Source organism: Aneurinibacillus danicus, from assembly GCF_007991215.1.
In the GTDB taxonomy this organism is placed as follows: Bacteria; Bacillota; Bacilli; order Aneurinibacillales; family Aneurinibacillaceae; genus Aneurinibacillus; species Aneurinibacillus danicus.
Genome location: NZ_BJXX01000058.1, coordinates 1 through 42,210, shown reverse-complemented (window position 1 = coordinate 42,210; position 42,210 = coordinate 1). Strand labels below are relative to the sequence as shown.

Here is a 42,210-nt window from a genome sequence, read left to right as displayed (position 1 = left end):
TACCACAAAAGTCAGCCGCTCTTCCCACGATTTTCATATCGGGGTTTCGGCTGAGACGCCATGGTGGTTTTCTTCGTATATCTCTGTATGCTATACAGAAAGCCCGGGATTCGCATGATACGAATCCGGGCTTCCACATTGTGTACTTTACTCAACCTCCACTAACCGGAGGAATAAACGCTACTTCGTCTCCATCTTTTAATGCTGCCGATCCAGCCGCGAACTCCTGATTAACAGCAACCATGGCCGCCGGTATACGCGGCACAAGCGCCGGATACCGCTCGCCAAGCCATCGCTTCACATCTTCTGTCGACATTCCTTCGTTCCACGATAATGTCAGGGTATCTTCGCCTGCTTCTTCCGCCATTGCCGCAAACAACTTCACTGTAATCATGTCTCATCCCCTCCAAACTCCGGCTTTCCGGTCGGATAGGCTGTCGTTTCCTTCTGATCGCCAATCCACGCTTCGCCGTCTTCCCAGTGCTCTTTCTTCCAGATTGGCACAATCTCTTTAATCCGCTCAATCGCATAGCGCGAATACTCATATGAATCGGCACGGTGCGGCGTGGCTACCGCAATGACGACCGCAATGTCGCTGATATCGAGCCGGCCGATGCGGTGTGTAATGGCAACGCGTGCATCCGGACACTTCTCCTGAATCTCTTGGCCGATGCGCGCCAGTTGGCCTTCCGCCATTTCTTTATAAGCGGCATATTCCAGATACATGGTCCGCTTGCCTTTTGTTAACTCCCGCACGGTTCCGACGAACAGATTCACTGCGCCGCAGTTCGGATGGATGATCTTGTTCATAACCTGTTCGACAGATATGGCTTGTTCGACAATTTCAAACAGTTTCATCGTGTCTCTCCTTTAACATACGCCAGCATCACGCCGGCAATGCTTTCGATATCGTTCACGTCATATTGCGGGTATACTATATCCGCAAACCTCTCCCAGCTTGCAACCGCCAGTACCGACGTTACGTCTGTCAGCAATTCCAGGTGCTCAGGATGACGCAAAACAACCACTTTTGGATAGTCTGCGAATTTGTATCCTTCGATCAGCACCATGTCCATCTCCCGGTACAAAGGGAGCAGTTCTTCAATCGAACGGTGCTCCTGAATAATCACGGCCGTTTTCTGTGCCGACGTAATCGAGACGATGGAAGCACCCGCTTCGCGGTGCTTCCATGTGTCCTTCCCCGGCTTATCGATATCAAAATCGTGCGCATCGTGTTTAATGGTTCCGATTCGCAAGCCCTGTGCCGTCAAATAGGCGAGCAGTTTGGTCACCAGCGTAGTCTTTCCACTGTTGGAATAGCCGACAACCTGCAGCACGGGCGGGGAGTGTTTTTCCAGTGCCATAGTGTCCCCTTCTATTCTCCGACATTGTAAGGAAGCATAAGAACGGTCACCGTGTCGCCCTTGGCAACACCGCTTCCGCCCGGCGGAATGCACATCAGGCAGTTAGCGTCCGTAATGTTGGTAACGACCCCCGATTTGTCCTGTCCCACCGGATAGACGACTGCTTTTCCGTCTTCGATCTTCCAGGAGCTGCGCACGTAGCGGGGGAACGAAGACGGCTTTTTCATATCGACGCCAAGCACTGCTTCCATCTCTTTGAGCCCCGTTTCCGGTTTTCCCTGCATCGCCTGCAGCAGCGGACGGACGAACAGTTCAAAACCGACAAAGCAGGCGCCCGGGTTGCCGGAAAGGCCGAAAATAAAGGCATCGTTGTAGCGGGCGGCCGAAGTAACACTGCCGGGCCGCATCGCGATTTTATTGAACAGCAAATCTACATCAAGCCGCTTGAACACTTCGACCATAATGTCGAAATCGCCTACCGATACGCCGCCCGAGGTAATCAGCATATCCGTTTCCTCAAGAATGGTAAGCACCCGCTCCACTGCTTCGTCCGGGTCATCCTGCAGGTTGCCGTATAGTACGGGGATGCCACCCGCCTGGCGCACCTGGCTTGCGGTCATATAGCTGTTGCTGTTGCGGATTTTGCCGTAGCGCAGCGGCTCTTCCGGCATGAGCAATTCCGATCCGGTCGCCAAAATTCCGATTCTCGGCAACTGGTATACCGGTACCTCCGCATAGCCGAATGTAGCGAGAATAGCCATCTCACCGGGACCAATCCGCTTGCCTGCTTCCACCAGCAGGTCGCCTGATTTCTTTTCTTCTCCCACCTCAATGACATTTTCTCCTGCCTTCATCTCTTTTTTCACGCCAACCACTTTCTCAACCCGCGCTTCATTCTCTGTCGTCATCTCGAACATGATGACACAGTCCGCACCTTCGGGAATGGCGGCCCCGGTCATAATGCGGGCCGCCTGTCCTTTGCCGACTGTAAAATCCGGTGCATCACCGCAGGCAATCGCACCGACAACTTCTAACTCTACCGGTTTCTCAAGCGATGCACCGGCCGTATCTTCCGCACGCACTGCAAAACCGTCATACGGCGACTTCGGAAAATGAGGCACGTCATTCGTGGCACGAATCGGCTCGGCCAGCCTACGTCCCTCACTCTCGGTCAACGGTACATGTTCAACTTTATTTTTTCCGGCGAACGCAAGAATACGCCGCTGGGCTTCCGCCACGGAAATCGGATCGCGATGAAATCTCATAGTCTCTCTCCTTTTTGAAATCGTTCATATTCTTGTATCGTGTTCATATTGCAAAAAGGATCCGGTGCAAAGTATGGTGTCGCATCCCATGCCTTCGCCCGTGCACCGTCGATTAAATTGAACATTCGCCTGCGGCCGTCCGAAAGCAGCGCCGCGGCCATCCGGGATAGGCGGCGGTGGTACAAAGCACATAGCGGATGCGCTCGTCCTCTCCACACCGGATAAATAATATCGTACTCTGTCTCAAGCATAGGAGCGTGGCTACACAGCCGGATAAGAACCTCTTCCGTCAGCGCGGGCATATCGCATGCTACTACTATCAGCACATCCGCCCCTGCGACGCGCATGGCAGTGGCGATGCCGCCAAGTGGTCCCTGTCCCGGGATGTCATCAGGATAGATGGGTACCTTATCCGGTATCATATCGAGCCGCTCCGGATGGTTGGACAAGATGATGCAGCGCTCCGTTACCCGGTCAAGCAGGCGCCATGTCCGTTCAATGAGCGGCCTTCCTTCAATCGTGAGCAGCTCTTTCGGCGTGCCCATCCGCGAGCTTTGCCCGCCGGCAAGAATAACCCCTTCCATCCAACGCGCTCCTTTTCTACCAATGGTTTCATCCTTTATTGTACCGTATTTCCGCCAACAAACCTACCGCAGCCGCACATAAGAAACAGCTTGTTTAGTGGCTCGCCGTTACTTTTAGACCGACAATGCCTGTTACGAGCAACAATAAAAAAACGATGCGCATCACGTCGCGCGACTCTCCTAGAAACAGCATGCCCACAATCACCGTACCCAGCGCGCCAATCCCCGTCCAGACTGCGTATGCCGTGCCGATCGGCAGCGTGCGCAGTGCCACGGACAGGAGATAAAAGCTAATCGCCATTCCGGCCACGGTAATGATCGTCGGATACAACCGGGTAAACCCCTGTGTATATTTCAATGAAATCGCCCACACCACTTCAAATAAACCGGCAAGAAATAAAAATACCCAAGCCATGTCGTTCTTGTTGCCTCCCCTTTACTTTTTATCTTTCGACTGGACCGTAACGCCCAGCCAGAATGTCTTCCATACGCTTTCAAGCCTTGCAGCGAAGTTCTTCCGCCCGTAATAAAATGCCTGGACAAACAGGCCGTCCATCAAGCAATAATACGAGGCAAGCAGATGATCCATCTCTTCCTGCCGGATGATGCCCTGCTTCATTCCTTCAGCAAAAATCTCACGCAGAATCGCGGATTGCGCTTCCTCGGAAGCGAGAAACTTCTCCCGCAGCTTCTCCTCCAGAAAATCGGGCGGAAACAGCATCGTTCGCTTGAAGAATGCCGTTCTCTCTTCATCCTGCAGGTAGTATGCACAGCTGTCTTTCAGGATGGCAAACAGCTTCTTCTCGACTGGATAGTCTTTGATTTCCCGGGCCAGCCGTTCGCTGTGCCGGATTTGATCCCACATCACGTCTGCAAATACAGCAAGAAAAAGGTCTTCCTTGCTCTTGAAATGCGCATAAATCGACGGTTTCTTAATCCCGACTTCCCGTGCGATATCAGAGAGTGACGTGCCTTCGTACCCGCCTCGTGCAAACAAAGGCAGCGCCGCCGCTTTGATTTTGTCCGCCGTCATAATGGACTTCCTCCCTACCTATCGTTAGTTAGGGGAAGTATAGCGTATTTCTGGATAAAAAGCAACGAAACCAGAATGCCCGGGCGAATTTTTGAAGCCCATGAAAAAACCGACCCCTTCTTCAAACGAAAGAGTCGGCTGAGACACCATGGTGGTTTTCTGTGAAAATCATGTACAAACAGCCATCTACATTTTCTGATTTTGAGCCAAAACAGAAGAAAGCAATCTCACTCTCTTCTTCTTTTCACCCGTATGCTTTTTCTCACTTCCACCCAGGCTATACCATTGCTTTGTCTATTGAAATCGTCGTGTACGCTTCTTCCAGTACACTTACCAGTTGGCTCATGCCATACTCGATTTTCTCCGGTACAGAGTGCGTGTAGTTCAGGCGGAATGTATTGTGCTTTGGATTCGATACGTAGAATGGAGCCCCCGGCACATAGGCTACGCCTTTCTCAATCGCCTTCGGAAGCAAATCTTTCGTGTTGATGCTCTCATGCAGTTCCAACCAGAAGAACATGCCGCCCTGCGGAATCACGTAGCTAAGGCCTGGCAGGTTGAGACGCTGCAATTGACCGAGCATAACATGCATTCTCTCTTTATATACACTGCGCAGGCCGGCAATGTGCGCATCCAGGTCAAAATCGCGCAGCAAACAGTACAGCGCCTGCTGGTCAATAGAGCTGGAGTGAAGGTCGGCGGCCTGCTTGGCCTGTGCCATCATACGGATAATTTGATACGGTCCCATAACCCAGCCGGTGCGAAGCGCAGGTACCACCGTCTTTGAGAACGTACTGGTGTACAGCACGGTTTCCCCATTATCAAGCGCTGCGATCGGCGTATAGCCGGATGCCTCATCGAACAGGATTTCACCGTACGGATCATCTTCAAAAATGATGACATTATATTTCTTCGCAAGCCGCAGCAAGTGCTCCCGCCGCTCGAGCGACCATACATTGCCGCGCGGATTTGAGAACGTCGGCACGACGTAGACAAATTTCGGTGCGTAGGTCTTCATCTTTTCTTCCAGATCTTCCGGCAGCATACCCGATGCATCGGAATCGACTGCAACTACCTTCGCTTCGTATGATTGGAATACCTGCAGTGCCGCCAGGTATGTAGGATTCTCTGTAAGAACAATATCGCCCGGATTTAGCATAACGCGGGCAAACAGGTCGATCGCCTGCTGAGAACCGGTCGTCAGCAAAATATTCTGCGCATCCATGCGGATCTGCTTGCGCACGGCCATCCGGTCTGCAATCGCTTCACGCAGCGGAGTGAATCCTTCCGTTAAGCCATACTGCATCGTATGTTTCCCGCCTTCGAATACCCGCTTGTACGCTTCCTCTACCGCGGCGAGAGGAAACAAGTCGTCGTCAGGAAGTCCGCCGGCGAACGAGATAATATTCCCCTGGCTAATCACTTTGAGAATGTCTCGCACCGCTGAAGATTCAAAATTCCGGGTTCTTTGTGCAAAAGCGTACTTCATTGTCCAGCCACCTCGATTAATTTGCTTTTTTAAATATTAAAAATACATTAAACCTTTTATGCGAGATTGGCAAGACTTTTGCTTATTTTTCAGGAGATTTCGGAATAAACCGGAAGCGGCTGCCCATCGTGTCGGCATAATCCGTGTGTTGTGCAAGTCCCGTTTCTTCGATGCGAATGCGGTGGCGCAGCATCAGTGCGTTCGATAGGCTAAATAAAATGCACGTTACATACGCTTGAAACAAAAGCGGAATCAAAGCGATTTCTAAAATGACGACCGTGTAATTCGGATGCCGCAGGAAACGGTATGGTCCCTGCTTGACCACCTCTCCCCCCGGCACGAATATAATGCGGGTATTCCAGTAAGGGCCGAGCGAGATAATGGCCCAATAACGGATGATCTGTACGGTGATAAGGACAAAAACAATGAGCGGCCACCGATTCGACAGCGGATAGCCGCGCAGTGCGGCTTCCGCCCATAAGCTTACAAAAAAAACGGTATGGAGAAGAACCATCAACGGATAATGATCGGCTCCGATCTCCACGCCACCCCGGCTCTCCATCCACTCCCGGTTTCGCTTGGCGACTCTCAACTCCAGCAAACGCTGGGAGATAATCAACAGAAAAACGAGATAAAATACAGGCATTCATCCCTCATCCTTTCACCAATAGCATCTCAGAGCTAAAGCCCGGCCCCAGTGCGGTTACAATGCCATACTCCCCCGGCGCGATTCCTTGCTCAAGGAACGCTTGAAGCACGAACAGCACAGTAACCGACGACATATTACCAAACCGATGTAAAACATCCAGCGCATGGAAAAAATAAGCGAGCTCGACCCCTACCACTTCGGCGTAAGCCTCAATGACTTTCCTGCCGCCCGGATGCGCGATAAAATGCCGGATATCACGTCCGGTCAGACCGTGCCGCTCCAGAAATTCCATTAAGCCGGGCTTGAGAAGCTGGCATACAATCGCAGGAATGTCGCGCGAGAAAATAACTTTAAGACCGTGCTCGTTGATGTCCCAGCCCATTACGTCCCGGGTGTCCGGCCAGAGTGTACTCATCGTGTCAACGACCTGGATTTTCTTCTCTGAAGCCCTGACACAGGCCTCCCCTTCCACCAGCACCGCTGCCGCACCGTCGGCGAACAGGGAAGTCGCAACCAGATTGCTCTTGGACTTATCTTCACGCTGAAACGTCAGTCCACAGCATTCCACCGCAATCAAAAGCACACATTCATCCGGATATGCGGTGACGTAATCTATGGCACGGGAAAGCCCGGCCGCTCCACCCGCGCACCCTAACCCCCAAATCGGCGTTCGCTTTGTGTACACCCCCATCTTCAATTCATTAATGATGCGGGAATCAATGCTTGGCGTGGCAATTCCTGTAGTCGAAACAAAAAAGAGGTGGTCAATATCGCTCACGCTTTTGCCGGCGCGATTAAGGCAATCTTTTGCGGCTTCTACGCCAAGCCGGACCGCCCATTCCTGAAACAACGCATTCTTCTCGGCGAATGTATGTGATTGACCGAACCATTCCAACGGTACGCAGAAATGACGGGTTTTAACCTGACCGTTATGAAAAATGGGGAGGAGGCGGTCGATATCGCGGAACGAATCGGCGAACAGGCGGCGCACAAAGTCGCGAATCTCATCCTGCCGCAAAATGTGAGGAGGTACGGCGGTTCCTACTGCAGTGATATGGGGCAAATCGCATCGCTCCTTTATACAGCATGTAATTTGGAACAAAATAGAAAAAGATCATACATTTCTTATTTATACCCATAACACTTTAAAGAAAAACGGAAGGAAAATGAGAAACGATTCTGCAATCCGCACCAAAAAAGGCGCTTGGATAAGCGCCTTTTTTATGTGTACATTCTCCATATTATCGCTGTGCCGCTATCTCTTCCATGACATGCTCCGGCAGAATCAGCTGGTCGATCCCCAGCATGTCCGCCACTTCATCCCGGCTGTATCCCTGAATCAGCTTATGGACCACGAACGTATTACGCAGCTTCTGTGCATGAATGTGCAAACCTGCTTTCTTACCCAATGTATTTAAAATAAACTGCATGCTCCTCGGGCTCATCCGCTCACCCTGCCGCGACGTAAATACGAACGTTGCATCCTCCGAAAGCCCTTTATGTGTGCGTAAATAGCGCGCTTCGCGCTCGTTGAGCACGATCCGCCGTATATTGCCAAGCGAGATGCCAACAATGGCAGAGTCCCCCTGCCAGACGATTTCGCTCCATAATAAGTTGGAAGCCTCTTGAATGCGCAGTCCTCCCCAGAGAAACAGGGTGACAAGCGCCATGTTGCGCGCATATACTTTTTCGTTATTTTTTGCGGCTGCATCCTGTCCAATTGTGTGAAACAAGAAGTCTATTTCATCATCTGATAAAGAAAATGCCTGCTCCTCCTTCACATCCGGACGTCGCTTCAATTTGGCGCACGGGTCAAGGCCGATGACGCCCTTCAACCATAGAAAGTGAAAATAGGACTTGAGCGCGGAGATTTTCTTGTTGACCGTTGATACCTGCCGCCCCGCCTTCAGCTCTTCCTCGATAAACTGGGTCACGGTGGAGTAGCCGATATCATGCAGCTCCATATGCGGATGTACCCGCCCGAGCCAGGCAAAAAAAATAGTCATCTCCATCATATAAGAATGAATAGTGAGGTCGGCCCGCATTTGTTCCATTAAATATTTTTCGTATTCATTATGGTATCCGAAACGGAAAATCATTGGTTCCTCCGTTTTTTATACGTAGTATTTTAATACCTTTATTTTACTTGAAGTTTTACTCATTCTCAACTTTTTCCTATCGACATATCCCCTTAATTTCATCAAATATTCTATATATTTAGACAAAATAATCCTATTATCTCAAGACATGTAAAGCGGTTTTTGAAATGATTTGGCGCATACAGTGTTTACCGTCTCCGAGACGATTGAGCCTTATCTGGTCCGCAACCTCATGCCGGATTACCAATAAAACCGAAGAAAATACCCAAAAGAGCCGGAAGGAAACATGCCCTTCCGGCTCTTTCATTTTAGATATGTACGGCCGCCCCTGTGGCGGCACGCACCGCTTCCTGAATGGCTTCCGCAAGCGTCGGGTGCGCGGCTAAGAAGTCTCCCATCGTATCCACCGTCATTTCCGTATACATGATAAGCGTTCCCTGGCCAATCAGCTCCGTTGCGCGCGGTCCTACGATCGAGATACCGAGAATCTCCTGGAATGACGGCTCCGTAATGACTTTCACTTTTCCGGTTTGTTCTTGAAGAATGAGCGCTTTACCATTGGCATGGAAGGAAAACTCGCCAATACGAACATCGCCGTACTTGGCCCGCGCTTGCCGTTCGGTCAATCCGACACCGGCAACTTCCGGCCATGTATAGATGCAGCGCGGAATGGTTCGGTGGTTGACCTGACGCGACATTCCACAGGCGTTCAGTGCGGCGATCTCCCCTTCATGAAAGGCAAGATGGGCCAGTTGAACACCTCCTACGATATCGCCACATGCGTAAATATGAGGTATGTTCGTCCGCATCTCTTCATCTACTTCAATGCCGTGTTCCGTATACATGATACCGGCGCGATCAAGTCCAAGCTGTTCCGTACGGGGCTTGCGACCAATAGCCACCAGTACGCAGTCAGCCTGCTTCTCGATCCTCACCTCTCCCTGCCGGATTACAGCCAATCGGTTCGCTTTATCCAACTCTTCCAGCCGTGCGGACGCATAGACGGTTACTCCGTCTTTTTTCAGCTGTGCCTGAAGCGTTTCAGCGATATCGGCGTCTTCCTCCGGTAGAATGTGATCTCCCATCTCTATCACCGTGACCTCGCAGCCCATTCGACTATAAATGCTGGCAAACTCGCAGCCGATGACACCTCCGCCAACAATGACGAGCGATTCCGGTAGCTTAGACAGAGCGATGGCATGCTTGCTGTGCAGAATCCATTCCCCGTCAAACGGGGCGAACGGCAGCGCAATCGGCTCCGAGCCTGCAGCAATAATATAGCGATTTGCCGCAATCTCTTGTGTGCCTTCCTTCGTTTCGACTTGAAGCAAATGATCGTTTACGAACGACGCCGTTCCCCGGATGACCTCAATTCTATTCTTTTTCATTAAATGCCGTACGCCGAGGACAAGTTTTTTGACCGTGTTGTCTTTGTACTGCTGTACGCGCCTCCAGTCGATCCGCACTTCCTCTTCCGGCAAGGAGATGCCGAAGCGTTTCGCACGCTTTACATTTCCATATATCTCGGCGCTCTCAAGCAGCGACTTGGTTGGCATACAGCCTTCGTTTAAGCACGTGCCGCCAAGTTCCGCTTCTTCGATAAGCACGACGTGTTTGTCCTGACGGGCCGCCGTTATGGCTGCGACATACCCCGCCGGACCGCCGCCGATAATCGCAATCGTATCCACTTGTCTCCCCCTTACAATAGCATCCTGTACGGATGTTCAAGATAATCTTTAACCGTTTCAAGAAATGCAGCTGCGGGTGCTCCGTCCAAGACACGATGATCAAACGTCAGGCTAAGCGGGAGCAGACTGCGCCGATGCAACAGATCATCGATGTATACGGGCATATCATGGGCCGCACCAATACCGAGAATCCCTGCTTCCGGCGGATTCAAGATAGGGGTAAACGTCTCGATGCTGTAAGAGCCAAGATTGGTAAGCGTAAAGGTTGATCCTGCCATCTCTTCCGAACTAAGCTGATTCTCTCTGGCCCGCCGGCTCAATGTGCGAATTGCACGGGACAACTCCAGCACCGACATCTGTTCTGCATAGCGAATCACCGGAACGACCAGCCCGTTTTCCAGTGCAACCGCAATGCCAAGATGGACATGAGCGTATGTCTCAATTCCGCTTTCTGTGTACGCACTGTTCATACGAGGATGTTTCACAAGCGCGAGCACTACTGCCCGGGCAATAAAATCGGTCACCGTCAACTTATCTTCCACTTTCGGCCGACTCTCCACCTCAAGAGCGGCCTGCTTTTTGAGCGTCAATAAATCCGTGACGTCCGCCCGTGTCGTCATTGTCAACTGCGCGCTGTCCCGCAAGCTTTCATGCATACGCTGCGCGATGACTTTGCGCATACCGATCACAGGTGCTGTTTTCGTCTCTTCTTTAGGAGATGTGTTCTCACGACGCGCATCCAGCAAGACGACCTGCCGTGCGGCTGCCGCTTCGGCTTTTTTTTGCTGTTCGATTGCCTGCTCTACATCTTCTTTTGTAATACGACCGCCTGGCCCCGTTCCGTTAAGATTCTCGATATTCAATCCGGCGGCTTCCGCCATTTTGCGCGCAACGGGCGAAATTTTCACGCCGCTTTTTCTGGATGCGAAAGCGCTGATTTGGCCACTATCCGGTTTCGATTTAGGCTGACTTACTTCGGTAGTGAAGGACTTTACCGCTTCCCTTCTCTCAATCTTCTCTCCAGGTTGGCCGATATGGCCAAGTACAGTGCCAATCGGTACCACTTCTCCGGCTTCGACGACAATATCAAGCAGTACCCCGTCCCCGGATGCTTCTACTTCCATCTCAATCTTTTCCGAACTGATAACGACAACGACATCTCCCTTAGCTACCTCATCGCCCTCTGCCTTTTTCCATTCAACGACCGTACCTTCTTTCATTCCCATGCCCAGCTTCGGCATGATTACATTTACCGCCAATGTCTCACCCTCCCTTGAGATCGGAAGGCAGGGCATCCTGCCTTCCTGTTATCCGTCCTTATTTGCTTATACAGCCAGAATCGATTCGTCGCCAATCAACTCGGAGACTGCCTTGATAACCTTCTGCGCATTTGGCAGATAAATATCTTCAAGCACCGGTGAGAACGGCACCGGCGTATGCGGTCCGGTAATCAGCTTAATCGGCGCATCCAGCGAGTCGAATCCTTTATCCGCTACAAGCGCCGAGATGTCTGTAGCGGCACTGCAGCGCGGATTCGCTTCATCGATGATGATAAGGCGGTTGGTCTTTGCTACCGAACCGAGAATCGTATCTTCATCCAGCGGTGAAAGGCTGCGCGGGTCGACAACCTCGGCTTCGATTCCTCGCACGGCCAGCTGCTCTGCCGCCTCCAGTGCGGTGTGTACCTGCTTACCGATGGCTACGATCGTAATGTCCGCTCCTTCCCGTTTGATGTCGGCCTTGCCAAGCGGGACGATGTATTTTGCATCCGGCACTTCGCCTTTCATGTTATAGAGCGTTTTATCTTCGAAGAAAATGACCGGGTCGTTGTCTTCGATTGACGCTAGCAGCAGCCCTTTTGCATCATACGGCGTGGATGGCACAACAACCTTAATGCCCGGAATATGAGTAAACATTCCATACAGACTCTGCGAATGCTGTGCCGCCGCCCGATATCCAGCCCCGTGCATCGTGCGAATCGTCACCGGAACCTGCGCTTTCCCTCCAAACATATAGCGCAGCTTGGCGCCCTGATTCATTACCTGGTCGAGGCAGCAGCCAATAAAATCATTGAACATTAGCTCTGCAATCGGACGTAGTCCCGTCGCCGCAGCCGTCACTGCAGCTCCGATGTATGCTGCTTCGCTAATCGGCGTATCTAGTACCCGCATGCGGCCAAACTCTTGAACCAGACCTTTCGTGACACCCATCACGCCCCCCCAGGCTTCGTCCTCCAGCAAGTGTTCCACATCCGCACCGCCGGCCACGTCTTCTCCCATTAAGATCACGTCAGGATTTTCCCGCATCGCTGTCTGCATCGCTTCCCGTACCGCTTCCGCAAAAGTAATTTCTCTTGTCATCACGAGCACCTCCGTTTTCGATTTGGTAGATTAATAGGATACGTACACATCGGTATACAAATCGTCTTCGCCAGGATACGGACTCTGCTCGGCGAAGGCGACCGCCCGTTCCACCGCTTCGTCTACCTGCGTATCAATCTCATCCATCTCCGCTTCAGACATGAGATTTTGCTTGAGAAGGTAATTTCTGAACAGTCCGATCGCATCCTGCTCGTTCAAGTGCCCGCGCCGCTCTTCTTCAACTTTGTATGTTTGCGCGTCTCCTTCGAAGTGACCGTAATTACGGTAGGTTTTGCATTCGATAAGTGTAGGGCCTTCTCCGCGGCGCGCCCGTTCCACCGCTTCTTTGGCGGCACGGTACACCGCCATCGTATCTTTGCCATCAACAACGACGCTTGGAATATTATATGCCGCCGCCCGATCGGCAATATTGGTGCAGCTGGACGCATAGTGAAACGGCGTCGCTTCGGCATAGCCGTTGTTCTCGGCGACGAATACAACCGGCAGCTTCCAAATAGAAGCAAGATTGATGCCTTCATGGAATGTGCCTTCATTGTTAGCTCCGTCACCGAAAAAGCAGACGGTCACCGCGCCGGTTTGCTTAATTTTCGCCGTCAGGGCCGAGCCGCAGGCCAGCGGGAAGCCGCCGCCGACAATGCCGTTGGCGCCAAGCATGCCTTTGCTGACATCGGCAATGTGCATAGAGCCGCCCTTGCCTTTGCAAAGGCCTGTCGCTTTGCCGTACAATTCGGCCATCATGCCGTCCAGGTCACAGCCTTTGGCAATGCAATGCCCGTGACCGCGGTGCGTGCTGGTGATGCTGTCATTGTCGTCGAGGTGTGCGCATACGCCGACCGCTACCGCTTCCTCCCCGGCGTACAGGTGAACAAACCCGGGAAGCTTCCCTTCTCCGAACAAACCATGCACCCGATCTTCAAACTTGCGAATTTCCATCACTTTTTGATACATCCACTGCGCCTGCTCTTTCGACAGTTCCTGGTTTTGTGTCTGTGCCATACTCATACAAAGCGCCTCCTTCTATCAAAATGGATAAGAAACAAAGAAGCCACACCTAAAGCAGATGAACAATCTGTTTGCCTTATTTATGTGCAAATAGCATGCCAACTTGATAACGCTTACAAATCAAGGCTTTTGTGTTTCTTTACAAGTACAAACCGGGATAAAATGAGAAACGGTCTTAGATTGTCTCATTTTGTCTCAATTTGTCCACAGGGGAATTACAGCCGTCTCAAGCATTCATGAAACAAAAAGGGAACGGTCTCCCGCTCCCATTTACAAATTGAATTTTTTCACTTTTCGGTATAAAGTGCTGCGGGGAATATCCATCAGCCGTGCCGCCAGCCGTACGTTCCCTCCTGTCTTGCGCAGCGCCTGCATAATCTCCCGACGCTCAAGCTCTTCCCGATAAGTTAGACCGGTCGGTATTTTCACTCCTGCTGATTCTGTTGCTGAATCCTGTGGAACATCGATTTCCGTCTCTTCCGGAAGCATAAAATCCTCCATGCTCGGAACTCCTCCTCCTGCCGCAATTCGCATCCGCTCCAGCACATTGAATAGCTCCCGAATATTTCCGGGCCACCGATACATCGTAAGCCGTTCCATAATGTCCTTCGGAAATACAGCACACCAACCGGATTCACGGCAGAAATGGCGGATAAGATCGGGAATGTCTTCGCGGCGTTCCCTAAGCGGCGGTACGTGTAGCGGAACGACATACAACCGATAAAACAAATCTTCACGAAATTTCCCGTCCCGGACCATTTGCTGCAAATTGCGGTGCGTGGCCGTCACAATCCGAATATCGAGCGGCACCGATCTGTCCGCACCAACCGGTGTAATTTCCCTCTCCTGCAGCGCACGCAGAAGCGCCACCTGCATGGCCGGAGGAATTTCTCCGATTTCGTCCAGAAAAAGCGTCCCGCCGTTGGCCTGCTCCAGCCTGCCTTTGCGGCCATTCCGCCGCGCGCCGGTAAAAGCCCCGTCCGCATACCCGAACAGTTCGCTTTCGAGCAGATCAGGTGCAATAGCGCCACAGTTCACCGCTATAAACGGTCCGTCCCGCCGCGAACTGTTTTCATGAAGCGCACGAGCAATCAATTCCTTTCCTGTCCCGCTTTCCCCCTGGATGTGTACCGTAGCATCCGTTTCCGCCGCCCGTCTCGTTTCCGTCAGCAGTTTTTGAAAACGCTTACTTTTTCCGGTAACCCCGTTAAAACAAAATGCCGACGAAGATGCAAATGAAACGGCGGAAGAAGCCGTCTGCTCCGCTAGCACCAGGCAACTGCCAAGCAAACGGTTACCAGATGCGGAATAAAGCGGCGTGCGCGCGCGCTCGTTGTATCCGTTCTCATTCAATACGGCGGCGGCACTTTTTCCCGTACAGAAAACATCCCGCTCTCGGACGGCCGCGCTTGCCGCAATGACACGGTCGTTCCGGTCGCAAATCAATAGCGGAGCGGGAGAAGAAAGCGAGCCGCAGGCCAACTGTAAAAGCTCCAGCCGATCCTGCTGTGCTTGCATTTTCCATTCCTGTTCAATTACATAGGCGCAGGAAACGACGGCACCGAGCGTATGAGGATGAGCCGTCTGTGCAGGTCCGGAAATATCAAGTACGCCGAGTATTTTACCCTGCTCGCCACGGATCGGAGCTGCCGAGCATGTCCAGCTGTGTGATACAATTGAAAAATGCTCGGCTCCCGTAAGCGCGATGGCTTCCCCGGTACGGAGGGCGGTACCGATCGCATTGGTCCCTACTTCTTCTTCCGTCCATTTTACACCTTCGACAAAGTTGATGGTTTGCGCAAACTGCCGAATGTCCCCGTCCCCGTATAGCGCCAATACATATCCGTCGGGGTCGACGAGCAGCACCAATGAACCCGAGCCGCGGATGGATGCATATAATTTCTTCACGTAAGGCAAGGCAATATCCAGCAGATTAAGATTGTCCCGTCTGCGTTCCGTTAACTCATCCGGTTCGAGCACGTGCGGCGCTTTCTCCAGATATGGATTTACGCCGGCCCGCTGACACAGTGCCCATGACTCCGAAATACGGGCGTGCAGGCGTGATTCGTCCAGCACACCTTCCTGCACAAACCTTTCCCACTGACGCTGCGATACCATTTCCGTTATCAACTCACAGCACCATCCTTTGCGCATAATCATTTCCATTCTTATGTTATCTGAAATTTCTGTTTTATTCAACCGAACAAAAGTATCTCTTTCTAGCTTTCATACATCATTTTCCGGGTCATACCGCCATCGATGATAAGGTTCTCGCCGTTAATGAATTCGTTATCCACACTCGTTAAATACAAGCAGGCGCGTGCAATGTCTTCCGGCTTGCCGACCCGCTTGGATGGATGCTGCTTATGATCGATATCACGCAGTCCTTCGTAATCATGCGCCTCAATCCAGCCCGGACTGATGGCATTCACCTGAATATGGTCCTCGGCAAATGAAAGCGCCAGCGCATGCGTTAATGCAAAGATGCCTCCCTTGGATGCCGCATACGCTTCCGAATCCGGCTCGGACATGAATGCGCGCGTTGATGCGATGTTGACGATAGATCCTCCGCCGTTCTTGCGCATGACTTTCGCGGCTTCGCGTGCCCCTAAGAATACGCCGCGCAAATTAATGTTAATGATTTCGTCCCATTCTTCAACCGTTATCTCATATGGGGACATAAAGCGCGAAACCCCCGCGTTATTAATCATAATATCCAATCGGCCATACCAGGCCTCAACCTGTTTTATCAGCGCTTCAATCTGTTCCGGCTGACTTACGTCGGTCAACACGAACCGCGCCTCGCCTCCCGCTTCGTGAATCGACGCTTCCACCCGCCTGCCTTCATTCTCGTTCCGATCGGCCAGTACAACTTTGGCGCCGTGGTCCGCGTATGCGCGGGCGACTCCTTCACCGATTCCCTGCCCTGCTCCGGTTACGACAACAATTTTGTCCGTAAAATCAAATGAGATCATTCTATCTTCTCCTTTTCTATTCTCATGGGTGCGTTTCGCGGAACAATTTATAGCATTTTCTCCACCCTCTTCGTGTCTCCAGCTTCTTCCATCGCACTTACTCCGCCTATCAGTGCGGCGATTAGGATGGGAATCAAAAATGTAAACATATTAAAATATAACGTATTGGTGTACTGGTTCAGCATTCCGAAGCGGAATAAATGGGCAGCAAGAATGCCCGCTTCCCCATCAAATTGTGCAAGTGAATCTCTTACAAACCACACTTCGCCTATAATCATCAAGCCCAGCAGGAGGACGTCACCAAGCAGAAAGCCACGAATTAGCGCTTTCCCCTGTCTTCGGAGCAGCCTGGACACAAAAATCCCCACCATCGTTGCAAAGAGAACGATGCCTACTACCGCAGGAGCCATGACAAGCAGCGCCAGGTTTCCGTTTCCGGAAGTAACATGGAGAGGTACGGTAAATAAATCAATCATGATAAAGAAAAAGGCGCTCCCCAGGAACAAAAATAAAGCGAGTTTCCATGCCTCATCTCCTGCATGTGTTCCCTGCACATACCGTAAAAACATCGGCAGCAACGGCACAAACAACAGCGGTGCAAGTAAAAGAATCGCTATCAAACTTTCCATTTCACTCCCCCGGCCTTTGCTTTATCGATGAAACAGAAAATACGGAATTAAGAAGAAAGCAGGCACTCCTTTCATTATAGCCTCTACCTCCCAAAACACGCAAAAAGCTTTTCTGCCCAAAAATGCAAAGAAGCTTTTTTTATTATCTACTGAACCGAAACGACCTCCCGGCTGTCTAATAAATAGAGCATACAGAGGAGGAGAGCAGATTGCATGAGAAGCAAGAGGTGATGCGGGCGCAAAAAGGAGACAAAGAGGCTTTCAGTCGTCTAATTAAACAGAACGAGGTCTCGCTTTACCGCATTGCCCGTTCCATCGTAAAAGCAGATGACGCATGTGCGGATGCCATCCAGGAAGCCATCCTAAAAGCATATACAGGCATCGTTTCCTTGCGTGAAGCCAGGTATTTCAAAACATGGCTGATTCGTATTCTTATTCATGAATGCTATCGGATTCTTCAAGAGAAGCGCCGCTTCATCCCTACAGAAACAATACATACCGCAGCAAATGAATCATCCCTGCAAGCGATGGAACGAACGATAGAAGTACAAGAAATCGTGGATGCACTTGAGGACGAACTCCGTCTTCCTGTGATTCTTTATTATTTCGAGAATTTGTCAGTGAAAGAAGTGGGAAAATTGCTGGCACTACCCGAAGGAACGGTCAAATCCCGCCTGAGCCGGGCACGCAAAAAGCTGGCCCAGGCGCTTCAATATCCCGAACAAGGAGGCAACAGCGATGAGTGAGAACAAGCAACTGGACGAATGGATTCGCACATGGCTATCTCAGGACACCGATATGCCCGATAGCGTACGCTCCGTCATTGACCAAACGCTTACGTTCCTGCCGGATGCCAAACCGCGAAAGAAACGGATATGGCTGCGCAATACCGGAATTGCTGTGGGTACGGCGGCTATTCTCTTCTTTGGCGCAGGCTTTCTTTCTCCCGCCGTGGCCCAGGTGCTGCAGCATATTCCTTTTATCGGATCGGTCTTTGAGCAGGCCGGCGATCAGGGATTGCAACAAGTAAAACGGCAGGGACAAACCGTAACGGCAGACCAGACGGCGACGGACAAAGGTTTTTCTTTAACCATATCGGAAGCATTCTACGATGGAAGCCGTCTGTCCATCGGATATATTCTCCGTTCCTCACGTTCGAAAAGCGACTGGGGTGCACTTGACATGGACGTATATGTCGACGGAAAAAAGATTGCCTTCTCTTCGAACGGAGGAAGTGGTCAGGTAGCCGATGACCAAACAGAAATTCTTGTGACGGACATTCACCCTGAGACTCCACTTCCGGACCGCTTTACATTAACATTAGATGTCCATAAAATCGGGCAGGTCGAAGGATCATGGAAATTCTCCTTTCCCGTCACCAAAATGCATGGCAGCCAAACGTATACAATGACTGCCTCACGCACATACAAGGATATCAAACTAACCGCCAAAGAAGTCACCCTGGCCCCTAGCTCAACCCGGATTGTTCTGCAACTGGTCAAACCACACGAATTTCCGACACCGGAAAATGCGGCCAGGGGATATGCGATTCAGGAATACAGCTACGAAATACAAGATGATAAGGGGAACCCGATTCAAATGATGAGCGGCAGCAGCGAGGGTACGGTGAAGGAAGGAAAAGAAGTGCATAACACTGTCATTACTGCGGCACCACTTTTATCCCGACCAAAATTCCTGCAGATTCAGACGTTCGTCAGCGTTCGCACCGCTCGTCCAATTCCAGAAAGCGGAAAGATGGAACAGACGCAGACCAACCCTGTGCCCGTCAAAGAGCTTGAGCTTATCGTTCCGCTTAAGTAGTAAGTAATACCATACCACTCCGCCCTTCCAGCTTATCTGGAAAGGGCGTTTTCTTTCCATCCTTCCATTCCTTCTAACCCCTCGCCCCCTCTCTTCATACTCTGGTATAGGAGGTGATTTCTTGGCATATTCCATCCATATCTCTTTATCCGGTCATACGCTGACACTCAGACAAAACAGTCGGCTTGTAAAAGTCTATCCGATCGCGGTCGGCAAAATGCTTACACAAACGCCTGTCGGCACGTTTTACATCATCAACAAAGCACCCAATCCCGGTGGACCGTTCGGCACCATGTGGCTTGGACTTTCCCGGCCCCATTACGGTATCCACGGCACCAATAATCCCGCATCCATCGGTAAAAATGTCTCCCATGGCTGTATCCGCATGTACAACCGGGATGTCAACGAACTGGCCCGCCGGGTACCCATCGGCACGCCTGTCTATATCCGTCCATAATCAGCCGCAGCCACGGCATGAAAATGGATGGAAGGGCAATTGACTTTTGCGGTACGAAGGAAAAGAGAGAAGAGAACAGGACCATGATTTCAATGGGGAAAAAGGCGAACGCCTTTTTCTTTCCTGTTCAAAATAATGTCGCCTATTTATTACGATTTCTATATAACAAGTAAATAAAGAAAGGAGCACCTATCCCTGCAGTAAAAACACCCGCAGGAATATCAAGTGGAAGAAAGACCGTTCTGGCAACCAAATCGGCAGACATTAGCATGATACTGCCAATCAGAGCGGCGACCGGAAATAAGGCATCAAATGAAGAACCTACAAGTTTTCTGGCCATATGCGGCGCAATTAAGCCGATAAATCCAATCGCACCAGCCACTGCCACGGCAGAACCCGCCAACGCCACACTGATGAACAGCAACATGAATCGATGAAGCTGAACAGAAGCTCCCAGCCCCTTCGCCATGTCATCTCCCAGCTCCTGAACATTGACGTTTCTGGAATAAATGAGTGCCACTGGCATAAAAACAATCACCCAGGGCAGTAACGCATACACGTTATCCCATGATGCACCGTATATGCTTCCCGTTAACCAGGTATAGGCTTGGCTGGCTGCGTTAATTGGACTCAGGATAATCATCAGCATGGTAAAAGAGCTTGCCGTCGCAGAAATCCCAATCCCAATCAGCACCAGCCTCGTCGAAGACACCCCTTTATTCCAGGCCAGCACATAGATCACGAGTGAAATCAAGCCGGCTCCTAAAAATGCTGCTACCGGAAGCCACTTGATACTCACCGTCCCCGCAAAATAGGTAAGAAAAGTCACTGCCGCTAATGCGGCTCCCCCGGTGATCCCGATAACGTCCGGCGAAGCCAGCGGATTGCGGATGATCCCCTGCAGGATTGCCCCGGAAACGCTCAGAGCCGCTCCAACAAGGACGGCGACAATAATCCGGGGAAGTCGTAACGTTCCAAGCACTAACGAATTGGCTGCTGTCCCCTGACCAATGAGCGTTTTCCATACATCGACAGGTGAAATACCCTTGTTACCCAGCGCGATACTTAACAGAAACAAAGCGAAAGTGAGTATGACAAGCACTGTGAGCACAATGACCGTTCTCTTTTGTACCAGGAAAGAATAAAGTCCCGTTTTGCTGCGAATGATAATGAGCCGATTCATGATGACACCCCTTTCGAGCGAAGCCCCTTCCGAGCAATGTAGATAAAAAATGGCCCGCCGATCAAACCTGTCATGACCCCGATTGGCAGCTCGCCAGGCATCACCACATAGCGGGCAACGATATCTGCCAGCAACAGCAAGATAGCCCCGAGTACCGCGCTGTAAGGAATGACCCAGCGATAATCGATACCAACCAGAAAACGGGCCACATGCGGAATAACGAGTCCTACGAAGCCAATGGAGCCGGCAACCGCAACAGAGCTGCCCGCAAGTAAAATAACGGTAACGGCGACCGCCAGTTTCACAAGGGCGGTTCTTTGCCCCAATCCTTTGGCAACATCCTCTCCTGAAGCAAGGATGTTGACTGGCTGCGCAAGTACCAACGCGGTGATTCCGGCAACGATCATATAGGGCAGGAGCGGCAATAACTCCTCAGCGGATTTGCCAGCGATCGACCCGGCCAACCAAAACAGCACATTTTGCAAGCCCGCTTCATCGATAACCAGCATGCCCTGCGTAAAAGAGGTAAACAACGCCGTCATCGCGGAGCCAGCTAACACGACTTTCACCGGAGTTAATCCGTCCCTGCCCAATGAACCGAGAAAGTAGACGGCAAATGCGGCAAAACCTGCTCCCAGGAACGCGACCCATACCAGCTGGTCCAGGGAAGAGATCGGAAGGAAGGTTAAAGCCACGATGACAAAAAAGACGGCACCCGCATTAATCCCAAAAATGCTTGGAGATGCTAACGGATTTCTTGTTAACGCCTGCATGAGTGCACCGGCGACGGCTAAATTACCGCCGATCATCGCGGCGAACAGGGCCCGAGGGAACCGCGTCGTTTGGATGATCACATGTTCGTTTGAGGAGAGATCATAATGGATAAAGGACTCAACAGCCGTCATAACACTTATTTTTGTTGTCCCGAGGACGATACTTGCTCCAAAACAAATGACCAGGATAAAAAAACCAAACACCAAGCCCCATGCTTTTACAGGTGTTTGGCGTAATAATGGACTCACAAGGTTCCTCCTTTTTGAGATTTCATTTCGGCCATTGCCTGCATAGCTGATAGCTAATTGAAACGGAGCCGAAAAGTGGAATAAACCCACCGGAGGCTGTTGACACCACCATCGGTCAACAGCCTCACCATACCAAACAGATTATTTCAACTCATAAAAACCGTAGAGATCTTCCAGCATCTCCAGCGCTGCCAATGGGCCTGAGCCGTTATTCCATACCGCCGTATCCACCTCAAATACTCGATTATTTTTAACGGCTTTTAAATTTTTCCATAGCGGATGCTCGCTCCATTCCTTTCGCAAATCCAGTCGACCGTCATCTCGTGATGTACTCGTTTGATCAAAAATGATGTCTGCATCCATTTGCGGTATATTTTCCTTGGATGTGAGCTGCACACCCCACTCTTCTCCCCGCTGACTGGCAGGCCGGGCGATCCCCAGCTCTTCTAAGACGAGAGCCGAAAATCCGGTATACACAATGCGGGCATGATCGACACGGAAGTCAACGATACCCGCTTCCAGCTTCAACTTGTCGCCCATTTTTCTCTTAAATTCAGCAACTTTTTGCCCCCACTCAGTCAAGAATTTTTGCTCTTCTTCCTTTTTATTTAGTGCTTCTGCCGACAGGTGCAGCGTATCCTTCCACAGATGCACCTCTTCTGTCATGACGGTTGGCGCGATAGCTGACAATTGCTGAGCAATCTTTTCATGCCGTGTTTTAGAAGCGATAATCAGATCCGGTTTAAGCGCAACGATTTCTTCCAGGTTGGGCTGGTTTTCCGAACCGAGATTCGTTACCCCTTCCATCCGGTCTCTTATGTAATTGTACCAGGGCTGTTCGATCCAGGATTCCACGGCTCCTACCGGCTTCACTCCCAGCAGCAATGCAGCGTCCGTGGCACCTTGAAACAGCGTGACTACCCTTTGGGGTGTACCTTTTATTTCAGTCGTCCCCATGGCATGCTGAACAACCCTGGCGTCTTGTGTTTCCGTTGCCTGTCCTTGCGTCGGCTCGGAAGTCGCTACCCCTTGCTGATTCCCCCCGCAACCAGCCATCACTAGCATGCATAAAAAGATCGCAAGTAGTTTAAACGTAAATGTATTAGGCCTAGACATTTCTATTTCCTCTCCTTTTGTTGATCGCATTTTATGATATTGATTCTCATTCTTATTATAAGGAAGTACTCCAGAATGAACATGGATTTTTGCGACCAACTTTTTGACTTTTGCGACATGCCAGCCACGCAGAACCGTTAGCCTTCACTTTTTGCACAGTCAAGCGGCAATCCCGGATGCAGGCAAAGGACCATCCCATGGATAAGCCAAGGAACTACGGTTTCTTCGTAAATAACCGCTTCGATCCATTCGCAAAGGGCCCTTTGCTCAACATTTGCATAATGCTCGGTTGAAAATGCACGAGCCCCATGAATTGTATTCATCGTAACCCCTCACTTGGATACATCCTGACCGCCGACAAAGGCAGCCGCCTCGCGATCTTGCTTGATTTCCGGAAACACAGTCAATTTCATCCACACATTGTTGAGCAACAAAAGAACGGCGGAACAAATAAAGATCATCGATAAGCCAAACCAGGATGCGATAACGCCCATGCCAAGCGCCCCCGCCATGCCTCCCAAAAACAATGCGCAATTGACATAGCTGTATGTTCGGCTTTCCATGCCATCTGGAGCATAATGCCTGATAAGAACATTTATGGAAGGCATCATGCCAGCAAGGCACGCGCCGGTACAAAACCGCAATACAATTAACTGCCACAAGTGCTGAACAAACGCTTGCGGGATAGAAAATAAAATCGCGCCAAACACCGAGCAAAGGAAAATGCGATGGGAACCATACTTGTCTCCCAGTTTCCCCAACTGCGGTGCGGTAAGCATATTGGCGATACCCATCGCCGCAGAAGTTACTCCGGCCAATACGACCAGATTCTCCTGACTGGGCGCCAACTGCTGGACATATAGCGGGATAAGCGGCAATGTGCCAGTCATGGCTGACCGAATGATCGCTGCGGAGACGAACAGAGAGGCAATCGGCTTCCTGGAAACAATTTTTTTGAAGTCTTGCCGAAAGTCTGTTTTTGGCTCTGTCGTTTCTTTTTTCTCAAAATGTTCCCTGACCCCAAAGATGACGATCAGCGTAGCGAGAAAAATACATAAGCCGGTATAGAAGAAAACGGCGCTGAAACCGAATCGGTCGGCCATGAATCCGCCTAATAATGGACCGCAAATCGTCCCGGCAACGGTGCCTGAATGTAAAGTTCCGAGCGCATACCCGCTCCGCTCTTTCGGAGTATTGGTGGCGATTAGTGCGACGGCAGCCGGACCGAATCCGGACAACATCCCGTTCAATAATCGCAATAACAACAAGTGTACAGGGCTTGTGGCAAAGCCCAGGAGCGTAATGGTGATAGCCATGCCAAAGCCGGAGCGAATCAGCATCATTTTGCGTCCGTACCGATCGGCAAGTTTCCCCCAAATCGGCGAAAAGATGAAGGCTGTCAGAAGATTGGCTCCAAAAATAAGACCCGACCATACAAGCACTTCATCATGATCGGTAAGCCCCATTTGCTGTAAGTACAACGGTAAAAAGGGAGTAACACAACTCATAGAGGCCATGGCCAGGAATTGCCCGACATACAAAATGAATAGATTTCGCTTCCACTTTTTCACGATGACAACACATTCCTTTCTCTATGCCATCTTCATTTCGCTTTCGGGCAGACTGTGCAATATTCTCCACTGGTGGAAACCTGAAAATAAAAACAGCATGTTTTACGCATACGAACAGCCGGTGCTTCAGTGTAAAATGGGACGAATGGATTTTGAATTTCCCCGAATAATGCACCCGGCGCTTTATGAACCAGATAAGCAAAATCGTCCTCGATACGTAAGTGTTCCTCCCTCCCTGCACAAGCTCCCATTACCATTTCCACGCCGATCATTAAGCTACGCCCACAGGCGTATTTTGGGTTTGGACATGTTCTCCCTCACCATCTTATCTACAGCATTGCTTCGGCAATTTCATCCACTATCTGATTAATTGCAAACGGGCCATAGTAACCTACCCACAGCGTCGTGTCAACCGTGTAGACCTGATTTGCCTGTACGGCAGGAACGTTTTTCCAGATTGCTGTCTGTTGATACTCCTCCACCAACTCCGTATTGGAATCATCCTGTAAAACAATCAGGTGATCCGCGTTTAATGCCGACATTGCCTCTAACGAGATGGTGAAGCTGGTTTTTGTGCTGTCCATGACCATTTGCGGAGGCGACATCCCAAGATCTCCGTACAAAATCTTTGCCGTGCGATGTTTTGCCGTTTGTAGCCGGATCATCTGATCGCGCGGCCGAATCAAGGCGACTGTCTGCCCGCCCAGCTTATCGGTCAGGGCAGCTTTCAGAGCGTCTATCCTTTTCTGGTATCTGTCCAGCACGTTCTGCGCAATTTGCTCTTTGCCGACAATGCTCCCGAACGTAAGAAGGGTGGTACGCCAATCTTCATTTCGGTCAAACATTAGTGTCGGCGCGATTTCGACCAGCTTTTCAAAAATGTGCTCCTGAAACGCGGTACAAATGATCAAATCCGGTGCAGCCTGAACAATCGCCTCCAGATCAGGCTCTTCCTTCGTCCCGAGCACCTTGATATCAGTCAGCTTACCTGTCAAATAGTCGGGGAACGACGAAGACTCAATCGTTGGGATTACGCTGCCAATCGGCTGATCGCCCAGCTTCAGCAGTTGATCAATATATTGGTAGTCCAGTACGACAATTTTCTCCGGCTTCTGTTCCAGCGCAAACTCACCCTTTTGATGCTTAATGATTCGCCGCATGCTTGCTGCTGCCGTGCTCCCCGTAATACCGGCATTTCCTGCTTCGTCGCTGCTGACTGTTGGCTGTACCGTAACGCTATCGGCTGGAGAAATCTCTCCTGCCGAATAGGCCCCTGCACTTGTTGTAAGGGAGTGTGCGCCCAGAAGCAAGGGCAACATGGATGTTAAGCTATTGGTCATTGCTGCCTTTGAGCTTGTATACGAATGGATGACCTCACCAGCCTGATAGTGAGAACTATTATCATCACTAGCAGTAACACTATACAATTGTGCGCTTCCAGGAACAATCGATGATCGCGACTTGTGTAATGGAGTTTGGCGACGGTGCTCCCTATCCCTGGCCTGCTCTTTATATTGGCGGGGCGACACTCCCGTATATTTTTTAAAAATCCGACTGAAATAGTAGCTGTCCATATAGCCAACAGCCTCAGCAATTTGGGCCAATGTGATATTGGTATGCTTGAGCAAAGCCTTGGCTTGTTTGAGTCGCACCTGAAGCAAATACTCCATCGGGCCAATATTCAGCCTCGCTTTGAATAGCCTCTGCAACTGACGAGCGTTGCAATCCAGCGCTGCTGTCAATGAGTTAAGCGTTATTGGCTCGGCGTAACGCTCCTCTAAATAGTGAATCGCCTGGGTAATCAGCTGCGGTTGGGTCGCCCCGCTGCCTAGCGTCTGCGACTGTTGCAGGAGGTCATATACGAAATGATGGAACAAAGCTTTGACATGGAATTTTTCCAGCGCGCCGGATTGCTGCCATTGCCGTTGCATTTGCTCTATCTTTGAAAAAAGGGGGAGCGGGCACGGTGGAGCAAAAGCGTACTGTGCGAGGAAGGGATTGCTTGTTTGGTACATACGCAGCAATTCCCTGCGGCATGGCATCGTCAGTACCGCTTTATAGAAAACCATGTAATATTCCAGCGTCTCCACTACCTCGACAATATCGAGAAGCGCACCTTTCCCAGCATGACAGACAAGGCTTTTATCTGCCGCATACGCAATACCATCGAGCAACACCTGTGCCACGCCTCGTGTGGTGAGCAGAAAAACGCTGGCTGGAAGCCGGTAAGCGTGCAGACTATCGCCCGGATGCAAGGTGGCATGGCGTACGTCTAAAACCTTGAGAGACGCATGATTCCACAGCAATAGCTGATCTTGAAATGACAACTCCTGTCCCCTCCTGCAATTTATGTTCTGTTTACTTTTTTTGGAGCCATTATAGCAATAACGATTATCAGTATCAATTACTTGGTGTTCCCGAAACTTTTTTCTCTCGTCTTACAGCTTGCTCCCTTGCGCCTGGCGAAGACTTATCGTGGAGCGAAACTTCGCGGATGCTAAACAGCTCCAAGGGTTTCGCTATTACCGTTTGCGGGGATTACGCAACGTCAGTAAACACACTCTGATGAGCGTATCGGTACAGAATATGAAAAAGATTGCCCTCCACTTATCTAATAGGGGTATACGTGAGAGAAATGCCTTTTTCTTTGAAAATCATGAAGAAAGAAGGAAGGAGAAGAGAAAATAAGATCCGATGTAGAATATCGAAGAATGAAAGCAGGTGTACGTCATGGACTGTGACCATAAACAGGAGCAAATTCAAAAGCTAATTATGGAAGCGCACATGAGACAGGCAAAGCGTTCAGTTACGTTCATTCTCATCCTCTATATAGCTTATTTTGCCATACGGGGAATGCACTTTATTTACCAACTCATCTTCGGCAGCTAAACTGTACATCCCCCTATTCCCTGCTTTTTATAAATTCGTATCCCTTAACTACTTTTTTTAAAATTGCAGAAGCCAAAGCCAATCTTCTCTTTATGAGATGCCTGCCGCCTCGGCTATATATTCAATCAAGTGCAGCGCCCGTACAGAGCCGGTCAGTTTTTCACGTTCAATGCCAAGTTTCATTTGTAGCAGGCAACCGGGATTAGTCGTAATGATGACAGAGGCTCCGGTTGCTTTCGTATGATTCATCTTTTCGTCGAGAATCTTCATGGACTCCTCATAATGGACAATATTATAAATTCCTGCTGAACCACAGCACATATTTGCATCTTCCATCTCTACGAACTCAATCCCCGGTATGCTTGTCAGAAGTTCGAGCGGTTCTTTCACGACTTTTTGTACATTCGTCATATGACAGGACCGTTGATACGTCACCCGTTCACCCGAACGTGTCTGCAAGTCAGGCAGGCCGCCGCACGCAGCAAGTACCTGGCTGATGTCTCTCGATTTTGCGGAGAACACGTTCGCTCTGTCAGCCCATTCTTTCTCATTTGCAAGCAGGTGGCTGTATTCATACAACATAGCGCCACATCCTCCTGCGTTATTTACGATGAAGTCAATATCAGCCTGTTCAAATGCGGCGATATTTTGCCTGGCAAGCCGCTTTGCTTCCTCTATTTCTCCGGAATGCGCGTGCAACGCGCCGCAGCATGTCTGTTTTGGAACTACAAGAACATCACAACCCGCTTCTGCGAGCAGCAGTACAGATAAACGATTGATACGTTGAAACATCGCATCCATAATGCATCCTGTAAAAAAACCGATTGTATACTTCTTTTCGCCTTTTGCTTTTACTCTGACAGGGGCTTGATTGCGTTCCGCAGGCGAAACGGCCGGAGGTGTGATTGCCTCAAAATCGCCCAGATGATAGGGCAATTTCTTCATAATTCCGGACGCGCGCGCCGCTTTTTGCAGCCCGCTTTTTTGATAAAGCCAAAGCGCGCTGGCGGTAAGTTTCATGATTCGGCTGCTGGGAAATACTTTTCTGAACATGGTCTTTCGCAGAAGGCGAACGGGAGCGGAAAATTTCTTGCGTCTGACGAGCGCTGCCCGTGCCGCTTCGAGAATCGAACCGTACTCAACTCCCGTTGGACAGGCCGTTTCGCAGGCACGACAGCCAAGGCATAAATCAAGCGGCTCTTCGAGTACCGATAAATCCGTAATTCTCCCTTCGCCGACCATTTTCACAAGGTTAATCCGGCCCCGCGGGGAATGTGTTTCTTTTCCCATCGTGGCATAGGTCGGACATACGGGCAGACAATAGCCGCACTGTACACAACTGTTTGTTTTTTCATACTGAAATTCTTCTCGCAATTGTTCGAGAGACTGGCTCATGTTAGCTCAACTCCAATTTTTGTCCTGGTTCCGGAAAAATTTTGCCGGGATTCATGATGTTGTTCGGGTCCCATACTTTTTTAATACGCTTCATCATATCCAGGCCGACGGCTCCCAATTCCATCTCCATAAAGGGAGCTTTCATTGTTCCGATGCCGTGCTCGCCGGACAGCGTTCCGCCGAGTTCAATCGCCGCTTTAAAGATTTCAGCAACCGCCTGTTCTACACGGCGCATTTCTTCCCTGTCGCTTTTATCGCAAATAATATTCGGATGAAGATTACCGTCACCTGCGTGACCGAATACGACAAGATGAACACGATACCGATCCCGAATTTCCTGCAGCTTTGCGCACATTTCCGGAATTTTGCTGCGTGGTACGGTAGCGTCTTCTGAAATTTTCGTTGGTTTAATACGGACGATAGCCGGAGATACGAGCTTGCGGGCTTTCCATATCTCCGCTTTTTCGACTGCATTTTGCGGAATGCGAATATCGCGGACCCCTACGGATTTGCATAGCCGGGATACCTGTTGAACCTCATCCTTCACGGCGGCGGGATGGCCGTCCAGTTCGATCAAAATAATCGCTTCTGCATCCACGGGAAGACCGAGCGGTTCATAATTTTCAACCGCTATGATCGACGCCTGGTCCATCAACTCCATTTTGGAAGGCAAAATACCGGCCGATAGGATTTTTGAAATGGCGCTTCCGGCGTCAATCAGGCTATCAAATACAGCCATAACCGTCTCGGAAGCAGGTGGTTTCGGGAGAAGGCGCAGCACTGCTTTCGTAATAATGCCGAGTGTGCCTTCCGATCCGACAATGAGTTTCGTTAAATCGTAACCCGTCACATTTTTTACTGTGCGGCCGCCGGTTTTAATGATCTCTCCCTCAGGGGTAATGACTTCCAGGCCAATCACATAATCTTTGGTCACTCCGTATTTCAATCCTCGCGGGCCCCCCGAGTTCTCGGCCAGATTGCCGCCGATGGTAGAAACATGGGAACTGCTCGGATCAGGAGGATAAAATAAGCCTTTTTGTTCGGCCGCTTTATGGATATTCGCCGTTAACACACCGGGCGATACAACGGCAATTAAATCTTCTTCGTTTATTTCAAGCAAATCGTCCAGCACCGATAAATCGAATACCATGCCGCCGTGAACCGGAAGCGGTCCTCCGCTTAAGCAGGTGGACTGACCACGCGGATAGACGGGAATTTTTTCGCGATTAGCAAATTTCACAAGTGCCGCCAGCTCTTCCACGCTTTTTGTCTGAATAACAACGTCCGGCAGGAATGTACCAAAGGAACCGTCAAACGAATAGCTGAAACGATCGCTTTCACTCGTTAGGACATTGCCAGTTTTCGCGATGTTTATCACTTCTTCAATATGAGCAGATGTCATCGCCTTCATGTAATCTTCTCCCTTCCTGTCTGGCTATATCGAATAATCTTTTAAGAACAGACTTAACTTCTTCTCCGCATTTTTTAAATGAATGACACACTGGATTTTAGCCAGCTCTGGCTCTTCCGCTTCAATGGCCAGCAGAATATCCTTATGTTCTTTATATACAGCCTGGCGTTTTTGTTTTAATTTCATATTAGGCTGGAGAGTAATCTTTAGTGCCCTTTCATAAAGAGCAGAAAGGCTTTCTAGCATTTGAATCATAATGGGATTTTGCGTAGCCAGAATAATCGAACGGTGAAATTCTATATCGGCATCCATTCCACTTTTGCCCTCATCGAGCGATTCGTTTTCAAGCCGTTTTAATACCTGCTTCATTCTCTCGAGCTGTTCGGGCGTACGTCTGAGCGCGGCCAGATACGCTGCTTCAGGTTCCAAGATCTTTCTCATTTCAAATAAATGTTTAATGCTTTGTACGTCATCGCTTTCGATTCGCATGCGCTGCAAGATAGCCGGGCCTGCCACCTCTTCTACATAACTTCCTCCTCCTTGACGGGAGGAGATGACACCGGCTGCCCGCAGCACGCTTAACGCCTCCCGGATAGGGATCCTGCTTACGCCGAAGCGCGCGGCCAGTTCCATCTCTGTGGGCAATTTTGAACCCGGAGGAAATTGTCCGGTTTCGATCAGATTCAATAATTCACGTGATATGACCTGTGAAATTTTTTCTTTTTGAGCCATCCTATGCCCCCATATTTTCATGTCTCTTTTATTAAATAGAAGCTAATAATTTGTCTAGCAAATCTAATAAATTTGTATAACAAATTAAACCGTTTTAATAAAGATAATTTTGAATTTTTCGTTTTCCACACTCCTTTTGTTTTTATAATAACCATAACATCAAAAAAACACAATAAAATTTGTAATACAAAAATTAGCCTGTATTAGGGATTTGTATAACAACTATTTGTTTTTTCTTCTTTTACCTTAACTACATTCAACTCGTATCCTCATTCATTTCTTCCGTCCTTGCCATACATTTTCTAAAATAAAAAATAGGATAGTAGCTCCTATATGGAACTGACTATCCTAATACAATACAATCTTAATTTAAGAACCGAAGATTGGCTTTTTCAAATTCACAAACGTCCAGATGTTTTCACAACAGGGAACCAGCCAGGAGTATTCATAATTGCTTGCCAGAGCGGGTCCGGAATCACTAAACGGGCTTGATCATCTTGTGTCACGGTAGTTTGGATTTCTGTTTCCCGTTCCTGCTCAATTTTTTCTACCCAGTCTGGTTCAATGATGATTTCACGTCCGAGTGCGATTAGCGGAACGCCGGTTTGCAAAGCTTTTAAGGCGTCATCCGGTGTACGAATGGAACCAACACCAATGATTGGCACCAGATGACCAACGCGTTCCTGGATTAACTCTATGCGTGAACGTGTACTCTCAACACCGCGTCTCGGATGAGACCAGAAATCCATAAGCGATACATGGATATAGTCGAGCTGTTTATCTGCAAGTACATCGAGAAACGCAAGTGTGTCAGCCATGGTGATTCCAGGAGTTTCCGCCTCTTCCGGTGACAGGCGGTAACCGACAAGGAACGGATGCTTGGCATGTTCAGCTACAACCTTTTTCACCTCATCTATAACTCTTAGGGGGAAGGTCATTCGTTTTTCCAAGCTTCCACCCCAGCGGTCGTCACGACGGTTTGAATGTGGTGAAAAAAACTGCTGAATTAAATACCCGTTGGCCCCGTGTATCTCTACGCCATCAAAACCTGCTTCAATCGCCCGGCGCGTGGTCTCACCAAAAGCGCGTATCATTTCTTCGATTTCCTGATCAGTTAACGCCCGAGGCACTACAGCCCCTGGCTGCTCCGCTGCAATGGCGCTTGCGCTTACCGTTTCTCCATTTGGAACCAATTCAGGCGGGCACATTCTTCCACCGTGGAAGATCTGCAAAACAGCTCTGGTACCTTGTTCCTTAAGTGCAGTGGCTAAACGACGTAAACTGGGGATCATGTCGTCACTATCCGCACCAAATTCACCGGCAAACCCTTTTCCGTTCGGAGTTACGTATGCGCAAGCAGTAATGACCATGCCGACACCTTTTGCCCGGCGAATATAATAGTCTACTTCGGCATCTGAAACTGTCCCATCTGCATTCGAGGAAAAGTTCGTTAGTGGTGCCATGACAATACGGTTTTTTAATTGAACACCGCTGCGTAGCGCTAGCGGTTCGAACAATAACTGATATTTTGAATTCACGCGGTCTCCACCCCTGTTTTCTATGAAAATCATTAGGAAAGAAAGAGGGGAAGAGGGAAGAAGATTTAAAGAAGAAAAAGGCCTTCGCCTTTTTCTACATTAAACTCCTCTCCTCATTCTTTTCTCTCTTTTCCTTCGTACCACTAAAGTCAGCCGTCCTTCCCTTAAACAGCAATAATGTTAGTATACTTGATAAAATGAGCGAATATGAATGGTCTGCTTTTCAATACCTGGACAGATTTCTCAGTTCTCATTCCTTTATACCGTATTTCCCCAGTCTATTTCCAAAAGTCGTATCCCCTGTATTCTTTTTTCTATCCCCTTCAGAACCCTGTCTAATGGAGTTTAATTTCGTGGACAGCTCCATAAACCAATGTTCATCTTTCGTTAATAGCGCCAGGTCAATTAAATGGAGAATTTGTTCCTCGGTGTCTATTACCGAAATAGGTAATTTTTCAACCCATTTGCTTAGGGTTTCAATGGTTTTTCCAATCGTTTTTTCATTATCACATGCAATAACGTTTACTTTCACTGTCCCTTGTAATGGATTTACAGTTTCAATATAACCTCGTATCAATTCTCCATTCTCTGACTTCCCCTTGACCCAATCCCCCACTTCCAATTGCCATTTGTTATTTGTCATCATCGGCATTCACCCCCGAATTAAGTGTTATAAAAATAATTACAGTTGACTTATAAAAAAGAATCCTTTTCTATGTTGAAGAAGAAACCACCATCTATCTGTAATAAAAAATATTACAGATAGATCAAAAAAATTTGATCAACATCGCTGACACTGTTTAATTTTTTCCAAAACAGAACTAATTGTAAGTTGGTCTAAGTACTTTTCAAAATAAACTTCAGCCTCATTGAAAATTTGATCCATAACCACCTGGATATTGGATGAGATCAGACAAGTTTGTTCTGACTCTCCTGTACACCAGTGTGGTTTGAATGTTCCACATGAGACGGTGCGATAAATCTGAGCCAACGTTATCTCTTGAGGATTGTGATTCAGGATATACCCCCCACCGATCCCCTCTTTTGTCTTTACAAATCCATTTTTACGCAAGCAACTCATGATCTTTCGAATTCTTGCCGGGTGTGTAGAAACATTTTGCGCAATCAACTCACTACTAGCCATATGATCAGGTAAATAGGCTAAAAAGACTAAGCTGTGCACGGCTATGGTAAATTCACTATTCACTTAATCCATTTCCTCCTCAAGAAGGATAATGTAATCTTAATGTATTCAGTTTATAAAGTCAAGAAAACGAAGCCGGAATAGGCACTGTCCTCTCCCCGTATTGACATTTTTTCCGATGGTGGCAGCATAACGAAACGGGTCGTCGACTTCAGGGAAATTCTCAAATAGATAACGTTTGATGTTTCAACATTTGTTTTGTGGTGAGAAGACAGGGAGGCTGGAAGTAAGAAGTTGGATGCGCCCTGCACCCCGGCCAAAAAAAGCCTGCCTTCTCTTTCCAACCCCGTATCCCCTCTTTTCCTGCCTCGAACTACGAACGCAGGATACGATATCAAAGCCGATTTATCTAGTACTGATAGAAACCTTTACCTGTTTTTCTGCCTAAGTTCCCTGCGCGAACCATCTGCCGTAGCAACGGAGCAGGACGGTACTTCGGATCACCCGTTTCCGTATGCAGCGTTTCAATCACAAATAGCAAAGTGTCCAGCCCAATTACATCCGCTAAAGCAAGCGGTCCAATCCGGTGACTTGCCCCTAAGATCATAGCTTCATCAATTTCTTCCTTCCGGCAAATATCTTCCTGCAGGACAAAAATTGCCTCATTAATCATGGGGATTAATATACGGTTAAACACAAAAAGAGGAGATTCCTTGACCTCTATTGCTTTTTTACCCAGGCTTTCGGTAAACATGAAGGCTGTTTGTACAGTCTGATCATCGGTTTGTGCTCCCCGCACAATCTCAACCAGCTTCATTTTAGGTACGGGATAAAAGTAATGGGTACCAACCAACCGCCGCGGATTCGCAAGCACGGAAGCAATCTCCGTGATATTTAAACCCGACGTATTTGTTGCAAAAACTACATCTTCTCGCAGGATGGATTCAAGCCTGCGAAATACCTCTTGTTTTACAGACGTTTTCTCGATAACTGCCTCTGTCACATAATCGGCAGTGGCAAGTTCCTTCCAATCTGTAGATCCATGAATTCTTCCAATAATCAAATCTCTCTCGTCAACTGTAAACCTTTCCTTCTTTACCGCACTATGAAGCTGGGTTTCGATGACCGCTAATCCCTTGCTTAAAGCTTGACCGTCTATATCAAATAAGATCACCGTATATCCAGCTTCGGCACATGCCTGGGCAATACCGGCTCCCATTGTTCCGGCTCCTACGACAGCAACTTGCTTCATTTTTCTCCCCCCATCTATCAGAGGGGCGGATATTATTTTGTTCAACACCCGCCCGCCCTCATCCTTTATTTACCAACTTCATATTTGATAACATCAGAGGCTTTAACCATTTTTCCATCCTGATCCTTGATTATGATAACGGACGTTGTTCCATAGTGATTCTCAGGAGTATAGGTGACATTAAAGGCTAGCCCCTCGTTCCAATCCTTGAGTGTTTCCAGCTGCTTCATAAAGTTTTCGCGGGATAAGTCGTCTCCAGCTCTACGAAGTCCCTCTACAAGAACCTCGGCTTCTGCCCATCCCCATAAGGCCGGTCCACTAGGATTGACACCTTTGGCGTACTTGCCAAGCGCTTCCTCGTATTTCTTCACTTTTGGATCGTCTGACCCCACCAGGGCAGTCCAGCTGGAGCTATAGACATTCTTCCAGGCTTCTCCTGCTAAATTAAATAAATTGTTATCCGCGCCTCCTACACTTGTAACCATAAATGGCACATTCACTCCCACCTTATGCAGTTCCTTTTTGTAGGCGGCAGTTGATTTGGTAATGGTGAAGGAAAGGACAACATCCGGATTTGCTTCCTTCATTTTTAATGCAGGGGAACTGAAATCTACATCGGTCGTATTGTAAGGAATCTCGGCCACCGGTTGAATCCCTTTTTTCTTTAATTCATCAATCGCCGCATTATAACCGCTTTTTCCAAAATCATCATTCTGATAGAATATTCCTATCCTCTTCGCTTTCAATTCATCCACAGCATAGTTGACAAAAATCCGGGCTTCTACCCCATAATTTGTGAGCAAGCCGTAGACGTTAGGAATGACAGGATTCACAAAAACGTCTGCACCGCTGGAAACACCGACAACAGGGATGCCCTCCTTTTTAAATTGTGGTAATGCCGCTTTATTGCAAGAAGTACAATCGTTTCCGACAATGGCAAATACTTTGTCTTCTTCAATTAACTTTTTCGAAATCGCAACCGCACGGGATGGCTGATATTCCTCATCATAGGTTACAAGCTTCAGCTTTCGGCCGTTTACTCCACCCTGTTCATTCACATATTGAAAGTAAGCGTCCACCCCTTTGGCAATCGCTCCATAGAAAGCCGCCGGACCGGATTGGGTTGCCCAGTTTCCAATAAGAATTTCAGAGTCTGTAATTCCGGGAGCGGACTTGCCCGCCTCCTGTTTCGCAGATCCAGTGCTTTTTGGTGCTTCCGCATTGGTTGGTGCACTCGTAGTCCCGCCACCGCAAGCTGATAGGAGCAAGCTGAAACTAACGACTACACTTCCAATAGCCATTAAACTTTTTCTGTTGATTTTTACCATTAATTTTTCCCCCTTTTTTGAAATGAATATGATCTTTAGGATGTAACTCCTAAATATAACTCCCGTACCCGATTATCTTTCTTCAATTCAGTTGCCTTTCCAGACAGGGCAATTTGGCCATTTTCCAAGACATAGGCATAGTCTGCTATGGATAAAGCCAGGTGAGCATTTTGTTCCACTAACAGAATAGAAGTACCTGTCCGGTTAATATTTTTGATAATTTCAAATATTTCCTTTACAATAATGGGAGCCAGACCCAACGAGGGTTCATCTAACAGCAGAACCTTTGGTGCTGCCATCAACGCCCGTCCGATCGCTAACATCTGCTGCTCTCCGCCGCTTAATGTTCCTGCAAATTGAGCCAGTCTTTCCTTCAGGCGGGGGAACATCTCCAATACCTTTTGTAAGTCTTCTTTCACCATGGCTCGATCACGTCGAGCGTACGAGCCGATTCGTAAATTTTCCAAAACAGTCAGTTGAGGAAACACCTGGCGATTTTCCGGACACTGAATGATCTTTCTTTTCACGATTTGGTCCGGTGATTTTCCGGTTAATTCCTCTCCTTGATACATTAACTTCCCAAACTTCGGCTTTACTACACCTGAAATCACTTTAAGGGTGGTAGTCTTTCCGGCTCCATTCGCCCCTAATAACGTGATAATGGAACCCTCCGGTATTTCCAGACTCATATTACGAAGAGCCTCAATATTCCCATAGCTTGCAAAAATATTTTCAAGTTTAAGCACTTTCATCCCCCTCTCCTAAATAGGCTTCAATCACTGCGGGATGTTGTTGAATTTCCGCGGGTAATCCTTCCGCAATTTTACTCCCGAAATCAACCACAGCGATCCGGTCGGAAATCTTCATCACTAGAGACATGTCATGTTCAATCATAAAAACAGTAATACCCCAGTCATCACGCAGCCTGCAGAAAAACTCCCCCATACGTTCGGTTTCCGTATGGTTCATACCCGCCACCGGTTCATCAAGCAGCAGCAGCTTTGGTTTAACCATCAGGGCACGGGCAATATCAACCATTTTTTGCAGCCCGAACGGCAGGTTTTTAACGATCTCACGGGCAATATACTGAATCTCCAACAACTCGAGGATTTCCTCTGCCTTCTTCAAGACCTCCCGCTCCTCACGGCGAAATCCCGGCAAGAAGAAACTGCTGCTAAAGACTCCGCTTTTTAACTGCGGATGCAGCCCGGTTCGGAGATTATCCAAAACGCTCATATTTGCAAACAGCTCTACGTTCTGAAAGCTCCGGGCAATACCGGCTTTAATGACCTGGTGGGGTTTTAAGGACAATATATTTTTCCCCTCAAACATAATTTGACCTTGGGCCGGTTGATAAAAGCGCGAAATCGTATTTAACACGGTGGTTTTGCCGGCTCCGTTAGGGCCAATCAAACTAAAGATTTGATTTTTCTCTACATAGAGATCAAGATGATTGACGGCTGTCAAACCGCCAAACCGAACTGTAACCCCTTTCATTTCGAAAAACATGCTTTTCACCTCCTTACATTACTTCTCCGAGCCAACAGCTTGTTTAGATATAGATGCTGTATCAAGTGATTTCTCGTTCGTTTGGTGATCGGCTGGTTTCATCGTCTTCTTTCTTTTCCACCTGGATCTGATGCTTATCAGTCCATCCGGAAGGAAAAGGATAACAAGAACTAATGCTACTCCTGTTAGAACAAGTGACAAACCTGGAACTTCGTCGGTGAGTTGCGGAATCATCGTTAATAGGATAGCCCCCAGGTAGGAACCCGGTATCGAGGCGAATCCGCCTACAACCACCATGGCCAGAACAAGAAACGAAATACTAAGATTAAAATCGTGGGGACTAATAAAGCCGATAAAATGGGCATAAAGGCTCCCGGCCAATCCCGTGTAAAAAGCGCTGATACTAAACATGAGCGCTTTATATAAAGGAACATTAATCCCCATCGCTGTTGCCGCAATTTCGCTCTCCCTAATCGCAACAAATGCGCGGCCCATTCTGCTGTTGATCAAATTATTGATCAACCAGGTCACAATAAGCGTAACCACAAGCAGGAGGTAATACATTTTCACATCCGAATCAAAGGTATATCCTAAAATGGATGGTTTATCAGGAAATAATCCAGAAAATCCTCCCGTTAGCGAATCCCATTTCAAGAGCAATTCCGGAATCGCCACCCCAAATCCTAGCGTTGCCACCGCCAAGAAATGGCCGCTCAATTTTACTGCGGGTAACCCGACAACAAAACCAACCAAAGCGGTAAAGAAGCCGGCTAAAGGCAAGGCTAACCAAAAGGGAATGCCTAAGGAAAGGGTAAAAATAGCGGATGCATACGCCCCAATTGCCAAAAAGGAAGCGTGTCCAATCGATATTTGCCCGCCATATCCGATAAGAAGATTCAGGCTCATGGCGATGATGACGTAGATAAAGATTAAGCTGCCGGAGTAAAGCAGGTAATTCACTCCTCCCGCTACTACAGGAAATAAAAACATGAGGAAAATGCAGAGATACGTAATCTTTTTGCGTGTATGCTGATCCATTCTCTGATCACACCTTCTTTACTTGTTTAATTCCGAGCAGCCCTGTTGGCTTGACGTATAAAATTAAGATAATCAGAAAGAACACAAAGGCTGTTTTTAACTCTGCAGAAACATAGCCGGCTACTAAATTTTCAAACAAACCGATAGATAGACCGCCAATCACCGCACCAGGCAAACTGGAAAACCCCCCAAGCACTGCCGCTGCAAACGCCTTAATCGCAACTTCCCCCATCATATTCGGATCAAGGAAGGTAGTGGGAGCTATCAGAAGCCCTGCGATTCCTCCAAGGACAGCGCTAATCGCCCATGTCAGCGAGAAAATGGATCCAACACGAATCCCCATCAATTCCGTCGTTCCCAGATTTTGAGCCGCTGCCCTCATGGCAAGGCCGACCATTGTATAACGGAAAAGATAGAAGAAAAGAAACATAAGAGCTATAGTCAAGGTAAAGATTAAAATTTGATTCGGTGTTACCAGCATACTTCCCAAAGAAATCGGCTCCCCTTTAATCGCTTCCGGAAAGCTGGCAGGTTCGTATCCCCAAATCATCCCCGCTATACCCCTGAACGCCATGTAAAGGCCAAGTGTCAAAATAATTTGGCTTAATACAGGTGCTTTTTGTACCGGGCGCATGAAAACCCTTTCAACAATAATGCCAAAAACGGCCGCAAATACAAGAGCAAGCAGGAAAGAAAGCCAGTATCCCATCCCCCACGAATGAATAAGAGTAAAGCCCACAAACGTGGAAATCATCGCCATTTCCCCTTGGGCAAAGTTAACCAAATCGGAAGTTTTATAGATCAAAACCAATCCTAACGCAGCTAATGCATATAAACTACCTGCAGCTAATCCGCTTACAATTTGTTGGGTTAACATACATTCACCTCTCTCAGCCAAATTTTGCAATTTCATATAAATGATCGACAATGAGATCATCTCTATTTGTTACATCATTACCGTTTCATTGGATGCCTCCTCCCGATATCTTGTTTTGTTCTCCATATATTGCAATACTGATGCCAACCCAACAAACGAAAAAAAAGAAGTTTATCAACGTAAATACAGTTTCTTTTTTGTTACAAGATTCAACATTTGATTCCTATAGGAATCGGTGATGAATTTTGTAATCGATTTCATAATATTCCCACAAGTGATTTACTATTTGTATAGCAGCCCGTTTTTCAGGTACGATTTTATAATCTTGCCGCCTGGATTTCTCGGTAGCTCCGGAATGAACTCCACAGCCGTTGGTACCTTATACTCGGCCAATCGCTCCCGCACAAACTGCTTTACCTCTTCCTCTTCGATTTGAACATCTGCTTTCGGCACGACAAACGCTTTCACCGTTTCCCCGTATATCCTATCTGGAACTCCAACCACAGCCGCCTCCAGGATGCCCGGATGGTTATACAAGACATTCTCGACTTCTATCGAAAAAATTTTTTCCCCTCCACGGTTAATCATGTCCTTCATTCGATCCATAATGTAGACAAACCCGTCCCCATCGATGACAGCTATATCGCCGGAACACCAGAATCCGTCAGTAAAAGAGCGCCTGTTTGCTTCCTCATTGTTCCAATACCCTTCTATCACCGTCGGTCCTTTAATCAAAAGCTGTCCTACCTGCCCGGGTGCACATTCCTCTCCGTTTTCATCGATCACTTTAATTTCTGCGACGGGAATGGGCATACCAACGGAATGAAGCTTCTCCTTTGGGGCGTGACGCGGCATAATGGTCGTAGGTGAGGAGGTTTCTGTTGCCCCGTAGGCATTATGGAGTTCCGCTCCCGGAAACGCTTTCTTCAAATTTGAAATCGTATCCATAGACATCGGCGCTCCGCCGAACGCCAGGGTACGGACGGCATGGTACGTATGCTTCGCGAAATCAGGATGAGACATCATCATCACATAGATCGTTGGTACATTAAACAAAAAGGTAATGTTTTCTTCAGCCAGCAACTGAATATACCTATCGGTTTTGTATTTTTCCATCAGCACCGAGGTTCCCCCTACCTGCACCATATGCAGGAGCTGTCCCACAAGTCCGGTCACATGAAAAAGCGGCACAGCAATCAGGGTCTTCGTCTGGCTGTTCGTTTTCAGCACATTTTCGTAGCTTATCGCCCCGTGAATAACGCCCAGGTGGCTTCCGATAGCCCCTTTCGGTACGCCGGTCGTCCCGGACGTATACATGATAAACAGCGGATCGGTTTCGCGGATGTCTACCGTAGGAGCCACTGCAGGCTGCAGCAAAATCTCAAACAGAGAATACTCTCTCCTGGCTGCCGCCGCGTTTCCGATCAGAAAAAAGTGACGGACGCTGGAAATATCCGTATTGTCCCTCAACCTTTCCACCTTGTCCACGCTTTCTCCATCGAAAAGCAAAAGCGAGGCGCCGGAATGGTTCAGCATATAAGACAATTCTTCTTCTTTTAAGCGAGTATTCAAAATTACGGCAATCGCGCCGATTCGGGCACAAGCAAACACCAGCAGCGCAAACTCAATGCGGTTTCCGATCAGCAGCGCGACCCTATCGCCTTTCCGAATGCCGTAAATATCGGACAGATTGCCCGCAACCTTTTCGACCCGCTCAGCGAACTCCCGGTATGTCACCCGTTCTTCCGCCGAGACAAGCGCTTCTTTATCCGGAAAACTCGCCGCTGTCCGTCCAAGCATATCCATGATGGTTTTAGGTCTGTGCACAAACACTTTCAATTGACGGTTAAAATGTGTTTCTACTGCTATAGTCATCACTGTCCTCCTGATCGTTCGTTTATCTTGCGGTCCATCCGCCATCAATATTAAGTATCTGTCCCGTCACATAGGAAGAAGCGTCTGAGGCAAGAAATACTACCGGTCCAGACAAATCGGAAAGCTCGCCAACCCGCTTTTGCATCGTCGCGTTAATAATTTGCCGGTATCGTTCCGGGTCGTTCAACCACTCTTCCGTCATCGGCGTTCGAATGTAAGCCGGTCCGAGAGCGTTCACCGTAATATTATAAGGAGCCAGCTCTTCCGCCCATACTTTGGTCAGCTGGTTGATTCCCCCTTTGCTAGCTGCATACGATGTCTGATACGGCATCCCGATTGTCCCAAGGATAGAAGAAATGTTAATAATCTTTCCATACCGCTGCTCCATCATTTGCTTGGCCACAGCCTGCCCGACAAGGAAAATCCCCTTCAGGTTCACGCTCAATACACGGTCCCAGTCGCTTTCTTCCACCTCGATGAGCGGCTTGCGAATGTTCATGCCGGCGTTATTAACCAGAATATCAATAGAACCATAGCGTGCGACCGTTTCTGCAACCAGCCCGTCAATCTGCTCTTTCTTCGTCACATCGCATGGAAGATACGCAGCGTCAAAACCCGCTTCCTGTAGTTGTTCTTCTGCTGCCCATCCTTCTTCTTCTCCGCGGCTTGTAATGACGACCCGCGCGCCGTAAGCGCCAAGCGCGTACGCCATTCCGAATCCTATTCCTTTGCTTCCACCGGTAACCAGTGCGGTTCTGCCTGTCAAATCAAATGTCGGAATATCCATGGCTCTCTTCCTTTCTCTTCAATTTTTCTGCTTGCCATTATCGTTTAGCAATTTTTATGCCATGTGTATGTGCCTACATTCCCCGTCCGCAAGAAACTTATATCTAT

The 42,210-nt window shown here is 48.8% G+C and carries 44 protein-coding genes; 5 read left to right on the top strand and 39 right to left on the bottom strand.

What is annotated here, in order from left to right; genetic code table 11:
• Nucleotides 1–151: 151 nt before the first annotated feature.
• From moaD to ADA01nite_RS07205, 18 genes are all read right to left on the bottom strand, one after another.
• A complete protein-coding gene (gene moaD, locus ADA01nite_RS07290) occupies nucleotides 152–394 on the bottom strand; it encodes a molybdopterin converting factor subunit 1 (protein WP_146809282.1) in 243 nt (80 codons plus the stop codon).
• Nucleotides 391–858 (bottom strand): molybdenum cofactor biosynthesis protein MoaE, encoded by a 468-nt coding sequence (locus ADA01nite_RS07285; RefSeq protein ID WP_146809281.1) that lies wholly within the window; start codon nucleotides 856–858, stop codon nucleotides 391–393. Before ADA01nite_RS07285 ends, moaD begins: the two co-directional genes overlap by 4 nt.
• Nucleotides 855–1,364: a molybdopterin-guanine dinucleotide biosynthesis protein B gene (mobB, locus tag ADA01nite_RS07280; protein ID WP_146809280.1), complete on the bottom strand. Its 510-nt coding sequence runs from the start codon at nucleotides 1,362–1,364 to the stop codon at nucleotides 855–857. Before mobB ends, ADA01nite_RS07285 begins: the two co-directional genes overlap by 4 nt.
• Before the next feature lie 11 nt (nucleotides 1,365–1,375).
• Nucleotides 1,376–2,629, bottom strand: a complete 1,254-nt coding sequence (locus ADA01nite_RS07275; protein WP_146809279.1) for a molybdopterin molybdotransferase MoeA — start codon at nucleotides 2,627–2,629, stop codon at nucleotides 1,376–1,378.
• Entirely contained in the window at nucleotides 2,626–3,213 is a 588-nt protein-coding gene (gene mobA, locus ADA01nite_RS07270) for a molybdenum cofactor guanylyltransferase (RefSeq protein ID WP_146809278.1), read from the bottom strand. The genes ADA01nite_RS07275 and mobA overlap by 4 nt, the downstream gene beginning before the upstream one ends.
• Nucleotides 3,214–3,307: 94 nt before the next feature.
• Nucleotides 3,308–3,628: a quaternary ammonium compound efflux SMR transporter SugE gene (sugE, locus tag ADA01nite_RS07265; RefSeq protein ID WP_146809277.1), complete on the bottom strand. Its 321-nt coding sequence runs from the start codon at nucleotides 3,626–3,628 to the stop codon at nucleotides 3,308–3,310.
• Between the two features lie 21 nt (nucleotides 3,629–3,649).
• Nucleotides 3,650–4,246 carry a TetR/AcrR family transcriptional regulator gene (locus ADA01nite_RS07260; RefSeq protein WP_146809276.1) on the bottom strand — a complete coding sequence of 199 codons (597 nt, stop codon included), beginning with the start codon at nucleotides 4,244–4,246 and terminating at the stop codon, nucleotides 3,650–3,652.
• A 277-nt stretch (nucleotides 4,247–4,523) separates the two neighbouring features.
• Nucleotides 4,524–5,735 (bottom strand): aminotransferase-like domain-containing protein, encoded by a 1,212-nt coding sequence (locus tag ADA01nite_RS07255; protein ID WP_146809275.1) that lies wholly within the window; start codon nucleotides 5,733–5,735, stop codon nucleotides 4,524–4,526.
• 82 nt (nucleotides 5,736–5,817) lie between these two features.
• Nucleotides 5,818–6,381, bottom strand: coding sequence for an isoprenylcysteine carboxyl methyltransferase family protein (locus ADA01nite_RS07250; protein ID WP_146809274.1), 564 nt, complete (start codon nucleotides 6,379–6,381; stop codon nucleotides 5,818–5,820).
• A gap of 7 nt (nucleotides 6,382–6,388) precedes the next feature.
• Nucleotides 6,389–7,447: a type III polyketide synthase gene (locus ADA01nite_RS07245; RefSeq protein WP_146809273.1), complete on the bottom strand. Its 1,059-nt coding sequence runs from the start codon at nucleotides 7,445–7,447 to the stop codon at nucleotides 6,389–6,391.
• Between the two features lie 178 nt (nucleotides 7,448–7,625).
• Complete coding sequence (locus ADA01nite_RS07240; protein WP_146809272.1) at nucleotides 7,626–8,483, bottom strand: tyrosine-type recombinase/integrase; 858 nt, start codon at nucleotides 8,481–8,483, stop codon at nucleotides 7,626–7,628.
• A 308-nt stretch (nucleotides 8,484–8,791) separates the two neighbouring features.
• Nucleotides 8,792–10,171 carry a dihydrolipoyl dehydrogenase gene (gene lpdA, locus ADA01nite_RS07235; RefSeq protein ID WP_146809271.1) on the bottom strand — a complete coding sequence of 460 codons (1,380 nt, stop codon included), beginning with the start codon at nucleotides 10,169–10,171 and terminating at the stop codon, nucleotides 8,792–8,794.
• Between the two features lie 11 nt (nucleotides 10,172–10,182).
• A complete protein-coding gene (locus ADA01nite_RS07230) occupies nucleotides 10,183–11,430 on the bottom strand; it encodes a dihydrolipoamide acetyltransferase family protein (RefSeq protein ID WP_146809270.1) in 1,248 nt (415 codons plus the stop codon).
• Nucleotides 11,431–11,496: 66 nt separating this feature from the next.
• Nucleotides 11,497–12,531, bottom strand: a complete 1,035-nt coding sequence (locus tag ADA01nite_RS07225; protein ID WP_146809286.1) for an alpha-ketoacid dehydrogenase subunit beta — start codon at nucleotides 12,529–12,531, stop codon at nucleotides 11,497–11,499.
• 30 nt (nucleotides 12,532–12,561) lie between these two features.
• On the bottom strand, nucleotides 12,562–13,554 hold the full coding sequence (locus tag ADA01nite_RS07220; protein WP_146809269.1) for a thiamine pyrophosphate-dependent dehydrogenase E1 component subunit alpha: 993 nt from the start codon (nucleotides 13,552–13,554) through the stop codon (nucleotides 12,562–12,564).
• Nucleotides 13,555–13,824: 270 nt separating this feature from the next.
• Complete coding sequence (locus ADA01nite_RS07215; RefSeq protein WP_146809268.1) at nucleotides 13,825–15,684, bottom strand: sigma-54-dependent Fis family transcriptional regulator; 1,860 nt, start codon at nucleotides 15,682–15,684, stop codon at nucleotides 13,825–13,827.
• Nucleotides 15,685–15,773: 89 nt separating this feature from the next.
• The gene (locus ADA01nite_RS07210) at nucleotides 15,774–16,529 is read right to left on the bottom strand and encodes an SDR family NAD(P)-dependent oxidoreductase (protein ID WP_146809267.1); all 756 of its coding nucleotides are present in this window, start codon (nucleotides 16,527–16,529) and stop codon (nucleotides 15,774–15,776) included.
• A gap of 47 nt (nucleotides 16,530–16,576) precedes the next feature.
• A complete protein-coding gene (locus ADA01nite_RS07205) occupies nucleotides 16,577–17,158 on the bottom strand; it encodes a hypothetical protein (RefSeq protein WP_146809266.1) in 582 nt (193 codons plus the stop codon).
• A gap of 209 nt (nucleotides 17,159–17,367) precedes the next feature.
• On the opposite strand from ADA01nite_RS07205, the gene ADA01nite_RS07200 reads away from it, so the two are divergent.
• The 3 genes from ADA01nite_RS07200 to ADA01nite_RS07190 all read left to right on the top strand — a co-directional run bounded on the left by ADA01nite_RS07200 (nucleotide 17,368) and on the right by ADA01nite_RS07190 (nucleotide 19,436).
• On the top strand, nucleotides 17,368–17,904 hold the full coding sequence (locus ADA01nite_RS07200) for a sigma-70 family RNA polymerase sigma factor (protein ID WP_246147258.1): 537 nt from the start codon (nucleotides 17,368–17,370) through the stop codon (nucleotides 17,902–17,904).
• A complete protein-coding gene (locus ADA01nite_RS07195; protein ID WP_146809265.1) occupies nucleotides 17,897–18,979 on the top strand; it encodes a DUF4179 domain-containing protein in 1,083 nt (360 codons plus the stop codon). Before ADA01nite_RS07200 ends, ADA01nite_RS07195 begins: the two co-directional genes overlap by 8 nt.
• Nucleotides 18,980–19,100: 121 nt before the next feature.
• The gene (locus tag ADA01nite_RS07190) at nucleotides 19,101–19,436 is read left to right on the top strand and encodes a L,D-transpeptidase (RefSeq protein ID WP_146809264.1); all 336 of its coding nucleotides are present in this window, start codon (nucleotides 19,101–19,103) and stop codon (nucleotides 19,434–19,436) included.
• A gap of 142 nt (nucleotides 19,437–19,578) precedes the next feature.
• Here ADA01nite_RS07190 and ADA01nite_RS07185 read toward each other — a convergent pair whose 3' ends face one another.
• From ADA01nite_RS07185 to ADA01nite_RS07155, 7 genes are all read right to left on the bottom strand, one after another.
• Nucleotides 19,579–20,619: a FecCD family ABC transporter permease gene (locus tag ADA01nite_RS07185; protein ID WP_146809263.1), complete on the bottom strand. Its 1,041-nt coding sequence runs from the start codon at nucleotides 20,617–20,619 to the stop codon at nucleotides 19,579–19,581.
• On the bottom strand, nucleotides 20,616–21,596 hold the full coding sequence (locus ADA01nite_RS07180) for a FecCD family ABC transporter permease (protein WP_307724482.1): 981 nt from the start codon (nucleotides 21,594–21,596) through the stop codon (nucleotides 20,616–20,618). Before ADA01nite_RS07180 ends, ADA01nite_RS07185 begins: the two co-directional genes overlap by 4 nt.
• 186 nt (nucleotides 21,597–21,782) lie before the next feature.
• Complete coding sequence (locus tag ADA01nite_RS07175; protein ID WP_146809261.1) at nucleotides 21,783–22,757, bottom strand: ABC transporter substrate-binding protein; 975 nt, start codon at nucleotides 22,755–22,757, stop codon at nucleotides 21,783–21,785.
• Between the two features lie 137 nt (nucleotides 22,758–22,894).
• On the bottom strand, nucleotides 22,895–23,080 hold the full coding sequence (locus tag ADA01nite_RS07170; protein ID WP_146809260.1) for a hypothetical protein: 186 nt from the start codon (nucleotides 23,078–23,080) through the stop codon (nucleotides 22,895–22,897).
• A gap of 9 nt (nucleotides 23,081–23,089) precedes the next feature.
• Complete coding sequence (locus ADA01nite_RS07165) at nucleotides 23,090–24,328, bottom strand: MFS transporter (protein WP_174760595.1); 1,239 nt, start codon at nucleotides 24,326–24,328, stop codon at nucleotides 23,090–23,092.
• A 32-nt stretch (nucleotides 24,329–24,360) separates the two neighbouring features.
• On the bottom strand, nucleotides 24,361–24,600 hold the full coding sequence (locus ADA01nite_RS07160; protein WP_146809259.1) for a (2Fe-2S)-binding protein: 240 nt from the start codon (nucleotides 24,598–24,600) through the stop codon (nucleotides 24,361–24,363).
• A 57-nt stretch (nucleotides 24,601–24,657) separates the two neighbouring features.
• Complete coding sequence (locus ADA01nite_RS07155) at nucleotides 24,658–26,655, bottom strand: AraC family transcriptional regulator (RefSeq protein WP_146809258.1); 1,998 nt, start codon at nucleotides 26,653–26,655, stop codon at nucleotides 24,658–24,660.
• A 148-nt stretch (nucleotides 26,656–26,803) separates the two neighbouring features.
• Between ADA01nite_RS07155 and ADA01nite_RS23025 the strand changes: the two genes are divergently transcribed.
• Entirely contained in the window at nucleotides 26,804–27,016 is a 213-nt protein-coding gene (locus tag ADA01nite_RS23025; RefSeq protein ID WP_170230177.1) for a hypothetical protein, read from the top strand.
• 42 nt (nucleotides 27,017–27,058) lie between these two features.
• Complete coding sequence (locus tag ADA01nite_RS21950) at nucleotides 27,059–27,217, top strand: hypothetical protein (protein ID WP_170230176.1); 159 nt, start codon at nucleotides 27,059–27,061, stop codon at nucleotides 27,215–27,217.
• A gap of 90 nt (nucleotides 27,218–27,307) precedes the next feature.
• Here ADA01nite_RS21950 and ADA01nite_RS07145 read toward each other — a convergent pair whose 3' ends face one another.
• The 14 genes from ADA01nite_RS07145 to ADA01nite_RS07080 form a co-directional block, all read right to left on the bottom strand.
• Entirely contained in the window at nucleotides 27,308–28,612 is a 1,305-nt protein-coding gene (locus ADA01nite_RS07145) for a (Fe-S)-binding protein (protein ID WP_146809257.1), read from the bottom strand.
• 1 nt (nucleotide 28,613) lies between these two features.
• Complete coding sequence (locus ADA01nite_RS07140; RefSeq protein ID WP_146809283.1) at nucleotides 28,614–30,014, bottom strand: FAD-binding oxidoreductase; 1,401 nt, start codon at nucleotides 30,012–30,014, stop codon at nucleotides 28,614–28,616.
• A gap of 33 nt (nucleotides 30,015–30,047) precedes the next feature.
• A complete protein-coding gene (locus ADA01nite_RS07135) occupies nucleotides 30,048–30,755 on the bottom strand; it encodes a FadR/GntR family transcriptional regulator (RefSeq protein ID WP_146809256.1) in 708 nt (235 codons plus the stop codon).
• Between the two features lie 398 nt (nucleotides 30,756–31,153).
• On the bottom strand, nucleotides 31,154–32,293 hold the full coding sequence (locus tag ADA01nite_RS07130; RefSeq protein ID WP_371863543.1) for an NADH-dependent flavin oxidoreductase: 1,140 nt from the start codon (nucleotides 32,291–32,293) through the stop codon (nucleotides 31,154–31,156).
• Between the two features lie 250 nt (nucleotides 32,294–32,543).
• Nucleotides 32,544–32,939 (bottom strand): IDEAL domain-containing protein, encoded by a 396-nt coding sequence (locus ADA01nite_RS07125; RefSeq protein WP_146809254.1) that lies wholly within the window; start codon nucleotides 32,937–32,939, stop codon nucleotides 32,544–32,546.
• 135 nt (nucleotides 32,940–33,074) lie between these two features.
• Nucleotides 33,075–33,500: an Rrf2 family transcriptional regulator gene (locus ADA01nite_RS07120; protein WP_146809253.1), complete on the bottom strand. Its 426-nt coding sequence runs from the start codon at nucleotides 33,498–33,500 to the stop codon at nucleotides 33,075–33,077.
• A 346-nt stretch (nucleotides 33,501–33,846) separates the two neighbouring features.
• Nucleotides 33,847–34,689: a 3-hydroxyacyl-CoA dehydrogenase NAD-binding domain-containing protein gene (locus ADA01nite_RS07115; RefSeq protein WP_146809252.1), complete on the bottom strand. Its 843-nt coding sequence runs from the start codon at nucleotides 34,687–34,689 to the stop codon at nucleotides 33,847–33,849.
• Between the two features lie 65 nt (nucleotides 34,690–34,754).
• Entirely contained in the window at nucleotides 34,755–36,017 is a 1,263-nt protein-coding gene (locus tag ADA01nite_RS07110; RefSeq protein WP_146809251.1) for an ABC transporter substrate-binding protein, read from the bottom strand.
• Between the two features lie 35 nt (nucleotides 36,018–36,052).
• Nucleotides 36,053–36,763 (bottom strand): ABC transporter ATP-binding protein, encoded by a 711-nt coding sequence (locus ADA01nite_RS07105; RefSeq protein WP_218029540.1) that lies wholly within the window; start codon nucleotides 36,761–36,763, stop codon nucleotides 36,053–36,055.
• Entirely contained in the window at nucleotides 36,756–37,526 is a 771-nt protein-coding gene (locus ADA01nite_RS07100) for an ABC transporter ATP-binding protein (RefSeq protein ID WP_146809249.1), read from the bottom strand. The genes ADA01nite_RS07105 and ADA01nite_RS07100 overlap by 8 nt, the downstream gene beginning before the upstream one ends.
• Nucleotides 37,527–37,544: 18 nt before the next feature.
• On the bottom strand, nucleotides 37,545–38,564 hold the full coding sequence (locus ADA01nite_RS07095) for a branched-chain amino acid ABC transporter permease (protein WP_146809248.1): 1,020 nt from the start codon (nucleotides 38,562–38,564) through the stop codon (nucleotides 37,545–37,547).
• 7 nt (nucleotides 38,565–38,571) lie between these two features.
• Nucleotides 38,572–39,441, bottom strand: a complete 870-nt coding sequence (locus tag ADA01nite_RS07090; protein WP_146809247.1) for a branched-chain amino acid ABC transporter permease — start codon at nucleotides 39,439–39,441, stop codon at nucleotides 38,572–38,574.
• Nucleotides 39,442–39,723: 282 nt separating this feature from the next.
• Nucleotides 39,724–41,316 carry a class I adenylate-forming enzyme family protein gene (locus ADA01nite_RS07085; protein WP_146809246.1) on the bottom strand — a complete coding sequence of 531 codons (1,593 nt, stop codon included), beginning with the start codon at nucleotides 41,314–41,316 and terminating at the stop codon, nucleotides 39,724–39,726.
• A gap of 22 nt (nucleotides 41,317–41,338) precedes the next feature.
• Nucleotides 41,339–42,103, bottom strand: coding sequence for an SDR family NAD(P)-dependent oxidoreductase (locus ADA01nite_RS07080; protein WP_146809245.1), 765 nt, complete (start codon nucleotides 42,101–42,103; stop codon nucleotides 41,339–41,341).
• Between the last annotated feature and the right edge of the window lie 107 nt (nucleotides 42,104–42,210).

Coding starts and splice junctions, on each gene's coding strand:
- sugE (WP_146809277.1), bottom strand. CDS start 3,628: ATGGCTTGGGTATTTTTATTTCTTGCCGGTTTATTTGAAGTGGTGTGG.
- ADA01nite_RS07185 (WP_146809263.1), bottom strand. CDS start 20,619: ATGAATCGGCTCATTATCATTCGCAGCAAAACGGGACTTTATTCTTTC.
- ADA01nite_RS07115 (WP_146809252.1), bottom strand. CDS start 34,689: ATGAAGCAAGTTGCTGTCGTAGGAGCCGGAACAATGGGAGCCGGTATT.
- ADA01nite_RS07195 (WP_146809265.1), top strand. CDS start 17,897: ATGAGTGAGAACAAGCAACTGGACGAATGGATTCGCACATGGCTATCT.
- moaD (WP_146809282.1), bottom strand. CDS start 394: ATGATTACAGTGAAGTTGTTTGCGGCAATGGCGGAAGAAGCAGGCGAA.
- ADA01nite_RS07260 (WP_146809276.1), bottom strand. CDS start 4,246: ATGACGGCGGACAAAATCAAAGCGGCGGCGCTGCCTTTGTTTGCACGA.
- ADA01nite_RS07160 (WP_146809259.1), bottom strand. CDS start 24,600: ATGATCGGCGTGGAAATGGTAATGGGAGCTTGTGCAGGGAGGGAGGAA.
- ADA01nite_RS21950 (WP_170230176.1), top strand. CDS start 27,059: ATGGACTGTGACCATAAACAGGAGCAAATTCAAAAGCTAATTATGGAA.
- ADA01nite_RS07085 (WP_146809246.1), bottom strand. CDS start 41,316: ATGACTATAGCAGTAGAAACACATTTTAACCGTCAATTGAAAGTGTTT.
- ADA01nite_RS07135 (WP_146809256.1), bottom strand. CDS start 30,755: ATGGCTCAAAAAGAAAAAATTTCACAGGTCATATCACGTGAATTATTG.
- ADA01nite_RS07275 (WP_146809279.1), bottom strand. CDS start 2,629: ATGAGATTTCATCGCGATCCGATTTCCGTGGCGGAAGCCCAGCGGCGT.
- mobA (WP_146809278.1), bottom strand. CDS start 3,213: ATGGAAGGGGTTATTCTTGCCGGCGGGCAAAGCTCGCGGATGGGCACG.
- ADA01nite_RS07080 (WP_146809245.1), bottom strand. CDS start 42,103: ATGGATATTCCGACATTTGATTTGACAGGCAGAACCGCACTGGTTACC.
- ADA01nite_RS07255 (WP_146809275.1), bottom strand. CDS start 5,735: ATGAAGTACGCTTTTGCACAAAGAACCCGGAATTTTGAATCTTCAGCG.
- ADA01nite_RS07250 (WP_146809274.1), bottom strand. CDS start 6,381: ATGCCTGTATTTTATCTCGTTTTTCTGTTGATTATCTCCCAGCGTTTG.
- ADA01nite_RS07145 (WP_146809257.1), bottom strand. CDS start 28,612: ATGAGCCAGTCTCTCGAACAATTGCGAGAAGAATTTCAGTATGAAAAA.
- ADA01nite_RS07095 (WP_146809248.1), bottom strand. CDS start 38,564: ATGGATCAGCATACACGCAAAAAGATTACGTATCTCTGCATTTTCCTC.
- ADA01nite_RS07240 (WP_146809272.1), bottom strand. CDS start 8,483: ATGATTTTCCGTTTCGGATACCATAATGAATACGAAAAATATTTAATG.
- ADA01nite_RS07110 (WP_146809251.1), bottom strand. CDS start 36,017: ATGGTAAAAATCAACAGAAAAAGTTTAATGGCTATTGGAAGTGTAGTC.
- ADA01nite_RS07210 (WP_146809267.1), bottom strand. CDS start 16,529: ATGATCTCATTTGATTTTACGGACAAAATTGTTGTCGTAACCGGAGCA.
- ADA01nite_RS07205 (WP_146809266.1), bottom strand. CDS start 17,158: ATGGAAAGTTTGATAGCGATTCTTTTACTTGCACCGCTGTTGTTTGTG.
- ADA01nite_RS07285 (WP_146809281.1), bottom strand. CDS start 858: ATGAAACTGTTTGAAATTGTCGAACAAGCCATATCTGTCGAACAGGTT.
- ADA01nite_RS07175 (WP_146809261.1), bottom strand. CDS start 22,757: ATGTCTAGGCCTAATACATTTACGTTTAAACTACTTGCGATCTTTTTA.
- ADA01nite_RS07125 (WP_146809254.1), bottom strand. CDS start 32,939: ATGATGACAAATAACAAATGGCAATTGGAAGTGGGGGATTGGGTCAAG.
- ADA01nite_RS07100 (WP_146809249.1), bottom strand. CDS start 37,526: ATGTTTTTCGAAATGAAAGGGGTTACAGTTCGGTTTGGCGGTTTGACA.
- ADA01nite_RS07220 (WP_146809269.1), bottom strand. CDS start 13,554: ATGAGTATGGCACAGACACAAAACCAGGAACTGTCGAAAGAGCAGGCG.
- ADA01nite_RS07170 (WP_146809260.1), bottom strand. CDS start 23,080: ATGAATACAATTCATGGGGCTCGTGCATTTTCAACCGAGCATTATGCA.
- ADA01nite_RS07225 (WP_146809286.1), bottom strand. CDS start 12,531: ATGACAAGAGAAATTACTTTTGCGGAAGCGGTACGGGAAGCGATGCAG.
- ADA01nite_RS07140 (WP_146809283.1), bottom strand. CDS start 30,014: ATGACATCTGCTCATATTGAAGAAGTGATAAACATCGCGAAAACTGGC.
- ADA01nite_RS07090 (WP_146809247.1), bottom strand. CDS start 39,441: ATGTTAACCCAACAAATTGTAAGCGGATTAGCTGCAGGTAGTTTATAT.
- mobB (WP_146809280.1), bottom strand. CDS start 1,364: ATGGCACTGGAAAAACACTCCCCGCCCGTGCTGCAGGTTGTCGGCTAT.